The sequence below is a fragment of the Acidimicrobiia bacterium genome, assembly GCA_041676705.1.
GTDB lineage: Bacteria > Actinomycetota > Acidimicrobiia > Acidimicrobiales > SKKL01 > Actinomarinicola.
The window spans coordinates 461,371-518,681 of the sequence record JBAYRL010000001.1 but is presented as its reverse complement, the minus strand read 5'-3'; the positions used below and the strand labels follow the sequence as shown (position 1 = coordinate 518,681).

General features: G+C 54.7%; 58 protein-coding genes and 1 tRNA gene (2 of these 59 only partly in view). 37 read left to right on the top strand and 22 right to left on the bottom strand.

What is annotated here, in order from left to right; all coding sequences use genetic code 11:
• Positions 1–1,099, bottom strand: the 5' portion of a protein-coding gene (locus WC184_02585) for an AMP-binding protein (GenBank protein ID MFA7476767.1). Its footprint begins 41 nt before the window's first position; the window shows 1,099 of its 1,140 coding nt (coding positions 1–1,099); it begins with the start codon at positions 1,097–1,099; its stop codon lies beyond the left edge, outside the window.
• 142 nt (positions 1,100–1,241) lie between these two features.
• On the opposite strand from WC184_02585, the gene WC184_02580 reads away from it, so the two are divergent.
• Entirely contained in the window at positions 1,242–2,114 is an 873-nt protein-coding gene (locus WC184_02580) for a 1,4-dihydroxy-2-naphthoate polyprenyltransferase (GenBank protein MFA7476766.1), read from the top strand.
• Between the two features lie 134 nt (positions 2,115–2,248).
• On the opposite strand, the gene WC184_02575 is transcribed toward WC184_02580, so the two are convergent.
• The gene (locus WC184_02575) at positions 2,249–3,028 is read right to left on the bottom strand and encodes an alpha/beta fold hydrolase (protein ID MFA7476765.1); all 780 of its coding nucleotides are present in this window, start codon (positions 3,026–3,028) and stop codon (positions 2,249–2,251) included.
• A 24-nt stretch (positions 3,029–3,052) separates the two neighbouring features.
• Between WC184_02575 and menD the strand changes: the two genes are divergently transcribed.
• On the top strand, positions 3,053–4,822 hold the full coding sequence (gene menD / locus WC184_02570) for a 2-succinyl-5-enolpyruvyl-6-hydroxy-3-cyclohexene-1-carboxylic-acid synthase (GenBank protein ID MFA7476764.1): 1,770 nt from the start codon (positions 3,053–3,055) through the stop codon (positions 4,820–4,822).
• A gap of 74 nt (positions 4,823–4,896) precedes the next feature.
• Here menD and WC184_02565 read toward each other — a convergent pair whose 3' ends face one another.
• The 5 genes from WC184_02565 to rlmN all read right to left on the bottom strand — a co-directional run bounded on the left by WC184_02565 (position 4,897) and on the right by rlmN (position 10,144).
• Positions 4,897–6,174: an isochorismate synthase gene (locus WC184_02565; protein ID MFA7476763.1), complete on the bottom strand. Its 1,278-nt coding sequence runs from the start codon at positions 6,172–6,174 to the stop codon at positions 4,897–4,899.
• Positions 6,167–6,883 (bottom strand): ubiquinone/menaquinone biosynthesis methyltransferase, encoded by a 717-nt coding sequence (locus tag WC184_02560; protein ID MFA7476762.1) that lies wholly within the window; start codon positions 6,881–6,883, stop codon positions 6,167–6,169. The genes WC184_02565 and WC184_02560 overlap by 8 nt, the downstream gene beginning before the upstream one ends.
• Before the next feature lie 10 nt (positions 6,884–6,893).
• The gene (locus WC184_02555) at positions 6,894–8,555 is read right to left on the bottom strand and encodes an AMP-binding protein (GenBank protein ID MFA7476761.1); all 1,662 of its coding nucleotides are present in this window, start codon (positions 8,553–8,555) and stop codon (positions 6,894–6,896) included.
• Positions 8,556–8,647: 92 nt separating this feature from the next.
• Complete coding sequence (locus WC184_02550; protein MFA7476760.1) at positions 8,648–9,046, bottom strand: hypothetical protein; 399 nt, start codon at positions 9,044–9,046, stop codon at positions 8,648–8,650.
• A 33-nt stretch (positions 9,047–9,079) separates the two neighbouring features.
• A complete protein-coding gene (gene rlmN, locus WC184_02545; protein ID MFA7476759.1) occupies positions 9,080–10,144 on the bottom strand; it encodes a 23S rRNA (adenine(2503)-C(2))-methyltransferase RlmN in 1,065 nt (354 codons plus the stop codon).
• A gap of 49 nt (positions 10,145–10,193) precedes the next feature.
• On the opposite strand from rlmN, the gene WC184_02540 reads away from it, so the two are divergent.
• A complete protein-coding gene (locus tag WC184_02540) occupies positions 10,194–10,937 on the top strand; it encodes a VIT1/CCC1 transporter family protein (protein ID MFA7476758.1) in 744 nt (247 codons plus the stop codon).
• Positions 10,938–10,994: 57 nt separating this feature from the next.
• Here the strand turns inward: WC184_02540 and mshD are convergent, their stop codons facing one another.
• The gene (gene mshD, locus WC184_02535) at positions 10,995–11,774 is read right to left on the bottom strand and encodes a mycothiol synthase (GenBank protein MFA7476757.1); all 780 of its coding nucleotides are present in this window, start codon (positions 11,772–11,774) and stop codon (positions 10,995–10,997) included.
• Between the two features lie 52 nt (positions 11,775–11,826).
• Between mshD and nth the strand changes: the two genes are divergently transcribed.
• Complete coding sequence (nth, locus tag WC184_02530; protein ID MFA7476756.1) at positions 11,827–12,474, top strand: endonuclease III; 648 nt, start codon at positions 11,827–11,829, stop codon at positions 12,472–12,474.
• Here the strand turns inward: nth and WC184_02525 are convergent.
• Positions 12,471–12,662 (bottom strand): hypothetical protein, encoded by a 192-nt coding sequence (locus tag WC184_02525; GenBank protein ID MFA7476755.1) that lies wholly within the window; start codon positions 12,660–12,662, stop codon positions 12,471–12,473. The two genes, nth and WC184_02525, sit on opposite strands and share 4 nt — an antisense overlap.
• Before the next feature lie 140 nt (positions 12,663–12,802).
• On the opposite strand from WC184_02525, the gene hisD reads away from it, so the two are divergent.
• The 5 genes from hisD to hisF are packed head-to-tail and all read left to right on the top strand — an operon-like array spanning position 12,803 to position 17,307.
• Positions 12,803–14,116 carry a histidinol dehydrogenase gene (hisD, locus tag WC184_02520; protein MFA7476754.1) on the top strand — a complete coding sequence of 438 codons (1,314 nt, stop codon included), beginning with the start codon at positions 12,803–12,805 and terminating at the stop codon, positions 14,114–14,116.
• Positions 14,113–15,198 (top strand): histidinol-phosphate transaminase, encoded by a 1,086-nt coding sequence (gene hisC / locus WC184_02515; GenBank protein ID MFA7476753.1) that lies wholly within the window; start codon positions 14,113–14,115, stop codon positions 15,196–15,198. Before hisD ends, hisC begins: the two co-directional genes overlap by 4 nt.
• Positions 15,195–15,809, top strand: a complete 615-nt coding sequence (gene hisB / locus WC184_02510) for an imidazoleglycerol-phosphate dehydratase HisB (GenBank protein ID MFA7476752.1) — start codon at positions 15,195–15,197, stop codon at positions 15,807–15,809. The genes hisC and hisB overlap by 4 nt, the downstream gene beginning before the upstream one ends.
• On the top strand, positions 15,806–16,540 hold the full coding sequence (hisA, locus tag WC184_02505) for a 1-(5-phosphoribosyl)-5-[(5-phosphoribosylamino)methylideneamino]imidazole-4-carboxamide isomerase (GenBank protein ID MFA7476751.1): 735 nt from the start codon (positions 15,806–15,808) through the stop codon (positions 16,538–16,540). Before hisB ends, hisA begins: the two co-directional genes overlap by 4 nt.
• Positions 16,537–17,307 (top strand): imidazole glycerol phosphate synthase subunit HisF, encoded by a 771-nt coding sequence (hisF, locus tag WC184_02500; GenBank protein ID MFA7476750.1) that lies wholly within the window; start codon positions 16,537–16,539, stop codon positions 17,305–17,307. Before hisA ends, hisF begins: the two co-directional genes overlap by 4 nt.
• Here the strand turns inward: hisF and WC184_02495 are convergent.
• From WC184_02495 to WC184_02475, 5 genes are read right to left on the bottom strand one after another with little or no spacing between them, the layout of a single operon-like run.
• Positions 17,295–18,155: an ABC transporter permease gene (locus WC184_02495; GenBank protein ID MFA7476749.1), complete on the bottom strand. Its 861-nt coding sequence runs from the start codon at positions 18,153–18,155 to the stop codon at positions 17,295–17,297. The genes hisF and WC184_02495 overlap by 13 nt on opposite strands.
• Positions 18,148–19,335 (bottom strand): ABC transporter substrate-binding protein, encoded by a 1,188-nt coding sequence (locus WC184_02490; protein MFA7476748.1) that lies wholly within the window; start codon positions 19,333–19,335, stop codon positions 18,148–18,150. The genes WC184_02495 and WC184_02490 overlap by 8 nt, the downstream gene beginning before the upstream one ends.
• Entirely contained in the window at positions 19,332–20,120 is a 789-nt protein-coding gene (locus tag WC184_02485) for an ATP-binding cassette domain-containing protein (protein MFA7476747.1), read from the bottom strand. Before WC184_02485 ends, WC184_02490 begins: the two co-directional genes overlap by 4 nt.
• A complete protein-coding gene (locus WC184_02480) occupies positions 20,099–21,196 on the bottom strand; it encodes an acyl-CoA dehydrogenase family protein (GenBank protein MFA7476746.1) in 1,098 nt (365 codons plus the stop codon). Before WC184_02480 ends, WC184_02485 begins: the two co-directional genes overlap by 22 nt.
• Positions 21,193–21,723 (bottom strand): DUF4242 domain-containing protein, encoded by a 531-nt coding sequence (locus WC184_02475; protein ID MFA7476745.1) that lies wholly within the window; start codon positions 21,721–21,723, stop codon positions 21,193–21,195. Before WC184_02475 ends, WC184_02480 begins: the two co-directional genes overlap by 4 nt.
• A gap of 179 nt (positions 21,724–21,902) precedes the next feature.
• Between WC184_02475 and WC184_02470 the strand changes: the two genes are divergently transcribed.
• The 13 genes from WC184_02470 to fabZ all read left to right on the top strand — a co-directional run bounded on the left by WC184_02470 (position 21,903) and on the right by fabZ (position 30,828).
• Positions 21,903–22,253 carry a co-chaperone GroES gene (locus tag WC184_02470; GenBank protein MFA7476744.1) on the top strand — a complete coding sequence of 117 codons (351 nt, stop codon included), beginning with the start codon at positions 21,903–21,905 and terminating at the stop codon, positions 22,251–22,253.
• Positions 22,254–22,345: 92 nt separating this feature from the next.
• A complete protein-coding gene (gene hisI / locus WC184_02465) occupies positions 22,346–22,711 on the top strand; it encodes a phosphoribosyl-AMP cyclohydrolase (protein ID MFA7476743.1) in 366 nt (121 codons plus the stop codon).
• On the top strand, positions 22,695–24,209 hold the full coding sequence (locus tag WC184_02460; GenBank protein MFA7476742.1) for a chorismate-binding protein: 1,515 nt from the start codon (positions 22,695–22,697) through the stop codon (positions 24,207–24,209). The genes hisI and WC184_02460 overlap by 17 nt, the downstream gene beginning before the upstream one ends.
• Positions 24,206–25,168: a hypothetical protein gene (locus tag WC184_02455; protein MFA7476741.1), complete on the top strand. Its 963-nt coding sequence runs from the start codon at positions 24,206–24,208 to the stop codon at positions 25,166–25,168. The genes WC184_02460 and WC184_02455 overlap by 4 nt, the downstream gene beginning before the upstream one ends.
• A 9-nt stretch (positions 25,169–25,177) precedes the next feature.
• The gene (locus tag WC184_02450) at positions 25,178–25,489 is read left to right on the top strand and encodes a putative quinol monooxygenase (GenBank protein ID MFA7476740.1); all 312 of its coding nucleotides are present in this window, start codon (positions 25,178–25,180) and stop codon (positions 25,487–25,489) included.
• A 3-nt stretch (positions 25,490–25,492) separates the two neighbouring features.
• Positions 25,493–26,290, top strand: coding sequence for an indole-3-glycerol phosphate synthase TrpC (gene trpC / locus WC184_02445; GenBank protein MFA7476739.1), 798 nt, complete (start codon positions 25,493–25,495; stop codon positions 26,288–26,290).
• 42 nt (positions 26,291–26,332) lie between these two features.
• Entirely contained in the window at positions 26,333–27,001 is a 669-nt protein-coding gene (locus tag WC184_02440) for a phosphoribosylanthranilate isomerase (GenBank protein MFA7476738.1), read from the top strand.
• Between the two features lie 14 nt (positions 27,002–27,015).
• Entirely contained in the window at positions 27,016–28,197 is a 1,182-nt protein-coding gene (gene trpB, locus WC184_02435; GenBank protein MFA7476737.1) for a tryptophan synthase subunit beta, read from the top strand.
• On the top strand, positions 28,187–28,975 hold the full coding sequence (gene trpA / locus WC184_02430) for a tryptophan synthase subunit alpha (protein ID MFA7476736.1): 789 nt from the start codon (positions 28,187–28,189) through the stop codon (positions 28,973–28,975). Before trpB ends, trpA begins: the two co-directional genes overlap by 11 nt.
• Before the next feature lie 75 nt (positions 28,976–29,050).
• Entirely contained in the window at positions 29,051–29,425 is a 375-nt protein-coding gene (locus WC184_02425) for a hypothetical protein (protein ID MFA7476735.1), read from the top strand.
• A 130-nt stretch (positions 29,426–29,555) separates the two neighbouring features.
• Positions 29,556–29,834 (top strand): HU family DNA-binding protein, encoded by a 279-nt coding sequence (locus WC184_02420; GenBank protein ID MFA7476734.1) that lies wholly within the window; start codon positions 29,556–29,558, stop codon positions 29,832–29,834.
• Positions 29,835–29,944: 110 nt separating this feature from the next.
• Positions 29,945–30,397 carry a thioredoxin-dependent thiol peroxidase gene (gene bcp, locus WC184_02415; GenBank protein ID MFA7476733.1) on the top strand — a complete coding sequence of 151 codons (453 nt, stop codon included), beginning with the start codon at positions 29,945–29,947 and terminating at the stop codon, positions 30,395–30,397.
• The gene (gene fabZ / locus WC184_02410; GenBank protein ID MFA7476732.1) at positions 30,394–30,828 is read left to right on the top strand and encodes a 3-hydroxyacyl-ACP dehydratase FabZ; all 435 of its coding nucleotides are present in this window, start codon (positions 30,394–30,396) and stop codon (positions 30,826–30,828) included. The genes bcp and fabZ overlap by 4 nt, the downstream gene beginning before the upstream one ends.
• A gap of 116 nt (positions 30,829–30,944) precedes the next feature.
• Here fabZ and WC184_02405 read toward each other — a convergent pair whose 3' ends face one another.
• The 5 genes from WC184_02405 to fabD all read right to left on the bottom strand — a co-directional run bounded on the left by WC184_02405 (position 30,945) and on the right by fabD (position 35,281).
• Positions 30,945–32,126, bottom strand: a complete 1,182-nt coding sequence (locus WC184_02405; GenBank protein ID MFA7476731.1) for a beta-ketoacyl-ACP synthase II — start codon at positions 32,124–32,126, stop codon at positions 30,945–30,947.
• Positions 32,126–32,365: an acyl carrier protein gene (gene acpP / locus WC184_02400; protein MFA7476730.1), complete on the bottom strand. Its 240-nt coding sequence runs from the start codon at positions 32,363–32,365 to the stop codon at positions 32,126–32,128. Before acpP ends, WC184_02405 begins: the two co-directional genes overlap by 1 nt.
• A gap of 70 nt (positions 32,366–32,435) precedes the next feature.
• Positions 32,436–33,170: a 3-oxoacyl-[acyl-carrier-protein] reductase gene (fabG, locus tag WC184_02395; GenBank protein ID MFA7476729.1), complete on the bottom strand. Its 735-nt coding sequence runs from the start codon at positions 33,168–33,170 to the stop codon at positions 32,436–32,438.
• Positions 33,167–34,093 carry a beta-ketoacyl-ACP synthase III gene (locus tag WC184_02390; GenBank protein ID MFA7476728.1) on the bottom strand — a complete coding sequence of 309 codons (927 nt, stop codon included), beginning with the start codon at positions 34,091–34,093 and terminating at the stop codon, positions 33,167–33,169. The genes fabG and WC184_02390 overlap by 4 nt, the downstream gene beginning before the upstream one ends.
• 3 nt (positions 34,094–34,096) lie before the next feature.
• Entirely contained in the window at positions 34,097–35,281 is a 1,185-nt protein-coding gene (gene fabD, locus WC184_02385) for an ACP S-malonyltransferase (protein MFA7476727.1), read from the bottom strand.
• Between the two features lie 244 nt (positions 35,282–35,525).
• Here fabD and WC184_02380 point away from each other — a divergent pair.
• The 11 genes from WC184_02380 to WC184_02330 all read left to right on the top strand — a co-directional run bounded on the left by WC184_02380 (position 35,526) and on the right by WC184_02330 (position 49,269).
• Positions 35,526–35,608, top strand: a tRNA-Leu gene (locus WC184_02380).
• Complete coding sequence (locus tag WC184_02375; protein ID MFA7476726.1) at positions 35,584–35,946, top strand: hypothetical protein; 363 nt, start codon at positions 35,584–35,586, stop codon at positions 35,944–35,946. Before WC184_02380 ends, WC184_02375 begins: the two co-directional genes overlap by 25 nt.
• A 72-nt stretch (positions 35,947–36,018) precedes the next feature.
• Complete coding sequence (gene polA / locus WC184_02370; GenBank protein MFA7476725.1) at positions 36,019–38,778, top strand: DNA polymerase I; 2,760 nt, start codon at positions 36,019–36,021, stop codon at positions 38,776–38,778.
• Positions 38,775–39,626 carry a class I SAM-dependent methyltransferase gene (locus WC184_02365; protein ID MFA7476724.1) on the top strand — a complete coding sequence of 284 codons (852 nt, stop codon included), beginning with the start codon at positions 38,775–38,777 and terminating at the stop codon, positions 39,624–39,626. Before polA ends, WC184_02365 begins: the two co-directional genes overlap by 4 nt.
• 210 nt (positions 39,627–39,836) lie before the next feature.
• Positions 39,837–41,231, top strand: a complete 1,395-nt coding sequence (gene rpsA, locus WC184_02360; GenBank protein ID MFA7476723.1) for a 30S ribosomal protein S1 — start codon at positions 39,837–39,839, stop codon at positions 41,229–41,231.
• A gap of 302 nt (positions 41,232–41,533) precedes the next feature.
• Positions 41,534–42,352, top strand: coding sequence for a Flp pilus assembly protein CpaB (gene cpaB, locus WC184_02355; protein ID MFA7476722.1), 819 nt, complete (start codon positions 41,534–41,536; stop codon positions 42,350–42,352).
• Between the two features lies 1 nt (position 42,353).
• The gene (locus WC184_02350; protein ID MFA7476721.1) at positions 42,354–43,577 is read left to right on the top strand and encodes a P-loop NTPase; all 1,224 of its coding nucleotides are present in this window, start codon (positions 42,354–42,356) and stop codon (positions 43,575–43,577) included.
• A 42-nt stretch (positions 43,578–43,619) separates the two neighbouring features.
• Entirely contained in the window at positions 43,620–44,981 is a 1,362-nt protein-coding gene (locus WC184_02345; GenBank protein ID MFA7476720.1) for a CpaF family protein, read from the top strand.
• Positions 44,978–46,900, top strand: a complete 1,923-nt coding sequence (locus tag WC184_02340) for a type II secretion system F family protein (GenBank protein ID MFA7476719.1) — start codon at positions 44,978–44,980, stop codon at positions 46,898–46,900. The genes WC184_02345 and WC184_02340 overlap by 4 nt, the downstream gene beginning before the upstream one ends.
• On the top strand, positions 46,893–47,825 hold the full coding sequence (locus WC184_02335; protein MFA7476718.1) for a type II secretion system F family protein: 933 nt from the start codon (positions 46,893–46,895) through the stop codon (positions 47,823–47,825). Before WC184_02340 ends, WC184_02335 begins: the two co-directional genes overlap by 8 nt.
• Complete coding sequence (locus WC184_02330) at positions 47,809–49,269, top strand: hypothetical protein (protein MFA7476717.1); 1,461 nt, start codon at positions 47,809–47,811, stop codon at positions 49,267–49,269. The genes WC184_02335 and WC184_02330 overlap by 17 nt, the downstream gene beginning before the upstream one ends.
• 392 nt (positions 49,270–49,661) lie before the next feature.
• Here WC184_02330 and WC184_02325 read toward each other — a convergent pair whose 3' ends face one another.
• The 3 genes from WC184_02325 to WC184_02315 all read right to left on the bottom strand — a co-directional run bounded on the left by WC184_02325 (position 49,662) and on the right by WC184_02315 (position 52,351).
• Complete coding sequence (locus tag WC184_02325) at positions 49,662–49,868, bottom strand: Flp family type IVb pilin (protein ID MFA7476716.1); 207 nt, start codon at positions 49,866–49,868, stop codon at positions 49,662–49,664.
• Between the two features lie 138 nt (positions 49,869–50,006).
• Positions 50,007–50,666 carry a response regulator transcription factor gene (locus tag WC184_02320; GenBank protein MFA7476715.1) on the bottom strand — a complete coding sequence of 220 codons (660 nt, stop codon included), beginning with the start codon at positions 50,664–50,666 and terminating at the stop codon, positions 50,007–50,009.
• Positions 50,667–50,674: 8 nt separating this feature from the next.
• Positions 50,675–52,351, bottom strand: a complete 1,677-nt coding sequence (locus WC184_02315) for a histidine kinase (GenBank protein ID MFA7476714.1) — start codon at positions 52,349–52,351, stop codon at positions 50,675–50,677.
• Positions 52,352–52,407: 56 nt separating this feature from the next.
• Here WC184_02315 and coaE point away from each other — a divergent pair, with 56 nt between their 5' ends.
• The 4 genes from coaE to uvrA all read left to right on the top strand — a co-directional run.
• Complete coding sequence (gene coaE / locus WC184_02310) at positions 52,408–53,007, top strand: dephospho-CoA kinase (GenBank protein MFA7476713.1); 600 nt, start codon at positions 52,408–52,410, stop codon at positions 53,005–53,007.
• A 67-nt stretch (positions 53,008–53,074) separates the two neighbouring features.
• The gene (gene uvrB, locus WC184_02305; protein ID MFA7476712.1) at positions 53,075–55,084 is read left to right on the top strand and encodes an excinuclease ABC subunit UvrB; all 2,010 of its coding nucleotides are present in this window, start codon (positions 53,075–53,077) and stop codon (positions 55,082–55,084) included.
• A 43-nt stretch (positions 55,085–55,127) separates the two neighbouring features.
• Positions 55,128–55,340, top strand: a complete 213-nt coding sequence (locus WC184_02300) for a hypothetical protein (protein ID MFA7476711.1) — start codon at positions 55,128–55,130, stop codon at positions 55,338–55,340.
• A 1-nt stretch (position 55,341) separates the two neighbouring features.
• Positions 55,342–57,311, top strand: partial view of an excinuclease ABC subunit UvrA gene (gene uvrA, locus WC184_02295; protein MFA7476710.1) — the 5' portion only. Its footprint extends 865 nt past the window's final position; 1,970 of the gene's 2,835 nt are visible here — the first part of the coding sequence; it begins with the start codon at positions 55,342–55,344; its stop codon lies beyond the right edge, outside the window.

Below are 57,311 nucleotides of genomic sequence, written 5' to 3'. Positions count from 1 at the left end.
CAATCGCGGTGCGTGGTAGGGCTGCCACGCTACGCAGTTCTTTTGGTGCGCAGTACGTGGGCAGAGCCTCTTTAACGAAGGCTCGAATCTCAGCAAGGGAGACAGGGGAGTGGCCAGTCTCCCACACCACCAAAGCCACTAACCTTTCACCCCATTCTGGATCGGGCTCACCAAAAACGGCGGCCTCGCGCACCGCTGGATGGGCCTCCAAACGGGTTTCCACTGGCGTGGGCCAAACGTTTTCGCCTCCGGTGATGATTAGCTCGCTCGACCGTCCAGTAACGCTGAGACGTCCCGTGGCAGTATCCAGGTCTCCTTGGTCACCTGTCTTTAGCCAGCCATCGTTCGTGAAGGGATGAGTACCGTCACGATAACCACGCAACATCATGGGGGCACGAAGCTGTATTTCTTGGTCGACAACGCGGATTTCCACCCCATCGAGAGGTAAGCCGTCGTACACCACGCCACTGCCAGTTTCGGTCATGCCATAGGTGGTAACCACATTGTCGGGCAGGTTCGTTGGCGGTGTTGAACCACCCAACACAATCCGTTTGAAAACACTTGGATCAACACGGCCAAGCGCGGTTGCAACCAATGAAACCAGGTTGGCCCCTTGGGTCGCGGCCGACATAGCGGCCGTGGCATCAAAACCAGCATGCACAGTCAGCGCCGTGTTGGTGTGAAGAGCCCGGGTGACCACCGACAATCCGCCCACGTGGCTAAAAGGCAAGCAAGCTAACCAACGATCGACCTCGACATCAACGTTGAGCCGTTTTGAGGTTGCTAGTGCCGATGCTTTGACCGCCTGGTGGGTGAGGATCACTCCTTTGGGGTGGCCGGTGGTGCCGCTAGTGGCCATAACCAGGGCGTCACCTGGCGAGACCGGACGTCCGTTGTGGCATTTGTTTGAAGTGATGGTGCCATTCTCCGAAATCTCGATGATTTCGGCGGGCGCCATGGTCGCCAATAACTGATCGCGAGCCACACTTGGCAACCGATGGTCAATTGGTAACACCGCATCGCCATCTTCCCAAAGGCGTTCAAGTTGACGAACCCACGCCATCGACGGTGGACCGTATAGGGCTACAAGTCTTTGCACCGCCACAAGGCTAGAGGCTGAGATTGAACTCGTCTCATCTTACGGGCCACACTCACCTAGTGAGATCGTATGCCCGCGACAAACTATTTGACCATGCTGGCACCGCCTTTGGTGAGGATATGACAGCCGCCGGAGCCCCAGCATGAACCCTTGGGTTGAAGGGGCACGGCCCAGAACTTTGCCGGCCGCTATTGTGCCGGTAGCAGTAGGAACCGCAGCGGCGGTGGGAGTGGCGCCGGTGGTGGCTTGGAGGGCCGTGGCAGCCATGGTGGTGTCGCTGGCACTTCAAGTTGGGGTGAACTACGCCAACGACTACAGCGACGGGGTCAGGGGAACTGACGATGATGCCAAGCGAGTGGGCCCAATCCGTTTGGTGGGGTCAGGTCTCAAGTCTCCTCGTGAAGTAAAACGCGCTGCGTTTTACTCTTTTGGTGTGGCGGCCCTGGCGGGTCTAGCTCTGGCAGCCGCGGTGGGTTGGGAACTTATTTTAGTGGGCCTCTTTGCTATAGCCGCGGCTTGGTTCTACACCGGTGGGCCACGTCCGTACGGCTACTCAGGTTTTGGCGAATTGTTCGTGTTCGTGTTCTTTGGTTTGGTGGCCACTATCGGCTCCACCTATGTCCACACCGGAACTATCACCTGGTTGTCGGTGGCATTAGCGGTTCCGGTTGGCGTTCTAGCCACTGCCTTGTTGGTGATTAACAACCTGCGTGATATTCCGGGCGATAACGGTGCTGGCAAACGTACCTTGGCAGTACGACTAGGGGACAAGCGCACCCGAGTTTTGTACCTGATCTTGATGATGTTGCCATTTATCATGGTCCCGCCCATAGCGGCGTTTGGCCGTATTGGTGCTGTGGCGGCCCTGGCCGCTATTCCTTTTGCGCGCAAGCCTGTGTTGGCGGTCTTAGAAGGGGCTCGGGGGCCTGCCCTAATCCCTGTGTTAGCTATGACTGGCCGCGTGCAGCTGCTGGTGGGGGTGCTGCTGGCACTTGGTGTGTGGGTGAGCGGTTAACTTCGTGGCTGAGCGGCCGCGTGTCTGTCCGTCTGACTTTCTAAGTGTCTGACCGTCTGACTTTCTCAGTGGCTGAAGTGGCGGACTAAGCCGCTGAAATGACAGAGGTGCCGCCAAGTTGGCTTTTACCGTTCTTAGAGGCCGTGTTTGGCTAACCAAGGCTCCAGCAGCGCCATAAAAGCTTCGGGTTGTTCTAGATGTGCAGTGTGTCCAGCTCCATCGACGGTTGCAAAGGTGGCGTTTGACCCGATGGCTTCAGCCATTCGTTCTCCAAGCGCACCAAACTTGGTGTCGTGTGCTCCGGCAATTATCAAGGTGGGCATGTTGAGGGTGTGTAATTGGTCCCAACTCGGTTGTTGGGTCCCAGTCCCAGCCAAACGTAACGACGAGGCCAGCCCCGCAGCGGTATTGGCAAGCCGTTCACTTCGAGCGGCTGCTGCTTCGCTGAGACCACCAAAAAGCGGTAGGGCCAGCCACTCGTCCAGGAAGGCTTGAACCCCTATCTGCTCAATCCGTCTAGCGCGTGTTTCATCGTCGTCCAGGCGTGCAGTGCGTTCCTCTTTGCTCTTTAGACCGGCAGTTGCACCCACCAACACCAAACCTTGTACCAAATGAGGCGATTGAAGGGCAGTGTGTAACACAAAACGTCCGCCCATCGAGTAGCCCACATAGGTGCCGATACCACCGGCTTCACCGATTAGGTTGCCACCCTCTACCAGATCAACTTCAACCTCCGAAGAACCGCCGTGGCCAGGCGCATCAAGGAAAATTACTTCATGGTCACGGCTAAGTTGGGTCCCTATTTCACCCCAGCACCTTCCGGTTTGGGTGAATCCGTGTACCAGCACGAGGCGAGGTCCACTACCAGTGGTGATGCTGTGTAATGTCTTTGGGGTGTCCGCTAACTCACTCACGTTCTAGAACCTAGGATCTCCGCCATGGCCGCGCTATTTGACGAGATGCAAAACACCGTTCCCGAAACGGTGACTGCCACTTTTTGTGCCACTTTGGTTGATGAATGGGTGCGTGCCGGTCTGAGCGAGGCGGTGGTTGCCCCCGGTTCGCGCTCTACACCCATGGCTCTGGCGCTCTTGGCGAATCCTGCTATCAACGTGCACGTGCACCACGACGAACGCTCGGCTGCCTTCACAGCGCTCGGCTACGGCTTGGCTACCGGTAAACCAGCCTTGGTGCTCACCACCAGTGGCACCGCCACCGTTGAGTTACACCCCGCGGTGGTTGAAGCTCATCAGGCTCGGGTTCCCATGATTTGCATCACAGCCGATCGCCCACCAGAACTGCATCATTTTGGTGCCCCCCAAACCGTTGATCAAACCCATCTTTATGGCCGTTCTACCCGTTGGTTTGTTGACCCCGGTGTGCCTGATGCCCATAGTGCGAGTTCATGGCGTGGTTTGGCTGCCCGTTGTGTTTTGGAAGCTACCGGCTCTCCGTCGGGACCAGTACAACTAAATTTGCCATTTCGCGATCCTTTGGTTGGCAAGCCAGGTCCACTTCCACCAGGACGGGGCGAAAACGCGCCTTGGTTTCACAAGCTAGAGCCAAGTGCTAGCCAGCCAAGCGCGGTGACCCCGCTGCGTAGGCTGCTCACTCAACTACGGCTCGATCCCGCCAAAGCGTTGCCACGGGGAGTTATTGTGGCCGGGGCTGGTGTGGGCGGTACGGCGCTCAATCCGAAGATTGTGCATCGTCTGGCGGCTCGTTTGGGCTGGCCGGTGTTGGCCGATCCGCGTTCGGGTTGCCGGACCCCCGATGGAACCACCATCGCCCATGCTGACATGCTTGTGCGGAGCGAAGCTTTCGCCAAAAACCACTCGCCTCAGCTGATTTTGCAGTTCGGCCAACTACCGGCCTCGCGTTTGGTGAACGAATGGCTAGCCGATGCGACCGCCCCTTGGGTGCTAGTTGACGAAGATGGCTGGTTCTATGACCCGGCACGGCGTTCATCAATTGTTATTGAGGCCGATCCCAACCAGGTTGGTCGTCAGTGGGCCAGCCAAACTGACTCGGTGATGCCCACCGAGAAAGCGTGGCTCCAATCGTTTGTTGAAGCCGATCAAACAGCAGCGCGGGCTATTGCCAACACCTTGTCCGCTAAAGATGAGTTGAGTGAACCCGCCATCGCCCGAGCGGTGATGGAACACCTGGAGGAAGGCTCAACCTTGGTGGTGGCTTCGTCCATGCCGGTGCGCGATTTGGAATGGTATGGCGTTCCACGCAGTGGGGTCCGGGTGTTGTCTAATCGTGGAGCGAACGGGATTGACGGAGTGACCTCCACGGCCGTCGGGGTGGCCTTAAGCGGTCCGCCAACGGCTCTGCTAATTGGTGACGTGGCATTTTTACATGACACCAACGCGCTTATAGGTTTAGCTAAACGGCCGCTGCATCTAGTAATGGTCGTTATCGATAACGATGGTGGCGGAATTTTCTCGTTTCTGCCTCAAGGAGAACAGCTCGCCACTGCCGGTTTTGAAACGCTTTTCGGCACGCCCCACGGAGTCGATTTGGCACGGTTAGCCGCCGCTCACCAGCTAGATGCGGTTGAAGTTACAACGATTGCAGGGCTAGAAAACGCGTTAGAAACGGCCAATTCAAAAAACGGCGTGCACCTCATAATTGCCAAGACCAACCGCCAAGAAAATGTGGTCTTACACAACCAGATTCACTCGGCTTGGCAACTGGGTTAATCGGCCCTGGCACGCTAGAGGGCCCAGCTTGAAAAGACCTTCAGCTAGCTTAAAACGGCCTTCACATCAGATCATTAAGGCCGCAAGAGCGCTTGTAAAATGGCCTGAAACTTGGCCCTTGTTTCGGCCAGTTCGGCCTCAGGGTCCGAATCTTCTACCACGCCCACTCCGGCAAAAACGGAAGCCGTGTTGTTTTCGATGTGAGCCGAACGAATACCCACCGCCCAGTCGCCGTTACCCGCATAGTCAACCCAACCCACCGGTCCGGCATACGCTCCGCGGGAATCACCTTCCAAATGTTCAATTAACGCCAGGGCCGAATCGGTTGGTGTTCCGCCAATGGCTGGGGTGGGATGCAGTGTCGTTACCAACTCGATGGCGTCAGCCGCTGGAGATGACAGGCGACCTTCCAAAAACGTGGCCAGATGTGCCACATTGGCCACCCCTAAAACCGTTGGTTCAGCTTCCCAATCAAGATATGAGCAGTACGGCAACAGGCTGTCATAAACCATGTCAACCACAATTTGATGTTCGTGCCGATCCTTGGTTGACGCTAACAACCGTGCGCTTAGCTGCGCATCTTGAACCGGATCGGGGCTGCGTCGCGTAGTTCCAGCGAGCGGGCGGGAACGTACAATATCGGCTTTGCGAGACACCAATAATTCCGGTGAGGCACCCACCATTCCGTCAACTGAAGTGATGTAACAAGTGGGGAAATTATTTCGTAGACGCTGCAAGATTACGGTGATGGGAAGCGGGTTTTCGGTGGTGATGGTTAGTTCACGCGCTAACACAAACTTGCTTAACTCTTTGCCCTCACCCAGTCGTGAGCGGCCCTCCACCAGGGCCTGGCACCAATCTTTAGGGTTTACCGTCGATCGCACGGTAATGGCCCCCGGGTCGGTTTCGCTTTCCTTCGGGAGCGCTTCGCCTAAGGAAATACGTTGATGGAAGCGGGTGATTTCTTCCTCGGTTTGAGGTGCTTCCGGGTCGTTTAGGCGGTGCAAACTTGTAATCCAGCGGGTGCCATCGGCATCACGCCCTAAAACTATTTGGGGTATTCGAAGGTAGCGCGAAGCGTTGGGGTTGAAGGGCAAGGCCCCGAAAGCAATCGGACCGGTACCTGGTCGTTGTACCGGGTCGTCAATCGTGAAAGCCGCCCACACCTGGGCTAGGTCATCTCGGGCGCCACTGGGGTCGCGGGGGCGAACCTCAACGGTTTCTAATACGCCACGCCCAGCTACTCCAACACCTTCATGTTCGAACAAGAAACCGTCGTCACCAGCAAATAGCAAAAGATCAAAATCGTGATCTAGGCGGCGTGTGATGGCATGAAACCCAAGGTCAGTCATCTCGGGTTCCCACTAAGAGCTGGGCGGCGCCGGGGGGTAACAAGGTATGGGTCGCATCTGAGAATCCGGCGGCGCGCAACATACCCAACAGCTGGGGCGGTTCGGGTAGATACTGTACCGATTTCGGCAGGTAGCGGTAGGCGGCGGGGTTTGAAATCAAACCGCCAATTATCGGCACGATTTTGCCAAAATATATGCCATGGCCAAAACGTAGAATGGGGTTATTGGGCACCCCGACGTCGATTAGTGCCACTCGACCGCCTGGGCGCACGGTTCGAGCAAGTTCATTGAAAAAAGGTTCCAGGTCAACCAGATTGCGTAGCGCAAAGCCACAGGTGGCGCCATCGACCGAGGCGTTCGGCATGGGTAAATTCAGGGCGTCGGCCTGCACCAACGACGCCTCGGTGCGGGCACTTTGTAGCATGCCCAGCGAGAAGTCGACCCCGATGGCAGTAATTCCAGAGGCTTCGAGCTCTCGACAAAAATCTCCCGTACCAGCGGCAATGTCGAGCACCACGGAGCCGGTGGGTAAATTCATTTCGGCGATGGTACGCCGTCGCCAGCGGGTGTCGAGCCCGAAGGTCATGATGCGATTCACCAAGTCGTAACGAGGTGCAATCGAGTCGAACATCGTCTGCACTGCCCGAGCTTTGTCGTCGCCTTCAGGGAGTGGTTCACCGGGGTTTAAGAGCTCGGAAAGTTTGCTCATCAGCTGTTCCTTAGCTGTTGGTTTGGGCCGCCGTGATCGCACATTGTAGCGCCCACTGATAGTCGGGTTTACCAGATTCCAAACGCCGAATAGCGGCCACTTCACTGATTACCCGGGGTGTTTTGTAATCGGCAAGTGACGCTCGGCAATGTTCGTCTAGCAGGGTTGGTTCCAATTCGTGACCTGGTCGCATTACTACTAGGGCCGCTACTTGTTCTCCCCAGCGCGAATCGGGTACGCCCACTACTACGGCGTCTCGCACGCTTGGGTGAGCGTGAAGCACGGCTTCAATTTCACCGGGATAAATTTTTTCGCCACCGGAGTTGATAGTCGTTGAGCCGCGACCCAATAAGACCATCTGGTTTTCTTCGTTCATGTAAGCCAGATCCCCCGTTAATGCCCAACGTTCGCCATTGATGATGGGAAATGTGGCTTGGGTAGCTTCATCGTCTTGAAAATAACCAATCGGGATGTATCCGCTGCGCGCCACCCGTCCTACTTCGCGAGAACTAGCGGGGATGAGTTCATTTCGTTCGTTCAACAATCCCGAACCTGGTCTAAGTTCGAATTGTGATTGTCCGCTGACCCCTGGCATGCCAGCCGCATAGACCATTGAGGCCTGCCCGCCGGTCTCGGTGGTGCCGTAGCTGTCGACCACCACTATCCAGGGCAGCACCTTAAGAATTGCTTCACGCACTGGCACCGAGAGCACCGCCCCGCCAGAGAGCATGGTGGTAAGGGTGCTTAGATCCCATTCATCGCCGCGTTCTTGTAGCAGATCACTTAGCGGCAGGGCGATAGCATCGCCTACCACTACTAGGTAGGAAGCAGCCTCGGCGTCTACCACGTCAAGCAAATGCGCGACATCTAGACTGGGCTGGGTGGATAGGAGCACCGTGCCACCACGCAGCAAGGTCAGAAAGGCCATCCATTGTGCAGTGCCATGCATAAAAGGTGCCGCAAAAAGAGTACGGATGGGGTTCGAACTGATATTTGCCAAGATGTCTTCGGGCTCAACAATCGGGGTACCGGAGCGGATGTTTCCACCCATGGCGGCGTAGAAAATGTCTTTGTGATACCACATCACGCCCTTAGGCATTCCAGTGGTGCCGCCGGTGTAGAGAATGTATAGGTCGTTGTCGCTACGTTGGTGCGCAAGAGCACTGTGGCGGTGCTGCGTTGGGTTTGACTGGGGATGCTCACCCTTGCTGGCGGCCATGTTATCGCTGTGACCAGCGTTTTCTAATGAGGGCGCGGTTAGCAGCGCTTCGTATTCTTGGCCATTGGTTATGACCATCGGTTTCGTGGCCACCGTTTTGGCCACTTGCGACATCAACGGGTACTCGGTGTTTTCGCAAAACAATATTGCCGCTCCAGAATCACTCAAGATGTGTTCCAGTTCGGCTTCTTGATAGCGATAGTTGACGTTCACCGGAATGGCACCCACCCCGAAGGCCGCCAACATTACTTCTAGGTAGGCAGGGCTATTTCGCAGCGCTAAACCAACGCGGGTACCAGCGTGCACACCGCGCTCGACGAGAGCCATTCGCAATGCCTCTACGCGCTGGTGTAGCTGGTGGTAGGTAAAGCGAGAATTGCCAGAAACCAGGGCTTCACGCTCGGGCACCGTATTGGCGACTCGATCAAAAAGATCTGCCAAGTTGAACGTCATCGGCTACGACCGTAGTGGGCCAGGCTGGTTACGCCCTAAGCGACGGTGACCTTAGCGGCACCAGTGTGGCCAAATATGGCGATTAGCGCTACCTAATGGAACCAGACTCGCTGGTGTTCACGGCTGATGGGGTGAACCAACAACGCAAAGCGAACCACCGGGAACAAGGCCAGCATTAGGTAGTTGGCGTTTAGAAGATAGCCAATTCCGTCTTGTAAGAGAATCAGCAACAGCTCAAGGATGGCAGCGCCAGTTACGGCGAGTGAAAGTTGGTAACCCCAGCGTCGTTCATTGGCAATGCCAAATGCTCCTGCCACTAGGCCCACCACGGCCAAGGCCCCCACCAGGTTGGGAGCGCCAATTCGACTGCCCAGATAGTGGTAAATACTTGGTGGCAACAAAAATGTTATGAAGGCCGTGGCGTACAGCAAGAAAACCGCAATTTGGAGGGTAGGTGGAAGGCTGGGATTGGTCCAGCGACGCGTTTCCATCGTTACAGTCTGACAGTAATCGCGGCCATTGGGTTATCTGGTGTGACTGATCTTGCGTTTAGGGCTGCTGAGCTGCACCTCGGTTTGGGTGGCGGCCACGTTGGCACGCAGCTGACCGCAGGCGGCATCAATGTCGGTGCCACGGTTTTTCCGTATGGTGGCGTTGATGCCAAGTTGGGCCAAACGGTCTCGGAACCACTGAACCTGTTCAGGCGGCGAACCTTGTACTAGGTAACCGGGGGTGGGGTTGAGCGGAATAAGGTTCACATGAGCATGTAGTGGTGCCGCGTAAGCGGCGAGCTGCTGGGCATCGATTTCTTGATCGTTCACGCCATCAATGAGTGACCATTCGAAGGAAAGCCGACGACCTTTGGCGGCCAAGTATTGCTGTAACGCATCGGCCAGCACGGCCAGCGGGTAGCGTCGGTTAATAGGTACCAGTTCGTCGCGGCGACGATCTTCAGCCAGATGTAGTGAAACGGCCAGATTGACTGGAAGTTTCTCGTCTTTTAGGCGAAGTATCCCGGGCACAAAACCGACTGTCGAGACCGTTAATGAGCGCGCTGAGATACCCATATCACCTTGGAAACGCTCAATGGCCGACCATACATTGTTGTAGTTCGCCATGGGTTCGCCCATACCCATAAATACCACGTTTGAAACTCGGCGAGGTAAAGCCATTTGGCGTGCGAGCACCACTTGTTCCACTATTTCGCCCACGCTTAGATGCCGTTCAAACCCGGCCTGGCCAGTAGCACAAAAACTGCAGTTCATGGCACAACCGGCCTGCGTGCTGACACAAACCGTCGTTCGATCACGGTAGTGCATCAATACCGTTTCAATTTGTTTGCCATCCGGCAGCGCCCACAACCATTTAATGGTTTGACCGTTGTCGCTCGTTGACTGGGTTACCAACCTAAGAGCGCTTGGGTATTCATCGGCGAGAGCGGCACGCAAAGCTTTGGGCAGGTTGGTTAATTCACCTAGCGGTTGGCCTTGCTCGTAGAGACCTTCCCAAAGCTGGTTCACTCGATATTTCGGTTGATCAGCTATCGCAGTTTGCAGCTGCTCAAAGGAAAGATCATATAACGTGCTCACCCGAGCTAGGTTACCGTTTAAGTGGTGTTATGGCGTTAGGCTGTGAGTTATGTCAACGCCCTCCTTTGACAAATTGCCACTCGAGGCGGTCAGCCGAGCAGCTCATTACAACCATCGACACCGCTCGGTTTCCAGTGGTGGTTTAAGGGCGGCTATTTTTGGTGCCAGCGATGGTTTGGTCTCTAACGCCGCCCTGATTTTGGGGGTGGCCGCCGCCACACCCGGATCGGAAGTGGTGCGGTTAGCGGGTATTGCTGGCCTAATTGCAGGCGCTGTATCTATGGCTGCGGGTGAGTATATTTCGATGCGCGCCCAAAGTGAGCTCTATGAGTTTGAGTTAGAAACTGAGCGTCAAGCACTAGCGGCGAACCCCGAGTTGGAAACCCTAGAGCTAATCAAGATTTATCAAGAGCGTGGGGTCAGTCTCAATCTGGCCACTCGCATGGCGGAAGCCATGATGGCCGACCCAGAAGTAGCGCTTGAAGCTCACGCCCGTGAAGAGCTAGGTATCGACCCCCAAGAACTTGGTTCACCCGTGATGGCAGCCAGTTCATCGTTCGTGGCTTTCGCGGTTGGCGCTATTTTACCGTTGATACCGTGGTTCTTTGGCGGCGGTTCAGTGGCGGTGGTGGTTTCGCTGGTCTTGGCCACCCTGGGTGCGCTGGTGTTAGGCGGGGTGGTGGGTTACATGTCGGGCCGTTCGGTACCATTCGCCGCCCTGCGCCAGTTAGTTATCGCTTCTTTGGCGACCACGGTGACGGTGGCGGTAGGGGCCTTGGTCGGGGCTAACTAGGGCTGCTACCCACCAGGGGTTGGTGTTATCAAGGGATGGTACTAACAAGAGCCGGTACTAACTTGCCAGAGCAGCGACGTGTTTTTCATAGACCCGCACCTGCAATTCCAATTCGAAACCGAGATTCTCATAAATTGCCATGGCGGCGGTGTTGTCGGCCTCGGTGTAAAGGTACGCTTCCTTAGCACCAGCCTCATAGAGGTGTTTCAATCCTGCCAGAACCAATGCCTTTCCTAAACCTCTTCCGGCGGCATCGGGGTGGGTGGCAATCACGTAGATTTCACCTTTTGGCCCGGTTTCGGGCGGGTCGAGTTTGGTCCAACAAAACCCTGCTATGGGGTCTCCGGGCCGGGTCGGGGGATAGAGAAGAAACCCTTTCGGATCGAACCATGGCTCGGCCATCTGCTGTGCCAATTCAGCTTGGTGCCAGTTACCTTGTTCGGGATGCCACGAAAACGCGGCGTTGTTGGTTTTCAACCATTCCAAATCATCCTCACCCGGTACAAAGGGTCGGGTGGACAGAATTTCTGCGGGCCATTCAAGGGGTAACGATCGATGCAGACGAACCAGAATTCGCTCGCCTGAATACCCAGCGGTGGCGGCCGCTTGGGTGTGTGACTCACGAAAATTAGGTACCCGCCAACGTGCTAAACCGCCGCCCTGGGCGGCAATACGTTGGTTTAGTTGGTTCAAAAGTTGTGAAGCCTGATCGACATCGAAATCAGTGTCGGTGTCGGGTAGTTCTACTTCCCAGCCATAACGTTCTTGATGAGCGACAGCAGTTTTGCCACCAATACTGGTGCTAGGTGAGGTTGGGTTTGAACCAGAAGAGTTCATGTGCGCCAATGTAGCTGGTTTGAACGTCGGTCAATCCGCCTAACCTATGGGCATGGCTAAACCCCGTTCGCCAAAAGGTCGCGCCCGCGAAACCATGGTTCGCTTGGAAGAAGAATATCCGGTTGCGATTTGCGAGCTCGACCACAAGAACCCATACGAGCTGCTAGCCGCCACTATTTTGTCGGCTCAATGCACCGATGCTCGGGTAAATATGGTTACTCCTGCGCTCTTTGAACGATATCCCACTCCACAAAGCCTGGCCGGGGCTCACCAGCCTGAGGTGGAGGAACTCATTCGTTCAACAGGGTTCTATCGAAATAAGGCCACCAGCCTAATTGGCATGGCGCAAGGCCTAGTTCACGACTTTGGTGGGGAAGTACCCCACAAAATGGCCGAACTAACGACACTGCCGGGAGTGGGCCGCAAAACCGCTAACGTGATCCGTTCGGTGGCTTTCGATCTGCCGGGTTTACCAGTTGATACCCATGTTGGCCGCTTGTCGCTTCGACTTGGTTTAACCACCGAAACTGATCCGGTTAAGGTTGAGATGGAGCTCAACTCAATGATTCCGGCTGCCGAGCGGGGTCGATTTGGTTTACGGCTAATTTTGCACGGACGCCGGGTCTGCACCGCCCGCAAGCCAAATTGTGGAGAGTGTGTGCTCGCTGACTTTTGCCCTTCGAGGGTGGAAGCGCTTTAGTCCAGTTTTCGCATTAAACGGGCTAAACGTCGGCTCGCTGCGCTCAGCTGACGTTCAACTTCATCTAGGTCGAGGGCGATGTCGTCGCGAGCGGTACCGCGGTACTGATTGGCCATAGTGGTTAACTGGCCCAAAAGTTCATCGATACTAGTTACTGTCGACGAGATCTGAGCGCGATGACTTTCCATGAAAGGGCGTGTCTCCAAAGTTGTTGGTTGAACTATTTGAGCACTGATAATGGGTCGAGGTCTGATCGCCTGTACCGTTAACGCCTTGGTAATCCGATTTTTTAATAGCGTTTTAGGTGGTTGAGTGCGTTGGTGAACCCATGCTAACTCGTCTCGATTTTCGTGGATTGTCACGACAAGAAATTGCGCAGCGTTTACCTCGACCTGAGGTCAGTGGTGAGGGGCCAACGGCCGCGGTCCGTGAAATTCTGGCCGAAGTCCGTGCTCACGGTGACCAGGCGTTATTGCAGTACACCGAACGTTTCGACGGAGTGAAGCTCGATGCGTTGCGGGTACCTTCCGAAGCCATCGAAGAAGCCTGGGCCAACACACCCGCTGAACTACAAGACGCCCTTGTTGAAGCGGCTCGACGTATTCGAGCTTTTCATGAAACGCAACGTCCACGTCCTCATGCTCACACTGATGCTGGTATCACTGTAGAAGCGGAAAGTCGGCCGGTTGATCGTGCCGGGCTTTACGTACCTGGCGGACGGGCTTCCTACCCAAGCACGGTGTTGATGACCGCGATTCCCGCCCAGGTGGCCGGAGTGGCTGAAATTGCGTTGTGTGTACCCGCCAGCCAAGACACCGGTCAAGTAGCACAAATTACACTGGCCGCAGCCAAAGTGGCGGGAGTGAGCGAAATTTACGCCTTGGGTGGCGCTCAAGCCGTGGCTGCTATGGCTTATGGCACCGAGTCGGTACCCAAAGTTGATGTGATTGCCGGGCCAGGCAACGTTTATGTGGCTATTGCGAAACAGCAAGTGGCTAACGAAGTCGGCATCGCGGCCGCTTTTGCCGGACCATCGGAAGTGGTGGTGGTGGCCGACGATTCCACCCCAGTTGATTATGCGGCCATCGATGTCATTCTTCAGGCTGAACACGGCCCAGACGGTTTGGCATGGCTTATCACTTGGTCTGAATCGGCTGGCGATGCCATAGATTCCGCCATTGATAGTTTTGTGGCTGAAGCACCGCGCCGTAGCGACATTTCAGCCACCCTGGCTAAGGGCGGTTTCTTGGCGCTGGTCGATACCGCCGAGGCGGCCATTGAGGTTGCCAACCTGGTGGCGCCAGAACACCTGGAATTGCTTTGTGCTGCCCCCGAAGCTTTGGTCCCGCTAGTTAAACACGCTGGGGCGGTGTTCTTGGGGGTCTTGTCCCCGGCTTCGATCGGTGATTATGTGGCCGGGCCGAGCCACGTGTTGCCCACCAACGGCACAGCTCGCTTCTCCAGTGCGCTTACGGTGTCGGATTTCACTAAAGATGTGCACGTTATTACCGTGAGCGACCAGGGTTTCGACGCGGTAGCACCTCACGTGGTGGCATTAGCGGCCGCCGAGGGCTTAGACGCCCACGCCGAGTCGATCCGTATTCGCCAGCGTGCCCGCACTAATACTTCGAGTGGCTCATGAGTGACCGGGCCCCGCAACGACCTCAGCTTCGCGATGATTTGGTGAGGATGGAGGGTTACCATTCGCCCCAAATCGACGTCGATGTTCGTTTAAATACCAACGAATCACCCTTTGAGCCTCCAGCCGAGTTTCGCGCCAAGTTGGCCGAAGGCGTGGCCCAGCTGCATTGGAATCGTTATCCCGACCGCCAGGCGGTACAACTGCGTGAAGCCATTGCCAAGCTACACAACGTAGCGATGGCCAATATTTTTGCAGCCAACGGCTCGAACGAGGTCTTACAGTCGCTCACCTTGGCCTATGGGGGTCCAGGGCGCAACGTCTTGGTCTTCGAGCCTACCTATGCCATGCACAGCCAGATCGCACGGGTCACCAACACCGGGGTTATTAGCGGCACTCGTAGTGACGATCACAGCCTCGATTTGGCCTATGTGAGCGCTACCATGCGCCAACATGAACCCGCTATAACTTTCTTGTGTTCCCCCAACAACCCCACCGGAATGGTGGAGGAACGCGAAACGGTCGAAGCGGTGTTAGCAGTGGCCGGCGAGTTTGGCGGTTTGGTCGTGGTAGATGAGGCCTATGGCCAATTCGCCCCTTGGTCAGCACTCGAGCTCGTCAATGAAGACACTGCTTTGGTAGTTACCCGCACCTATTCCAAAACTTGGGCTTTGGCCGGGTTGCGCCTTGGCTATTTGGTAGGGCCAACCTGGCTAGTTTCAGCTCTGGAAATGGTGGTGCTGCCGTATCACCTAGATGCTGCCACTCAGCTAGCAGGCACTTTGGCGCTTGATCATGTTGATGTGATGGAAGCCCAAGTGGCCGAGTTGGTGGAAGAGCGAGGTCGCTTGGCCGAAGCTATGGCCGACTTGCCGCTAACGGTTTGGCCATCGGGTGCTAATTTTATTTTGTTCCGCCCTAACCAGCACGACGGCAACGCAGTGTGGCAGGAATTGGTGGACCGTTCCGTGATGGTGCGTAACTGCGCTTCGTGGCCGGGCCTCGATAACTGTCTTAGGGTAACTATTGGAACTCGGCAGGAAGACGACGCTTTCCTCGCTGCTTTAACGGAGATACTTACATGACTGAGCCAGCACCTCGCCGTGCCAGCCGCCAACGTTCAACCCAAGAAACCCAAATCGAGATCTCACTAGATCTTGACGCCCGTGAGGGCGGCGTGGTTGATATATCAACCGGTTTGCCTTTCTTTGATCACATGCTGTCGCAAATTGGCCGCCATGGAGGGTTTGATCTCACCATTAAAGCTACTGGCGACCTGGAAATAGACGCCCACCACACGGTTGAAGACACTGGCATTTTGTTAGGTGAAACCTTTGCCGAGGCGGTGGGGAACAAGGCTGGGGTGCGTCGCTTCGCCTCGAACCGGGTGCCGTTGGACGAAGCGCTAATCGATGTGGCACTTGATCTGTCGGGTCGTCCCTTTCTGCACTATGAAGTGGAACCTCCGGGTGAGAAGATTTTGGGTCATCCTCCATTCGATCCGCAGCTGGCTGAAGAGTTCTGGCGAGCCTTTATCACTTCGGGAAACATTACGCTTCACCTTGAATTGGTTAGAGGTAAGAACACCCACCACATTCTGGAAGCCATGTTTAAGGGTGTGGCCCGTTCTTTACGTGACGCCGTGAAAATTGAAGTAGCTGATGGCAAGGTGCCGTCTACTAAAGGCGTCTTGTGAAACTTTTCCCGGCCATCGACCTCCTGGGCGGCCAGGTAGTGCAGCTGGTTCAGGGAGATTTCAACCAAGGCAAAGTGCATGGTAACAATCCGGCGGAAGTAGCGCAGCGTTTTGTTGAAGCTGGTTGTCCATGGGTTCACTGTGTTGACCTAGACGCCGCCCGTACTGGTGAGGCGCACAATTCAGCGGCCATTGCTGCTGTTGCTCAAGCGATTTCGGTGCCCTTACAGGTGGGTGGGGGAGTGCGCAGTGAAGAGTCAGCGCGACGTTTAGTTGACCTTGGGGTAACCCGGGTCGTTATGGGCACGGCAGCCGTTAGCAATCCTGCCTTGGTGGAACAGGTGGCCAAACATCAACGGGTTGCCATTGGTCTTGACATTCGGGGTCGTGAAGTAGCCGTTGAAGGCTGGACTAAAGGCTCGGGCCAAGACTGGACTGAGGCGCTAGCCCGCTTGGAAAACGCCGGAGCCGAAGCAGTGATTGTGACCCAGATAAAAGGCGAAGGTTTGATGGGTGGTCCCGACTTGAGTGGTCTCCAAGAAGTGCTGAGTGCTACCAAGATGGCTGTAATTGCCTCGGGTGGTGTGGGCACCTTGGCCGATTTAGAAGCCTTAAAAGGTGTTTCAGTGGGTGAAGGGGCCGAAATTCGGACCTTGGAGGGTGTGATTGTAGGCACCGCCCTTTATGAGAAAAAGTTCTCAATTAAAGAAGCAGTGGAGGTACTCCAATGAAATTCGTCAGAGTGATTCCGTGTTTAGATGTGGCTGAAGGCCGGGTTGTTAAAGGCACTAATTTTGTCGATTTACGTGACGCTGGTGACCCAGTTGAGCTGGCAATGCGCTATGTGGAACAAGGTGCCGACGAGATTGCCTTCCTAGACATTACTGCCACCCCCGAAGGCCGTGGTGCCACGGTCGATCTTATGCACCGGGTGGCGGAAGTTGTGCCCGTGCCCTTCACGGTGGCTGGTGGAATCCGCTCGGTGAAAGACGCCCGTAAAATTCTCGACGCTGGTGCCAATAAAGTATCGGTGGCCACCGCGGCGGTAGAACACCCCGAGTTGCTTTCAGACTTAGCGAACGAAATTGGCACTGAAAGTTTGGTGGTTGGCATCGACGCCCGGCTCAACGAAGCGGCCAATGGTTCTCGCTATGAGGTGGTTACCAACGGCGGGAAAAAATTTACCGGACTGGACGCCATCCAGTGGGCAATTCAAGCCGAAGAGCTGGGTGCGGGTGAGATTTTGCTCACATCACTTGACCGCGATGGCACCAACGAGGGCTTCGACCTTGAGCTGACCAAAGCCGTGGCCGAAGCGGTTTCGATTCCAGTTATTGCCTCGGGTGGCGTTGGCACGGTGGAACATCTGGTTGATGGCGTTCTGGTGGGGAAAGCGGCGGCGGTTTTGGCGGCCTCCATTTTCCATTTCGGTGGAGTCACGGTTCGTGAAGCTAAAGAGGCTTTAGCTAAACGCGGGGTACCAGTTCAGCTCGGCTGAGTTTCTGAGGTAGATCGCAAGGGTTGTTGGGCGCTCCAAGCACCTCGGCGCGCCTGATCACCGTTAATGCTGGCAATACTGAAACGTTCGGAGACTTGTCGAATAGCCAAGTCTAAGATCGTTCCGATAGCACCAATTACCAAGATGGTGGCTACTAGTTCGTCGTACGCCAGACGATCTCGGCAGTCCAAAATGAAATAGCCAAGGCCAGAATCAACACCCAGCATTTCGGCTGGTACTACCACAATCCAACTCACACCCAAGGCTAGACGCAGGCCAGTGGTTACGTGTGAAGCCACCCCTGGGGCCACTACGAATCGCAACAATTCGAGACGTTTGGCACCAAGGTTGCGTGCCACTAACAACCAGCCAACCTCTAGTGAGCGCACCCCAGCCGAAGTGTTAAGCACAATGGGCCAGGTGGCAGCCAGCGCCACCAACACCTGTACCGGGCGGTCCCCAATACCAAAGATGATGATCACAATTGGTGTCCACGCCAAAGGTGAAATCATCCGAATCAGTTGAATCAGTGGTCCAAAAGCTACCTCCAGTCCGCGCCACCAACCGAGTAACAAGCCAATCACTACACCTGCCACGGTGGCGATGGCGAGGCCGGTAACCAACCGAGTAGTGGTGGCATAGATGTGTGGCCAAATTTCCCCGTTGGTGGCCACACGCCCTAAAGCTCTGGCAGCATCGGCGGGATTAAAGCGCCGTAAAACATCATCGGGTGCCACGACCACCGTGGTAACCAACCACCAAAGCGCCAAGGCGCCCATCAAGGTGGCAGCAGGTGCCACCACCTTGTAAACGCCCTGGTACTTGTTGTTGATGCTTCGACTAGACATTGATTTCTTCTTGGCGGGTAAAGCTTTCAATGCCTAGCGATGCAGCTTGTGAAGAATCTTTCAGCACCTGGGTAATAAAACGATCATCCACCAATTCCTCATGCACCGAAGCCGGGTCGAGGGCAACGAGAAAACCACGATTACCGCTGACCAGCGTGCCTTTCATCTCGGTCACCAAACGTTCGGTGAACGTCGGATAAGGGTAGGGAGAAAAGTCGATTCGCTCGTTGCCCCACGCAGGGTGGTGCAGTGCTTCGGTGGGGGAATGCCCTGGCGAGTCGAAATGGGCCAAGGCCCGTTCCACCACCGCCGCCGGTTGGGGTAGGTAACCTTCCCCTTCGCGAGAAAGAAGCTGGGCTGAGGCCCCTCGATCTTGGCGAGCCGCCACCTGGGCCGCTGCAATGGCATTGATGGTGGATTGAGCCCATTCTGGGTCCTCAGCCACTCGGTCTTCGTGCATCACCACCACGCAGCAGGCATGTTCCCGCCACACATCACCGGTGTAGCGCAGAATGCGTCCGATACCTTCTAATTCGGCGAACGAATTGAATGGGTCGGCCACAATGAACCCCGCAATGTCGCCATTCGCCAGTGCTGGTGGCATGTCGGGTGGGCCCATTACCACTAGCTTTACGGTCTTGGCGCTAGGAGATGGATTACCGGAAATTATGGGGGTGAGTCCTTCTTCACGCAGCAGCATCTGTAGAACCACGTTGTGAATCGAATGCCAAAATGGTATGGCGACCGTGGTGCCTGCCAGGTCGGCTAGGTTCGAAATTTGGGGTCCAACGGTTAGGCCGGAACCGTCGGTGTGGTTCCATGCCACCACTTTCAGTGGCACGTTTTGGTCGAAACGCATTTGTACCGTCAGGGGCATTAGCAGGTGAGCGACATCAATCTGGCGGGCTGCGAAAGCTTCGGCGATTCCTGCCCAACTACGAAACAGGGTTGGTTGAGGAGCTTCAAGACCTTGTTCCTCATAAAGTCCTTTAGCGTGAGCCAGAATCAGAGGGGTGGAATCGGTGATCGGCAAGTAGCCCACCCGCACCGTCGACTCGGCCGCTTTCGCAGTGCTTGAAGACCCCGTTGAACAAGCGCTTAACCACGAGCCTCCCGCGACGGCCAAGCCGGCACCTACGCCTAAACGAACGAAATCACGGCGACTTAAATCAAAGGTCACGAGGTCTCTTTCCAAACAGATTCATAGTGGTTGATAGTTACTAAAGGGTCAGCGCTGGGGCTTTGATAGGCCGCTAGCAATTCGGCTTTATTGGTGTTCGACACGGGGTAAGGACCCACCAAACCGGTTTGATCGCGGCGCATAACGGCCACCAAGTCACTCACCAACAAGGCTTCATCTACATCGTGGGTGACAAAGACCATGGTTAGACCTAGCTGCTGTTGCAACTCACGTAACCAGCGTTGTAAGTCATGTCGAACATGAGGATCGAGGGCTGCGAATGGCTCGTCTAACAACAAGATGTCGGGTTGGGTGACGATGGCCCGTGCCAATGCCACCCGCGAGGCCTGCCCACCCGAGAGTGTTCTTGGGTCGGCTTCAGCTAGGTGGCCAATGCCAAGGCGTTCCAGGGTCTCGGTGGTAATTTGTTGGGCGGTTTGCCGGGTCTGCCGTGACCGTAAGAATGCCCAGCGAGATGACTGGTTTTCGTTGGCTCGCAACCGCAAACCTAGCTGTACGTTCTCGGCCACATTTAGCCACGGCAACAAGTAAGGCTCTTGAAATACCATTCGAACCTTGGCACCTTCGGGTACCTTCACTTCGCCACTAGCCAGGGGTGTTAATCCGGCGACCACTCGCAACAAGGTTGATTTGCCGCAGCCACTTGGCCCCAAAAGCGAGAGGCTTTGGCCCGTTTCGATCGCAAGATTGATCTTGGCGAAGACAGTATGGGGTGGTTGGTTAGCTAGGGGATAAGAGGCTGCTAGGTCGTGGACGGTAAGCATGCTAACTCGTGTCGTAAGAGCGCCTCGGTTGGCGATTGAATAGGTAAGAAAGCCACTTCGCGCAGTCGCCGGGCGGTGGCGCTTTGGCTGAAATAGGCAGCACCGCCGTGAACACGAGCTTCCAGATGAACTGACTCTTCAGCAATCCCCGAAGCTTCTAAGCGTAAAGCCAGTACCTCGCGCTCTACGTCGCGCCAATCGTGACGTGAGGTGAGCTCAGCTAGCTGGGCTCGCGCATCGTTGTACAGTTGGTTGGTCGCGTTGAAACGGTTGATGAAAACTTCGTTTAATCCTCCTAATCGCGATTCGGTGGAACGTAGGGCGGCTTTGGCTATGCCTAGGGCGAAGGAGGCTTGTAACAAGAGGAACGGCCCACGAACCTGAGCTAAGAAACTGCGCAAGTCTTCGGTAATGATCAGGCTTGTAGAGACCCGGACCTCGTTAAGTATCAGCGATGAGGATGCCGTGGCGTTTAGCGCCAAGAGCTCCGGGTAGGGCTGAACTTCAACTCCGCTGGTGTGAGAAGGTACGGCCACCACAATTTCTTGGCCCTGGTCATCTTGAGCGGCGGTCACCACTAAGAAACCGTCGGCGAAGAGGTTAGAGGCCCAATTGATGCGCCCATTTAGCACCACCTCGTCACCTTGTCGCTCGAAACGTACGCCCAGTTGGCCATGTCCCCAGGCATAGTTGACCGCCGCCGCCATCGCTGTCACCCCAGGTAAGGTGCCATCGATTAGGGCTTGGCGGTACGCGATCAGCGGGGCGGAGGCCGAGCTTTGGCCCGGGGTGGACTGGTGCAAATATTCAATCGCCATTCGATGCGCCCAGAGCGAAAACGCTGAAGCCATAGACTCTTCGGCTACCAGTGCCACCAGCTCGCTCATGGCTCCCAGTTCACCGTTGTGATTGCCTGGGGCACCCAAGTCCAGCAGTCCTTGGGCCCCTAGGGCGGCAATACCTTGGCTAGACAGTTCTTGGCCCTGGTCTACGGCGCTGGCGTGGCTAGCGAAATAGGCGGCAATGTCGACAAATTCGGCCGTGTTGGCGGGCCTTGCCACACGAGCGGTGCTCATGATTCAGCCTCTAGAGCGTGCAGCCGGTCTACCGGAGCGCCTACAACTTCACGAGCGGTACGAATGGCGTCTTCGTCGGGACCGTCGTAGAAGCAGAGGCATTTCGCCATGTCTTCTCGCACCCAGGTGCGTTGAAAAGCAACTTCGGGAACTTCAGCGTACTTGGGCGAGTTGGCGGCCTTGCGTTCTAGATACTGCTCCATGGTTAGGCCCTCGGGCAGGTCCCATTCCACCAGCCAGCGTGATTCGCTGCGCTTCTCAATTAGTTCTTGCGGGGTAGCTCCGACCAAGCGAACCGACGCCGGGGCAGTGTGAGTGAGACCGGCGTTGTCAAGGGCTTTGCCGATTTCGGTTCCGGTAGGGGCCTCAGCTACCACAAAGAGTTGTCCCGCTGACTGTGAGGCTTGTTGATCGACGATGGTGGCACCGCTTTGTTTGATGGCAGTTTCGATTTTCGCCAGGTACTCGTGTTCTGCGTTCGTTGCCGGTGCAGTGTCAATGGGAAGCTCGATGAGCCAGTAAGACATGGTAATTCCTTCGATAGCTGATAATTCCGATCAGGTTAGTCAGGATTACCGACAAGCTGGGGACATGTCCAGTTTTTTGTTAAAATCAGCGCATATGTTGACATGAGGAAACGCGCTTTTCACCAGAGCTTGTAGCCTTGATGTCTCACCTACGAACATTGCGCATTACCGTCATTTAAATGACTTCCACCCCAGGAAACGCGTTGACTAGCGACGACAAACTGCCCATCAAAATGTTGAACGACAGAATTCTCGTCACCCTGGCCGGGACCGAAGGTGAGCGTCGTTCCACGGGTGGCATTCTTATTCCAGCCACTGTCGAAGCTTCCAAGCGCCTAGCTTGGGCCGAAGTCATTGCTATTGGCCCCAATGTTCGGGCCATGGAACCTGGCGACCAGGTGCTTTTCAACCCCGAAGATCGTTATGAGGTTGAAGTTCGAGGTGCCGACTACATCATTTTGCGAGAGCGTGACATTCATGCGGTGGCGGCCTCGCGTTTAGGTGAAGGAAGTACCGGTCTCTACCTATAACCACCACAGCAAACAACCAACCTAGCTAGTACCCACGAGGCCTGAAGCAAGACCATCGTTAAACCCAAGAAACGTTTACCACATAAAATCTTATGTCCGAGTTAACCCCACTCCCTCTAGATCCGGCCCGCCTGGGCGAGCTCACCTTTAACGAAACGGGCCTTATTCCCACCGTGGTGCAAAGCCAAAGCACTAAAGAGGTGTTGATGCTGGCTTGGATGAATCGCGAGGCGCTAGAACAAACCTTCAAGACCGGGCGCATGTGGTATTGGAGCCGTTCTCGCCAAGAGTTGTGGTGCAAAGGCGAAACTTCGGGTGACCGACAGTATCTTCGAGAAGCTTTCCTCGACTGCGACGGCGACACATTGCTGTTCAAGATTGAACAAACCGGCCAAGGAGCGTGCCATACCGGTGCGCCAACCTGCTTTTTTAGGAGTATGAGTGACGCAGATAACTAGAGAAGAGTTCCACCGCATTGCTGGGCAATACAACGTGGTTCCAATCTGGCGTCACCTACTGGCCGACTTAGTAACACCAGTGGCAGCTTTCGCCCGGCTGTGTGAGGCCGACCAACCCGGATTTTTGTTGGAATCGGTTGATCATGGCGGACGTTGGAGCCGTTGGTCATTTATTGGTCGAAACCCCATCGCTACTCTCACTTCGATTAACGGTCGGGTAAGTGTCTCTGGTGACCTTCCTCGTGATTTACCTCTCAAAGACGGTATTTTGGCCACACTCGATGCTCTCCTGCAGCACTATAAATCACCTTCTATAGCCGAGTTGCCGCCATTGCACGCCGGTTTAGTAGGTCACATTGGCCACGATGTGGTGCGAGAGGTAGAAGATCTTCCCGACCCACCGCATGACGATCGCCACCATCCCGACGCTGCGCTGGCCATGATTGGTGAACTGGCTGCCTTTGACCACTGGAACCAGCGTGTAGTGTTGGTGGTGAACGTGGTTATTCCACCCGAGGCCACCTCGAGTGACCTTGACCAGCTTTTTGATGAAGGCGAAGCTCGGTTGAATCAGCTGGCGGCCGACGGTTCCAAAACGCTGGCCGAACCGCTCTTGTTGCCACCCGAGGGTGACGAGTTACCCGAATTTCGTGCCGTGACAGGTTCTGATACTTATCGCCAAAGTGTGGCCGCCGCACTGGAATACATCGAGGCTGGTGAGGTTAGCCAAGTGGTAGTTTCCCAGCGTTTCGATGTGGAGCTGAACGCCGATCCGTTCGACGTGTACCGGGTTTTGCGCCAAATAAACCCCAGTCCATACATGTTTTTCATTCGCCAAGCCGATGTGACCTTGGTGGGCTGTTCGCCCGAACCGCTAATTCAACTTCTGAATGGGAAAATTATTTCGAGGCCGATCGCCGGAACGCGTCGCCGCGGCAAAACCGATGAAGATGACCGTCGTTTAGAAGCCGAACTGCGAGAACACCCCAAAGAGATTGACGAACACATGATGTTGGTTGATTTGGCCAAGCATGACTTAGCCAAAATTGGTGATCCGGCCACCATCAAGGTCGATGAACTTATGACCCTTGAGCGATACAGCCATGTGATGCATTTAACCTCTCAAGTCTCGGCTCAATTGGCCGATGGGACCAGCCCGATTGACGTGCTTCGTGCTACGTTGCCCGCCGGAACAGTTTCTGGCGCTCCAAAAACTCGGGCGCTAGAGATTATCGACGAGCTAGAACCCACCAAACGCGGCCCTTATGCCGGGGTGGCAGGCTACATCGACTTTTCGGGCAATATCGACACCGCAATTGCTATTCGCACCATGATCGTCGGTAACGATGGGGTGGCCTCAGTTCAGTCAGGGGCCGGTATCGTGGCCAATAGCAACCCGGCTGATGAAGACCTCGAATGCCGTAACAAGGCGCGGGCGTTGCTGGTTGCTATCCCACCTGCTCGCCGAATGACTGCTGCTCGACACGCAATTAAATGAACAACATTCGATCCAATCTCATCTGGCCAAAGGCACTCGCTGAATCGGGTGCCTCCTTGGTGATGGATCGCACGGTTGTGAAAGTAACCGGCGAAGCCGCCGCCAATTATTTACAAGGCCAGCTTTCCCAAGATATTGAAGCTATGCCGATTGGAAGTTCGGCCTATAGCTTCGTACTCGAACCACAAGGCAAAATTAGTGCCTGGTTCCGAGTGACCCGCCTGGGTGAAAATAGTTTCCTGCTCGACACCGATGCTGGTTTCGAGGAGCCACTTATCACGCGGCTAGAACGCTTCAAACTAAGCACGCCTGTGCAGTTTGAAGCGATAAGTAATGCACAAATTTTGGCGGTGCGATACACCCACCAAATACCCGCTCAAGCAACTGTCCCTGCACAGGAAGCTCTGGCGGGTGAAGCCGTGTTGGCCACTATTCCCGTTCGTGAAACTGGTTATTGCGGTTGGGATGTTTTGGGTATCGATCTTTCGATTCCGACGTCATTAGCACCGTTGCCAAAAGACATCTTCGAGGCCCTGCGAATCGAGGCAGGCATACCCGCCATGGGCCAAGAGATACTCTCGAACACCATTCCGGCGGCAACTCGCATGGTGGAGCGCTCAGTGAGCTTCACCAAAGGGTGTTACACCGGCCAAGAACTAGTGGCTCGCATGGATTCACGAGGCAACAAGAGCCCCCAGTCGCTGGTGACTCTAAGCTTTCAAACTGAAGAGGCACCACAAGTTGGCGACCAAATCTATTTGGTACATGACGAAAACAACGGAAGCCGCCATGAAGAGGCCAAGCCGGTTGGTGCAGTTACCAGCGTGGCACCGCTTGGCAGCGCGGGTACGGCCGTGGCCCTTGGCTATGTGGTACGCGCCGTCGAGTTGCCAGCAGCTGTGAAGGTTGGCACAAAAGAGCTATCGGCCCAGTCGTTCGCGCCCATTGTTTCGGCCTAGGCTAGGCGCATGTCAAAAACCGTGACCATTGCCAAATTGCCGCTCAAGCCTGGTGTCCGTGACGATTTCGTCAAAGCTTTCAACACCATGTTCAACACCGTCAACAACGAAGACGGCACGTTGATTTACGCCTTACACCTTGATGACAGCAACCCCGATTTGGCTTGGGTATACGAGCTGTATGCCGATGAAGCAGCCTTGGTGGCCCATGGCACCTCGGAAGGCATGAAAGCCGGTATGGCGGCCTTCGGCCCATTTTTGGCCGAGGGAGTCGAACTAATTCGTGCCACTCCGGTGTCGGCGAAAGGCTTCGACGTATAAACAATGGCTACCTATCTTGATCGCATTTTGGCTTCGCACCGTGCCGCCGCCAACAACGAAGAGCGGCACTTCGAAGACCTGCGCGATCAGGCTCTTGCCATGCCGCCAACCCGTGGCTTCCGTCGACGTTTAGCGAGCTCCGAAGGTTTGGCGGTAATCGCTGAAATCAAACGACGTTCGCCTTCCAAAGGCGATCTGAACCCAAAGCTCGATCCGGCTCAAGTCGCGCAGGAATATGCCACTGGCGGTGCTACCGCTTTATCGGTTCTAACCGATGAAGAGTTTTTCGGTGGCTCAGTCGCCGACTTGGCGGCGGCGCATGCTGCCACCACCTTGCCGGTTCTGCGCAAAGATTTCACGGTTAGCACGTTCGACGTTTGTGACGCCCGAGTGATGGGTGCCGACGCTGTGTTACTAATTGCCGCCGCCCTTGATGACCACGAGCTGCGTGACTTTATGGCCCTAGCTAACGAGATCGGGCTTGACGCTTTGGTCGAAATTCATGATGAGGCCGAACTAGATCGGGCTTTGGCCGCCAACGCCACCTTGGTTGGCGTTAACCAACGCGACCTAGTTACGTTCCAAGTCGATACCGAGCGAGCCGTTCGTATGGCACCGCTAATTCCAAGCGATGTGGTTCGGGTTGCCGAGTCGGGCGTCAAAGGCGTAGTCGACGCCACTTTGTTGGCCGAAGCTGGCTACGACGCGGTGTTAGTTGGTGAAACACTGGTCACGGCCACTAATCACAGTGCCGGTGTGGCAGCCCTGCGCCAAATTCCAGCTCGTGCATTCGCTGGTTAGTTCCAATATGCAGGCTTGCAACCACCCGAAAAGGCGCACGCTGTGTTCGTAAAAATTTGCGGTATCACCACTGAAGAAGACGCCCTTTTAGCGGTGGCTATGGGTGCCGACGCATTGGGTTTCGTGTTTGCCCCCTCATCGCGCCAAATTGCTGTGGGCCAGGCGCGCGACATTGTGCGGCGATTACCACCAGAAATTTTGACGGTCGGTGTTTTCCGAAATCAAGCCCCCGAACGGGTGGTCGAAATGGTTCAAACAGCCGGTTTGGGTGGTGCTCAGCTACATGGCCACGAAAGCCCTGAGGTCGCTCGTTGGGTGAAAGCCCGAGTTGGTTTGGTGATTCAAGCGTTCGAGGCTGGTTCGGCCAGTTTGGCGCACGCTGACGATTGGCGAGCCGATGTTATTCTCATCGATTCGCCCCAGCCGGGTTCCGGCAAAGTATTCGACTGGTCGCTGGCTGAAGGTGCGCCTTCCGGGCGACGAATTCTGTTGGCTGGCGGGTTAAACCCCAACAACGTGGCCGACGCGATTCGCCGGGTGGAACCTTGGGGTGTTGATGTGTCGAGTGGGGTAGAGGCCCGCCCCGGCCACAAAGACCCTCGTAAGGTGCGGGCCTTTATTGCCAACGCTAAAGCGTCGGTGAAAGCAGAACCCACGACTAGCCAGCAAAGCTCGTCAGATTTGTATGACTGGCAAGAGGACGGCGGATGAAGAATGAAACTGAGATGCCCCACGACAACGAACACACCTTGATGGGTGCCCCGCAAGATGGACGTTTTGGCGTCTTTGGGGGCCGTTTTGTGCCAGAAACATTGGTACCGGCTTGCCAAGAGCTAGAGGCAGCCTTCATTGAGGCTTGGGCCGACCAAAGTTTTCGGGCTGAACTCGATGACCTGTTGCAAAACTACGCTGGGCGCCCATCACCGCTAACCCCGTGTCATCGACTGTCAAAAGAGCTTGGTTTAACGCTTTTATTGAAGCGGGAAGACCTGAATCACACTGGTAGCCACAAAATTAACAACGTGTTGGGCCAGGCGCTTTTAGCCAGACGCATGGGTAAAAGTCGTTTGGTGGCCGAAACTGGCGCTGGTCAACATGGGGTAGCTACTGCTACCGCCGCGGCGCTCCTTGGCATGGAATGCACGGTGTATATGGGGGCGGTCGACATGGAGCGTCAAGCGCTAAACGTGTTTCGAATGCGCCTCTTGGGTGCGGAAGTGCGTGCAGCGACCTCTGGTAGCCAAACCTTAAAAGATGCGGTCAACGAAGCTATGCGTGACTGGGTGGCCACAGTTGAGCGCAGCCATTACTGCTTAGGTTCAGCTATGGGCCCTCACCCTTACCCATGGATGGTGCGCGAGATGCACCGGGTTATTGGTATTGAGGCTGCCGCCCAGTGCCAAGCCCTAATTGGTCGTGCCCCTGATGTGGTGACCGCTTGTGTGGGTGGCGGATCGAACGCCATTGGAATCTTCTCTGGTTTTGTGGACACCGACGCCGAGCTGGTGGGCGTTGAGCCTGCTGGCGGGGCGGCCATCGGCAAAGGCATCCCAGGGGTTGTCCACGGCATGGCGTCGTACCTGCTCCAAGACGAATGGGGTCAGGTAACCGAAGCCCAATCCATTTCCGCTGGCCTCGACTATCCGGGTGTAGGCCCTGAACACGCTTATCTGGCTGATTTGGGTCGTGCGCGCTACGAGCAGGTCACCGATGACCAAGTGATTGAAGCCTTTAAGCTGCTCTCACATACCGAAGGTATTATCCCAGCGCTCGAATCGGCCCACGCCTTGGCATGGGTGGTGCGTGACAAGGCTCTGCTCCGCGACCAGGTGGTGTTGTTGAACTTGTCGGGCCGTGGCGACAAAGACGTGGCCCAAATGATGGAGATTCTAAAAAATGAGTTCTGAGCCCACTGGGGCCTTAGAAAGCCATTTGCAGAGCCGTATTGCGGCCGGTCACAAACTGTTAATGCCGTATCTCACCGCTGGCTACCAACCAAACTGGGCCCGTTTGGTCGAAGCTGTGGCGCAAGCAGGTGCCGATGCCATTGAGGTTGGTATTCCATTTTCTGATCCGGTTATGGATGGGCCAACCATCCAGCTAGCCACCGAAGCCGCCCTGGCTCGTGGTGTTACACCTGGATCGGTGATAGATGAAGCGGCCAGTATCGACTGTGGTATTCCACTAGTGGCCATGACCTATTTCAACATTCCGTATCGGATGGGGTTGAAACGTTATGCAGCTGCTTTGGCCGAAGCTGGCTTCGCCGGGTCAATTCTGCCTGACCTACCACTAGAAGAATCGCCACCATGGACCACCGAAGCTGACCAGGCGGGCATTGCAACGGTCATGCTGGCAGCACCTACTGGTTCAGATGAGCGCTTAGCTCGCATCTGCGAGCGCACCCGCGGCTTTGTCTATGGGGTGGGTTTGGTTGGTATTACCGGTGAACGCGCCGAACTGGCCGCCAGCGCCACAGCCATTGCTAAACGCTTAAAGGCCCTTACCAATAAGCCAGTAGCTATTGGTATTGGCGTGTCGACACCGGAACAAGCCGTAGCGGTAGCCGAAGTTGCCGACGGGGTGATCATAGGGTCGGCGATTATCCGCAAGCTTATGGACCATGGCTTTGAAGCGGCGGTTGACTTTGTAGGCGAAATCCGCCTGGCGTTAGATCGCGGGTAGTCGACCTCTGGCCAACGGTCACAGCGCCGAGCTCTCTTTATTGTCTGAAAACCCCAAACTACGATCACAATTTTTATGCCTGATTCGAACCCCACTGAATTAATCCAAGATGAAAACTGTGAGCTTTGTGAAGCCGCGCGATATACCCATTGGTATTTCGAAGATGAATTATGTTGGGTGGCTGACTGCGAAGTTTGTTCGGTTCCAATGGTGGTATGGAAAGGCCACGGGCCTGACCCCGATGAAGCCTCCGTGGCGATTATGATCGAACGCTTAGTGATTGTTGCTACGGAACGGTTTGGAGCTAATAGGTTTGAAATAGATCGAAATATGCGCCAAATTCCCACTCATTTCCATGCTCACGCGCGTGACGAGAATTGGTGGGCGGAAAGAATGAACCGACCTTTTTCGCTTTACACCGGGGTCGGAACCAAGAGAATTACCCGCTAGCCCGTACTTTTTTGTTATTTCGTTTATGATACTTGGCAGCATTACTGCTTGACTTAACAGGCTTAATGGATCGCTGCATTTAACATCCGCTCAACCAATTGGAAGGTTGAGCACAATAGGAGGAAACCACATGAACAAGTCTGAACTGGTAGCCGCGGTCGCAGCACGTACCGAACAGACTCAAAAGAGCGTTGAAGAGACCATCAACGGTTTCTTTGACGTCGTCGCAGAAGCCATCTCCAAGGGCGAGAAGGTGGCTATCCCAGGTTGGATCTCATTTGAGCAGACCACCCGGGCCGCTCGTGCCGGTCGTAACCCCGCTACCGGTGAGGCTATCCAAATTCCAGCCTCTAAGGCCGCTAAGGTCACCGCTGGTTCCAAGCTCAAGGCTGCTGCTAAAGGCGCCTAAGCTGCATTTGTAACAAAGTTACGACATGTTGGGTCACCTAGGAGTAGGTGGCCCTCATTCGTTTTGGGCATGGTTCTGCTGCCATGGCAATCGCGGCTAGCGTTTAGTCCATGTTCACTCCTGGAGATCCTGCACCAAAGTTTGCACTCAGCGATCAAAACGACAATACGGTGTCGCTGGAAGATTATGCCGGACGCAAAGTGCTGGTGTTCTTTTACCCCAAAGCCAATACGCCTGGTTGCACCAACCAAGCTGTGGGGCTACGTGACATCGCGACCGACATCGGAGACACCGCCATTGTGGGTATCAGCCCCGATGCCCCGGCCGCCCAAGCCAAATTCGACCAGAAGCATACCTTAGGGTTTCCGCTGCTTTCTGACCCGGAACACCAGGTGGCTGAGGCCTATGGGGTGTGGGGCGAAAAGTCGATGTATGGACGCAAGTACATGGGCATTATACGCTCGGCGTTTCTAATTGATGAGTCGGGAAATATTGAAGTTGCCTGGCCGAAGATCAGCCCTAAAGACACTCCTAAAAACCTTCTCAAGGCGCTCAAAGCATGACCGGACTTCCACGCCCCGCCGATATTTTGGCGCACCGGCCACCTTTTTTGTTTCTCGATGAAATTGTCGAGCTAAACCCAGGCCAATCAGCCAAGGGTCTTTGGCACCTAAGTGGTGACGAAGACTTCTTTGCCGGGCATTTTCCGGGTCGGCCCACCTTGCCTGGCGTTTTGATGGTAGAGGCTATTGCACAACTGGGTGCCGTGGCGGTACTCACCGACGAGCGTTTTGCGGGCAAGTTGCCACTCTTTGGCGGGGTAGATAACGCCCGCTTCCGCCGTCAGGTGGGCCCCGGCGACACTTTAGAGCTTGAAATAACTATGGGGCGCTTATCAGCACGTGCAGGTAAAGGCTCAGGCCAGGCCATCTTAAATGGCGAGTTGGCCTGTTCAGCCGACCTGCTGTTCGTGGTGGTTAACGCCGAAAGCTAAACCACCAAAGAACAGCCACATAAAACACAAAAACATCACAGCCGGATAAACCTCTTCACAAGGTCTATCCGGCTGCAATTAACTGTATGGCTGCGGTAATACCGACTACTGCGGCGTTAGGCGCTTGGTGGACCTATAACTAGCGTGCCGTTGTGGCCACCGAAACCAAACGAGTTTGATAGTGAAGGCCCTGGGGTCCAGGCTGCCGGTTCACCGGCCACAATATTTATTTTGGCCATCTCAGGGTCAACTTCGCTGTAGCCCAAGGTGGGGGGAATCTGACGGTGTTGCATCGAAAGCAATACTGCTACTGCTTCCAACGCCCCGGCAGCGCCCAAAGCGTGCCCGGTTGCACCCTTAGTGGAGGTCACCAGGGGCTGGGTGTCACCAAAGACAGCTGCAATGGCCTGGGCCTCATTAGCGTCATTCAGCGGGGTTGACGTTCCGTGTGCATTTACATGCACAATATCCGTGGCTTCTAGACCGGCATCCGCAATGGCCAGGGCCATACACGAAATTGCGCCGGTTCCTCCTGGGGCAGGTGCTGTGATGTGGTGGGCATCAGCCGTGCTGGCGGAACCCATCAACTCGCCCAAAATGGTGGCACCACGGGCTACGGCGTGTTCCCATTCTTCAAGAATTAGCACGCCAGCACCTTCGCTCATCACGAAACCGTCGCGACGGTTGTCGAAGGGGCGAGAGTTGCCTGAAGCCGAAAGCGCGGTCATATTTCTAAACCCGGCTACTGCCGTGGGGGTTAACCCAGCTTCTGAGCCGCCCGCCATTGCAATGTCGCAACGTCCGTCACGGATCATCCGGGCGGCGTTGCCAATAGCGTGGGTACCAGCCGCACATGCGGTAACCGTGGTTTCACAGGGGCCTTGCCAGCCATAACGCATCGAAAGTGATGCCGCGGCGGCGTTGCCCATCATCATCGGCACCAAAAATGGTGAGACGCGGTTAGAGCCTTTGTTGTAGTTCACCTGGATTTGTTCTTCCAGGGTGTTGATTCCGCCCACGCCGGTTCCGATCATAACCCCGGCACGCTGCGGGGTGATTTCTGGGTTGCCAGCTTGTTCGAGAGCCATCGCCGCGGCCGCTAACGCGAACTGCGTGAAGCGGTCGCTACGGCGTGCTTCTTTGCGGTTCTCAAAGTAGGGGGTTGGGTCGAAATCGGTTACCGGACGTTCAGCACCAACCGGTGCTGGCGCGCTTAGCCCATTCCAAAATGCTTCTAACCCAATGCCGCACGGGGCAACCACACCCATGCCTGTTACGGCCACACGACGATTCGTCATTAGAGCTTCGAAATGATCAGGTTGTATGCGGCACCCACGGTTTCAATGCCTTCTAGCTCTTCTTCTTCAACGCTCACGTCGAACTCTTCCTCGAGAGCCATTACCAGCTCTACCAAGTCGAGGCTGTCGGCATCGAGGTCGTCGGCAAAGCTGGCTTCGCGGGTGATTTGATCGGCGTCAACATCGAGTACCTCTACGGCACACTTTTTGAAGCGATCAAAATTCTCTGCGTCACTCACGGTTACTCCATTTCTCGGATTATCGAGGGTTTGATGGTGGAAGGTTATTACGGTTTGGGATCAAGCGACCTTAGCCGCCCATTCCCAGTCCGCCGTCTACCGGAATTACGGCTCCGGTGATGTAGGCGGCAGGTTCAGAAGCTAAGAACGCAATAGTGGCGGCCACCTCGGCAACATCACCGAAGCGACCTAAAGGTACGGCATCTAAAATATTGGCTTGTTGATCGTCATTTAGGGCATCGGTCATGTCGGTACGAATTGGGCCGGGGGCCACTACGTTCACTGTGATATTACGCGATGCGAACTCGCGGGCGAGTGACCGTGCCAAACCTATTAGCCCGGCTTTCGATGCCGAGTAGTTCGCTTGACCCGCCTGCCCCGCGGTTCCGACCACCGATGAAAGCATAATGATACGTCCCCAGCGGGCGCGCATCATTGATTTCACGGCCCGTCGGGCCACTCGGAAAGCTCCGGTGAGGTTGGTGTTGATGACTTCGGTGAAATCGTCGTCGCTCATTCGCAGCACCAAGGTGTCACGAGTGATTCCGGCATTCGCCACAAGCACGGACACGGGGCCAAGTTCAGCTTCAATGGTGTCAAAAGCAGCGTTCACCGAATCGGTATCTGCCACGTCGCATTTAACTGCGAAGAGGCGAGGGTCGCTAGGGGCTTGCGAGCGGTAAGTTACTGCCACTTTGTGTCCCGCGTCGGCAAATGCCGTGGCCGTTGCTAGGCCTATGCCTCGGTTACCGCCGGTTACTAGCACTACCCGTGGCGTTTCGTTTTCCAAGTTTTCTTTGCTCATGGGTTCCATCGAATCAAGGCCGCCGCCCAAGTCATGCCGGCACCGAAGCCCACCATTAATACCAGATCGCCAGCTTTAAGTTTGCCTTCATCAGCGGCTTGGGCCAGCGCGGTGGGAATCGAGGCTGAAGAAGTGTTGCCCGTTTTTTCCAACACTGACACGGCCTTTTCCATGGGAATGCCCAGCTTTTTGCAGGCCGATTCGATGATTCGAATGTTGGCTTGATGGGGGATTACCACATCAATGTCATCGGCAGTCACACCAGCTTTGCGAAAGACTTCTTCACCTGAGGCCACCATCACCCGTACGGCGCGGCGAAAAACCTCACGGCCATCCATGCGCAAATAGCCACCAATATCGGCGTCTAAGATGTGTCGAGCGGTGCCATCGGAACCCAGGTCCCAAGCGATTAGTTCTCCGGGCCCTTCAACAGCTTCTAGCGCAACAGCGCCGGCGCCGTCCGCAAAAAGTATGGCTGTGCCACGGTCATCCCAGTCGGTGATCCGGCTAAGGGTTTCAGCACCAATTACCAAAATGCGTTTCATGCCGGTGGTAATAAAACCGTGAGCGGCTACCAAGCCATACATGAAGCCTGAACAGGCGGCGTTCAAGTCGAAAGCACCGCAATTTAGCCCTAACTCAGCTTGGACGGTGGAGGCGGTGGCGGGTACCTGCTGGTCGGGGCTCGTGGTGGCCAAAAGCACTAGATCCACGGTGTCTGGTTCCCATCCGGCTTTGGCAAGGGCTGCTCGGGCAGCTTCCACGGCCAGGCCAGAAGTGGTGCCACCAACACGGCGTTCGCTGATACCGGTACGTTCAACGATCCACTCGTGTGAGGTGTCTAGGGTTTTTTCTAGGTCATGGTTGGTTACCACTTTGTCGGGTAACGCGTAGCCCCAACCTTTAATTTGTGCCCCACTCATTGTTTAAACCGTCCTCAGCCAGGCTATTGGTTGACTTGTTGTTACTCGCTCGCCTTCAACGGCTAGCCAGCCCATAATCGAGCCACTAAAGGCCGAACGCACTTCGTGTTCACCAACGTTGCCTAGTTGGTCACCAGCGGCGATAACGCTGCCGGGTCCGATTTCGGTGACGGGGGTGAAAACTCCAGCGGCTGGGCTTACCACCATTCGTTCGGTGGCGAAGAGGTGTTCGCCGTCTCTTTGGCCGATATCGGCACGGCCAGTTTCTGGTGACTGAGCAAGCGACTCTAGTAGGGCGTCAATGTCGGAGGGCACCATTACTGAAAGTGAACGGGCGCTTTTCACGGTACGTTTCACCATGCCGGTTAGCACCGTGCCCGGGCCTAGTTCTACAAAAGTGGTAACTCCGGCTTGGTCGAGTCCGTGCAGGGTTTGTCGCCAGCGAACGGGGCTGGTGAGCTGGGCCGAGAGAAGCCCCGACCAGTCAAGACCGTTGGGGTGGGCCATGGCGTCAACGTTGGCATGCACCGGTACTTGGGGGTCGCGCCATTCAACGGTGTGGAGGGCAGCTCGCAGGCGTTCTTGGGCTGAGGCCATGAAGGGGGTGTGGAAAGCGCCACCAACGGGAATGTCCATTATGCGCTTAGCGCCAAGTTCTTTGGCTGCCACTCCGGCATCGACAAGAGCTTCGGGGCTACCGGCAATTACCACCTGGCCAGGTGAGTTGAAGTTGGCCACCCATACGTCACCGTCAACCCGGGCACAGGCAATTTCTACTTTGTCATCGTCGAGGCCCAAAACCACGGCCATCGTTCCGGGTTGTTCTTGCGCTGCGGTGAGCATAGCCTCGCCGCGTTCTTGTACAAGGCGAACTCCGTCTTCAAACGACAAGGCACCAGCGGCCACCAAAGCGGTGTATTCGCCAAGAGAATGGCCTGCCACATGGGCGGGTTCAACACCGGTTCGTTCTACGGCGTCCAACACGATAAGCGAAGTTAGAAACGTTGAAAGCTGGGCGTTTTGCGTGGAGACCAATGTGTCGGCGTCTGCTTCTAAAAGCAGGTGGGCGAGATCTCGTTTGGCTACTTCAGATGCTTCGGCTACTAGCTCCCAAGAGGGGTGTTCGGCCCAAGCGGCACCCATACCAGGGCGTTGTGAGCCCTGACCTGGGAAAGTAAATGCGATCATTCGCTACGGATTTCCTCGTTGACGATAGTTGTGGGTGAGACCATCAAAGCCTCTGTTTGGTTTCACAAAGTTTGGCTTTGATGTTGGATTTCGTTGGTTGGGCTCACCCCGGTTGTGTTTCGGCCTACCGAAGATGATGGAGCCTAAGGCTGGGTGGCCGCCACTCATGAGAGATGAATATCGATTTCGCGCTAGGCCCATGTCGCCACTAGTCTACTTTTCTCTATATTGTGTAAGCACATAAGCCCGGGTGGCGGAATGGTAGACGCGGGGGATTCAAAATCCCTTGTCCGTGAGGGCGTGTGGGTTCGAGTCCCACCCCGGGCACTTATGAGCATTCACAAGCAAGTCTCGTTGCGGACGTGGGTGTTTTGATCGCCAAAGAACGTTTGAAGCGTAAGCTGGCTAAGACGACCAATCGTGCCCAACGAGCCCGCGCCGAATTGGCCGTGTTAGAAGAACAGCTGGTCCAGGTGCGTGAAGAAGCTGCTGATGCCCGCACCCGTTCGATCGTGTCAGAGGCGCCGATGGATCGCCACGATGAACGTGAAGCTACCCGCCAGCTGGAAGCGTTAGAGCGCGGCGCGAACGACCTTCGCCAAGAGATTGCGCGTTTGGAAGTGCTACAAGATCAACTTCTAGATCAACTGGTGGCTTTGTCTTAGCCCAAGAGGTCGACGTCGTAGGCGGATAGGTCGACTGGGGTGAAACCTGCTGGTCTGCCTGCGTAGGCTGTGATGGTGACCAACCTAATGTTGCTCGATGGAAATTCGCTTACGTATCGGGCGTGGTTCGCCTTGCCTCCCGATATGGCCACTGCTTCGGGGCAGGTAACCAACGCTGTCTACGGGTTCACTTCTATGCTATTGAACCTGGTACGTGACCATCGTCCCGATGGCATCGTGGTGGCCTTTGACCGGCCCGAGCCCACGTTTCGCCATGAAGCGGTAGCCGAATACAAGGCACAGCGCGATGAAACTCCGGCGCTTTTGGTGCAACAAATCGGTTTAGTGCGTCAGGTGCTCGATGTGCTTGATATTCCTGCTCTTGACATGGTGGGTTTCGAAGCCGACGACATTATTGCCACGCTGGCCACCAAAGCCGCTGATGCAGGTCAAACGGTCATGGTGGTTACTGGCGACCGTGATTCTTATCAGCTGGTGCGAGACCCCCAAATCAGAGTGCTGTACAACCGTCGTGGCGTTTCAGACTATGTGCTTTATGACGAAGCGGGCATCAAAGAACGCACTGGCGTCGCCCCACTTGACTACGTAGATTACGCCGCGCTCAGAGGCGACCCTTCCGACAATCTCGATGGGGTACCAGGGGTAGGTGAAAAGACCGCTGCTCGCCTGGTGAATAAGTACGGTGATATTGCCGGAATTTACGACCATCTCGATGAGCAAACCCCGAAATTGCGCGAGAATCTGGCGGCTAGCAAAGAACTGGTCGAACGGAATTTCGAGATGATGACCTTGCGTCGCGACCTTGAGATTTCGGTAGTGCCTCGAACCTTGGCGGCCGATCGCATCAACCCTGAAGCCTTAGCCCAGCTCATCGATTTTCTAGAGTTTCACAGCCTTCGAAACCGGATTAACGAACTGCTTGGCGCGCCAGCCGTCAATCACACCGGCCATGAAAACGCATCTGGAGCCTTAGAAGCCAACGTGGTGGTTTTGAACGATGCCGAGACAGCTGTTTCGGCACTGGGAACTCTTGCCACCAGCGAAAACGCTACGGCGGTGCAGGGCGCTTGGAACCCTTCGGGTTCGTGGCGTGATTGGTCGTGGCACACCACTGCCCAGGCTCAACCGCTTCGAGGTTTGGCCTTAACTAACGGCAGCCGCGACTTGGAAACAAATGGCACCAAAACCGAACGTTCAGCCGTGTATTGGCTCCCAGGCGAGCTGCTTAGCGACGAAAACATCAAAGTCGCGCTCGGTGAATTGTTGGGTGCGAACGGTCCGGGCGTGATAGCGCACGATGCCAAAGCCCTAGAACGGGCCCTTCTAGGTTTAGGCGTGGCAATGCCGAAACTAGTGGTTGACACCATGTTGGCCGCTTATCTGCTTGACCCTGGCCAAAGCGACTATCTCTTAGCCGACTTAATTACCCGTTATGCACAGCTTCAACTTCCCACTCGCAGCGCGGTGGAAGAAGGTCGTTTAGATTTCGACGGTAACGAGCTAGAAAACCTCAGCACCGACACCGCTAGCCGGGCGTTGGGTGTCCTGGCGTTGGTGGCACCACTTGAACACGCACTTGAAGCCCAAGGCTTAACCAAGCTTTACCAAGAGATAGAGATCCCTCTGGTGAGTGTTTTGGCACGCATGGAAGCAGTCGGGGTTGGAGTCGACCGCGATGCGTTACAAGCGCTCAGCAACGATTTAGCGGCTAGTGCCGCCACGTTGGCGAAAACCATTCAGGAAGACGCCGGGCAAACCTTCAACGTCAACTCCACGAAACAGCTTCGAAAGGTGCTCTTTGAAGATCTGGGTCTCACTCCACAAAAGAAAACCAAAACTGGTTTTTCCACTGATGCGGCGTCGCTAGAAAAACTGCGAGGCGAGCACCCCATTATCGAACACCTGCTCGAATATCGGGAGGTTGAAAAGCTGCGTTCAACCTATGGTGAAGGTTTATTGGCTGAAGTGGCTTCCGACGGACGAATACACGCCACATTCAACCAAACCGTTGCCCGAACCGGCCGTCTAAGCTCCGACGCCCCGAACTTGCATAACATCCCGGTGCGAAGCGAGCTTGGCCGTAAATTCCGCGCCGTGTTCGTCCCAGCAGCGGGTTTCGAGTTGCTGGTGGCCGACTACAACCAGATTGAACTGCGCTGTATTGCTCACCTGGCGGGCGACCCTGGCCTTATTAATGCTTTCGAAACTGGTCAAGATATTCACAATGCCACCGCGGCACGGGTTTTCCATGTGGCGGCTGACGAAGTAACCCACGCCCAGCGTGACCGGGCCAAAATGGTTTCTTACGGTTTGGCTTATGGCATGGAAGCCTACGGTTTAGCCCAGCGATTAAACATTGCTACCGGCGAAGCCCAAGAAATTCTAGATGCCTATTTCGCAGCGTTTCCGTCGGTGCATGACTACATGGAACGCACGGTCGAAGAAGCCCGCCAGAAGGGCTACACAGAAACTCTTTTTGGTCGACGTCGTCAGATCCCCGAGTTAGCGTCATCCAATTTCCGGGTTCGACAAGCTGGCGAACGCCAAGCCATGAACGCGGGTATTCAAGGACTTGCAGCCGATATTTTCAAAGTGGCTTTGGTTCGTCTTGACGCTGCCCTGCGCGACCTGGGCTCCACGAGCCGCATCGTATTGCAGGTGCACGATGAGGTGATTTTGGAGGTCGAACCCAAAGATCGCCAACAAATAGCCGATTTGGTGACCACGACCATGGTCGATGCCTTCGACCTGCGGGTGCCGTTGGCTGTCAACCTGTCGTTTGGAAACAGTTGGGCAGAAGCAAAATCATGAGCCAACCACCCAGTGCCAAATCACAGCCGAGCTCTACCAACCAGCACCGCGATCTAAAGCACCAGCACACCGATGCCGAGAATCATAACCACGGGCCGGGCCATTGGTTTGAGGCCATGGCTGACCATATGGGTCAGGCCTATCTGCGTTATTCCTTCACCAAGGGAACCGAGCAAGAAGTCGCCTTCCTAACCGAGGCCTTGGGTTTGGTGGCAGGGGAGCGGGTGCTTGATGTTGGTTGTGGCCCGGGGCGACATTCCCATGCTTTAGGCCAACGTGGCATGGAAGTGTTGGGTGTAGATATTTCAGCCCGGTTTGTGGAGCTAGCCAACCAGGTAGCAGCCCCGGGGGTTTCATTTCAGCGCTTAGACGCCCGGGAATTACCGTTTAACGAAGAGTTCGACGCCGTAATTTCGTTGTGCCAAGGTGCCTTTGGCTTGCAAGGTGACACCAGTAGCAACGCTGATCAAGCGGCCGCCGATGCCAATCCGGTTGACCCTGACTTCCCGGTTTTAGCGGGCATGGTTCGGGCTTTACGACCAGGCGGACGTATTGCGTTTTCAGCGTTTTCAGCCTATTTCCAGGTTCGTTATTTGGAAGACCAAGATTCGTTCAACGCCGCTACCGGAGTTAATCACGAAACCACTGCTATCCGTTCCGAAGATGGCCGTGATGTTGAGGTTGACCTTTGGACTTCGTGTTTCACACCCCGTGAGCTACGGCTTATGGTGCAGGCTGTTGGTCTAGTTGACGTTAAGATCTACGGCGTAACCCCCGGTGTCTACGGCACTAACCCGCCGGGGCTTGATCACCCTGAGTTCTTGGTGATAGCAACGAAACCAGCCTGAGGTGATATGCTTTTACCCCTACGCGTGTGAAGTTAGCGACCATCCGACCGGGTGGCCTTCAGCGCCAACCGCTAGCAGTATTCGGTGGTTGTTTACCCAAATATATTTAGAAGGCAAATAGTGTCCGATCAGGCCAGCACCGAAGTAGCCGAGAGCCAAGCTCCCGCCACTGAAGCGCCCTCGAGTTCAGCACCCTCCGCTCCCGCCAACATGGGAACATTCGATTCAGAGGGTGTGTACACGCCCCGCCCCATCACCTCAAACGACCTTGGCGACATCTCAATTGACGACGCCTACACGGCCAGCATGGTCGAAGTTGAAGACGGTCGTATTGTGCAAGGTGTCATCGTTAAGGTTGACCGCGACGAGGTTCTTCTCGACATTGGTTACAAGTCTGAGGGTGTTATCCCCAGCCGCGAACTCTCCATTCGTAACGATGTTGACCCCACCGAAATTGTGTCGCTCGGCGAGCATGTTGAGGCCTTAGTTCTTCAAAAGGAAGACAAAGACGGTCGTTTGCTGCTTTCCAAGAAGCGTGCCCAGTATGAGCGCGCTTGGGGTTCGATCGAAGAAGTTAAGGCCCAAGACGGTGTCGTTTCTGGCCCGGTTATTGAAGTGGTCAAGGGCGGCCTGATTATTGATATCGGTCTGCGTGGCTTCCTGCCAGCATCGCTTGTTGAACTGCGCCGAGTACGTGACTTGCAGCCATATGTTGGCCGCACGCTAGATGCCAAAATCATCGAGCTCGATAAGAACCGCAACAATGTGGTGCTTTCCCGTCGGGCTTGGTTGGAAGAAACCCAGAAGGAACAACGCGAAGATTTCTTGGCCAACTTGAAGCCCGGCGAAATTCGCCCTGGTGTGGTTTCATCGGTGGTCAACTTTGGTGCTTTCGTCGACTTGGGCGGCATGGACGGTTTGGTACACGTTTCCGAACTGTCGTGGAAGCACGTCGATCACCCAGGTTCCGTGGTTGCTGTTGGCGACGAAATCACCGTTCAGGTGCTCGAAGTCGACCTCGACCGCGAGCGCATCAGCCTGTCACTTAAGGCCACCCAGCAAGACCCATGGCAAGAGTTCGCCAGTAACCACCGCGTAGGCGAGCTGGTTTATGGTCGTGTCACCAAGTTGGTTCCGTTCGGTTCTTTTGTTCAGGTCGGCGACGGTATCGAAGGTTTGGTGCACATCTCCGAAATGTCGGCGCACCACATCGACTTGCCCGAACAAGTGGTTACCCCTGGTGAGGAACTGTGGGTCAAGATCATCGATCTCGACTTGCAGCGTCGTCGTATTTCGCTCTCCATCAAACAAGCCGCCGAAGGTGGTGTGGTGGCCGCTGAATACCAGGCTCACTTCGGTGAACATGCCTACGACGAAGAAGGTAACTACATCGGTAGCACCTCCGATGAACCTTCCGACGCTGAAGCTGCTTGGGCCGCTTACTATGCCGAGAACCCACAAGAGGCACCTCCAGGGGCTTTGTCACCCGAGTTTCAGGCTTCGTATGAACAAGGAGCCGCTGGCGACGAAAATGCGGCCAGCAATAGCGCCGAAGAAGGCGACGTTCCGCCGGTTGCTGCTGAAGAAGCAACCGAAGAAGCATAGTTTAGCTACTTATTAAACCCTGGCTGGTTCACTCGGTGGGTCAGCCAAGGGCAGTATTTCATAGCTTCAAAGCGTTATTCAGGTAGGGGTAAAGCAAATAATTTGCTTTACCCCTATTTATCTTTGTGTCGATACACAATAATGATGTGTTGTGCTTGTGAGGTTTGGCCAGCTAAGCCAGCATGATGCATGTACAAGATTTGTTGATCAACCAAAACGAGCCGCGGTGCACACTCGTAGTAGTGTCGTGGCTTAAGTGTTCCTAATCACTGCCCACCACAGACAAACCGTGCGAGGTTAAATTGAGCTCTCGTAGAACTTTGATACTGATAGCCGCTATTGCTATCGGTGCGATCGCCACCTATTCACTGTTTAATTATGTGCAGGGTATTGAAGATCGCGCGAACCGGGGTGCCGAACGCGTTGAGGTCTACAAGATAGCTGAAGATATCCCTAAAGGAACCCCAGGTGAGTCAGCTATAAACGCTGGTTTGATTAAACGCTCCGATATTAATCGGGAAGATTTGCCCGCTAATGCCACCAATAATCTAGAAGCTATCGAAGGCATGGTGGCTTTAAACGACTTAGCCGCCAACCAGGTGTTGGTGAATGGCATGTTTGTCGATCCGGTGTCGGCACGAATTACCTTCTCCGAGCGTCTAACCGATGGCAATGTGGCCATAACCATCATGGTCGACACCACCCGTGGGGTGGCAGGGCTGTTGGTGCCGGGTGATGAAGTTAATATTTTGGTACAAACCGACGGCGATGCCAGCATCCCTGTCGAAGGCGAAATACCTGAGAATCCCACTGTTTACACTAAATCAGCTCGTTATTTGTACCAACGAGTTCCCATTCTGGCGATTGACCGCAATGCCGCACCACAACCTGGTGAAAGTGTGCAAGATACCGGTGATGGTATGACTTCGGGCCTCATCACCTTTGCGGTACCGCCGGAAGCGGCGCAGCGCATCATCTCGGTAGATCCAGGTTCTATTTATTTGTCGCTCATTCCGTCCGACTATGCACCTATAGCGTTACCGCCTCTAGATAACAATGAAACACTGCCTGGTGAAGATCAGGCTCGATTAACCCCGTTTGGCCCTTCGGGCAAGGAATAAGATGTCGTTTGCCTCTGATTCAAGCAGCTTTGGATCAAACCCTGGTGGTCACAGCCCCGCGGTGCCACCTGGTGTCGCTATTGCCGTAGTCGATACCGATCAAGCCGTTCGGAATCGTTTGGTGATGCAGCTTGGAGACGGGGTGACCACCTTTAGCAGCATCGGCGAATTTCGGGCCCGCTTGCTTGGGAATCCTGCGGTTGCGGTTTTGGGTCCGTCGTGTTCGAACAGTGCCCAGTTTGTAGAGGTTGAAGATTTAGTTCGTGCCCATCGCGAGGTGGGTGCCATTTTGCTGGCGGAAGAACTTTCTACTGATTTGTTGCAGCTGGCTCTGCGTGCCGGGGTCCGCGATGTGTTGAACTCACCTGTTGATACTGGTGCTTTGAACTCGGCCGTGCAGAGGGTGGCACAAACTTTGACCGCCGGTTCAGCGGCTTTGGCCACTCTTGACGATGCGAGTGCTCAACTGGGCGAGCTGGGCCGTGTCAGCACCATTTTTTCTACTAAAGGTGGGGCCGGCAAGTCGATGTTGGCCACCAACCTGGCAGTCTCTTTGGCTAGACGCTCGGAACGCCCGGTGGTCTTAGTCGATGCCAACCTGCAATTTGGCGATGTGGCAGTCATGTTGAAACTGGCTCCACAGCACACCATTGTCGATGCGGTAGCCTCGATTGATCGACTAGATGCCTCGCTCATCCAAAGCCTGTTAGTACGCCACGAACCTTCTGGTTTGTTGGTGTTGCCAGCACCGCTTGAACCGGCTTTTGCCGACCAGATCCGGGCCGAAGATATGGTCCGCATCATTGAAATTATTCGTAGTTTCGCGGCGCATGTCATTGTCGACACACCGGCATATTTCAATGAAGTGGTCTTGGGCCTAATCGAGATCAGTGACGATATTTTCTTGATCGCGGGGATGGATATTCCGAACATCAAGAACGTGAAAATTGGTCTGCAGACCTTGAAGTTGTTGAACACCCCGGTTGAAAAGCTGCATCTGGTTTTGAACCGAGCTAAATCGAAAGTCCGCTTAGAAGTTAACGAGGTGGAGCGAACCTTGGGAATTAAAGCTCAGGTGCTGATTCCAAGTGACATCGCCGTTCCTCAATCGGTGAATAAAGGTATTCCAGTTGTTCTTGATGCCCCTAAATCGGGGGTTAGCAAGGCCATTGAAGAGTTGGCGTCGGTGTTGTTAGACGAAAAGAAGGGGGCACGACGCCGTTAGCTAGCGCTAAATCATCGTTGGTTCGTATAGGGATGGTTTTAAATGTCGTTGTATAGGAAATTGCATCAACAAGGGGCACCCGGAACGCAGGGTTTGTCGAGTGTGCGCGACCCGGCCCTCGATTTGTTACGCCAAAAGATCCATCACCAGTTGATTGATGATTTAGGCCCCATTCTTTACGACAAGCGCTTAAGCGAAGACGACCTGAACCGTCGGGTGCAAGAGCATCTACAAAGCTCGTTAGCTCAAGAACGCACGCCACTTTCGGCTTCCGACAAGGCGCAGCTGATTCAAGATGTGGCCGACGATATTTTGGGTTATGGCCCTATCGATCGGCTGCTTCGGGAAGAGGCCGTCACCGAAATTATGGTGAATGGTCCCGACAGTGTGTTTGTGGAACGTTCGGGCCGTATTCAAAAAGACACTGCCTCATTCATTGACGAAACGCACCTCCGTCGCATTATTGACAAGATTGTGGGCCAGGTCGGGCGGCGCATCGACGAAGCCAACCCCATGGTTGATGCTCGTTTGCCCGACGGTTCACGGGTGAATGCCGTTATTCACCCTCTGGCCATAGGCGGGCCGTTCCTAACAATCCGTAAGTTTTCCACCGATCCTCTTCAAATTGACGACCTGATTCGCTTTGGTACTTTGAACGCCCAGGCTGCCCGATTCTTGCAGGCCTGTGTGGTTGGCCGGCTTAACATTATTGTTTCTGGCGGTACTGGTACTGGTAAGACCACCACGCTAAATGTGCTTTCGTCGTTTATTCCTTCCGATGAACGCATTATTACGGTGGAAGACGCTAAAGAGCTTCAGCTACATCAAGATCACGTCTTGGCCCTAGAGGCCCGGCCGCCAAACATTGAAGGTCGGGGTCAGGTAACCATTCGTGATCTGGTGAAAAACACTTTGCGTATGCGGCCTGATCGTATTGTGGTGGGGGAGTGTCGAGCTGGTGAAACTCTTGACATGCTCCAGGCCATGAACACTGGTCACGATGGTTCAATCACCACCATTCACTCCAACTCTCCTCGTGATACTTTGGCTCGTATTGAAACCATGACTCTGATGGCCGGTTTCGATTTGCCGGTACGAGCCATTCGGGAACAGATGGCTTCGGCGTTGAACCTAATTGTGCATCTAAGCCGCTTGCGTGATGGTACTCGTCGTATTACCCACATCACCGAGGTACAGGGTATGGAAGGTGATGTGATCACCTTGCAAGATATTTTCCTGTTCGACTTTGGTATGGGTGTTGATGAAAACGGTCGTTTCCGTGGACATCTAAAGGCTACCGGGGTGCGGCCCAAGTTCGCCGAGAAGCTGGCTGATCTGGGTATTCGTTTGGGTGCCGAGGTGTTCCAGCCCGAACCAATGGGCCAAAAGGCGGTTGGGCGATGAAACGCCTATTGGGGGGCATAGTTGCCGTAATAACCCTGTTGTCGTTGGGTTTAGCCCAGGCCAACGCTCAACAAGACAGCGCGAATGGAACTGGTTTAGCAATTCGTTCGGTTGATAGCCGTAGTGCTTCCGCGGTGCAGTTGGTGGTTGATTACGCTGGCCCGGCGGCTGATTTGGCTTCGGCTGAACTGATCGAAAACGGACAGAGTGTTACCCCGGCAGCCGTCGAAGTCGTGCCTGGCGATGCTAATGCCACTGTCATTGTTGTCGATACTTCGGCGGCCATGGAAGCTTCGGGTGGGATGGTTCAAGCCCGTGAAGCAGCCTCGGCTTACATTCGCAATCGCGACCCGCAAGAGCGGGTGGCCATTGTGTCCCTAGGTGGCCAAGCCCGTGAAGTGCAGCGTTTAACCACCGACACCGACCGGTTGCTAGTTGCCGTTGAAGGTTTAGCTGCCGATGGTGAAAGTGCTTTGTGGGACGGTCTTCGAAGCGCAGCACGTATTTTAGAAAACGCCGATACCTACCAGCGCAACGTGGTTTTGGTGGCTGGTGGTTCGGCTCGTGGTGCTACCATTTCAGCTTCTCAAGCTAGGGGAGCGCTGGTAGCGGCCAAAGCTAGTTTGTATGCGGTTGGCCTAGAAGGGCGTGGCCTAGATGTGGGCTCGGTGCGGGCCATAACCCAAACGGTGGGTGGCGTTTATCACGGCCAAGAAAACCCCACTGCTTTGGGTGCCGCCATGGAAGACGTGGCCCAGCAGATTTCTGGCCAGCAGTTGCTCACTTTTGCATCGGTTAACCCATCGGGGCCTATCGACTTAGTGCTTAAGGTTGGTAACAGCCAGGCCACCGCTTCGTATGTAACCGGTGGTTTTTCGGTCGGCCCGGCGGCTTTAACATTTGTGGGTGTTTCCACCGCTAGCGGCGGTGGTTTCCTAGGCGAGTACGGCTTGTGGATTGGCCTCTTGCTGGTATTAGCCGCAGTGGCTTTAGCGGTTTATGCCATTGGGGCCTTGGTTACCCGCGAGCCGGGTGCGCTCGACATTATCGACACGTACGTTGAAGGGCCGGCGCCCGTTGTCGATGAAGAAGAGGGTGGTACGGCTTCGGTTGTTAAAACCGCCTTTTTGAAACGAGCCGTAAACCTCACTGAGGGTTTAGCCGAACAGCGCAACATGCTGACCAAGGTGGAGGGTATGTTAGAGCGTGCCAACCTGCCGTTGCGGGCTGGCGAAGCATTGTTCTTCTATCTTGCTGGCGCCGTGCTTTTGTTGCTGGCGATTTTGGCTCTAAGCGGAAATGCTTTGGTGGCATTAATTGTGGGCGGAATGATGATTCTTGTTCCACCCGCGGTAGTGAATTTCTTGGCTTCACGTCGCCAAAAGGCTTTCCAGGCCCAACTGCCCGACACCCTACAAATGCTGGCAGGAACCTTGAGGGCCGGTTATTCGCTCATGCAGGGGGTAGAGGCGGTTTCGGTCGAGGTTTCCGAGCCCATGGGTCGTGAGCTTCGCCGTATTGTTACCGAAGCACGTTTGGGCCGACCTCTAGAAGAGGCCATGGAAGCATCGGCCGAACGCATGGCCAGTAAAGATTTCGACTGGGCCGTTCTGGCTATTGGTATACAGCGAGAAGTGGGCGGTAATCTAGCCGAACTTTTGCTCACGGTGGCCGACACCATGGTGCAGCGTGAGCGTTTACGCCGCGACGTTGATGCGTTAACGGCTGAAGGTCGAATCAGCGGTATTGTTTTAGGAATTCTTCCTGTGGCCCTGGGCGTCGCCATGTGGATTTTGAACCCTGATTACATCGGAACACTTTTTGAAGACCCTGTTGGCAATATCATGCTTGTCGGTGCAGCACTGTTAGCACTCGGTGGCTTTTATTGGATGAAGAAGGTGATCGAAGTCGATGTTTGATCTACCCCTAGTGGCCATTGTGATCATGTTTGGTGGCGTTATTGCTGCTGTAATCGTAACTGTCGCTTGGCAAGCCGAAGATAAGGCCATTGTACGCGAATCGTTACGCCAGTTAGATGGCTTCGAGATAGATAACGTCCGCGACCAAGAACTGTTGGTGCCCTTAGCTGAGCGCGCCTTGCAGCCCATCGTTGGCGGGCTTACTGGTCTGGGGCGTAGATACACCCCGGTCGGTTACGTAGACACGGTGAAGCAAAAGCTGGTTCGTGCCGGTAAACCTGAGGCTCAGGAAGCTGATCGTTTCTTAGCTATTCGAGTAGTCACCGTTGTTCTTGTACCGGTTGTCTTTATCATCAACTACTGGTTTAACCCTCTTGATCTCAGCGGTACCGTTCATCACGCAGCTTTTGCGTTGCTAACTTTGGCGTTAATTATCGGCCCCGATGCGATTCTCGACCGTCAAGTAGAAGAACGCCAGTATATGCTGCGTACCACGTTGCCTGACATTATGGATCTGCTGGTCATCTCGGTTGAGGCGGGCTTAGGTTTCGAACAAGCCATTGATCGAGTGGTTACTTCCGTGCCAGGGCCACTTTCCGATGAGTTTGGCCGCATGTTGGGCGAAGTCCGAGCTGGTTCTACGCGATCCGATGCAATGCGCGCGTTAGATGAACGCACCGATATTCCAGAGATTCGGTCATTTGTGATGGCTATTCTGCAAGCCGATACTTTTGGTGTACCGATTGGCCGAGTATTGCGTTCCCAGGCCGACGAAATGCGGATTCGTCGGCGTCAGTTTGCTCAAGAGCGGGCACAAAAAGCACCAGTAAAAATGATGATACCGATGGTGTTCTGCATCTTCCCGGCTCTATTTGTGGTCGTACTCGGTCCGGCCATCATCAATATTCGTGAAGCCTTCGCTTGAGCGAACGACCAGAAACTTGCGGGGCTCATTTGTTTGGGCTATCGGTTCGCTATTTCTGTTAGCTGGAGCCCTTACGGGGGCTAAACAGCTAAGCGATAATAGCTTTTTCACTCATTTAGCCACCGGCCATATTATTTGGGATACGCGCTCAATACCTCGTGCTGATCCATTTACATTTACAGCATTCGGCGAACCGTGGGTGGTCCAGTCTTGGCTAGTGTCAACAATTTACGCTGGCCTGGAAAGTACGGTTGGACTAGTTGGCATTCGATTCTTCCATGCATTCTTGGCTGGTCTAGGTGGCCTAGGCATTTGGCACCTTACTAAATCGGCAGAAAGCCTAATCCCGCGCTTAGCAATAGCAGCGCTTGGCTTTGCCGTTTGCGCACCTGGATTCGTGGAGCGGCCCTTGATGGTTGGCTTTGTTGCGTTCGTGGCGATACTCATCCTGGTTGACAATGGGCCACTGTGGACGGCTATTCCGCTTATGTGGATTTGGATTAATAGCCATGGGTCATTCCCGATGGGTATCCTAATCTTATTAGCTATCACTATGGGTAAGTGGCTCGATGGTGACGATATCGCACGCCAAAAGAAACTGCTGTCATTAGTTGCTATTGGAATAGTGATAGGTGGCTTCATAACGCCCCGTCCAGGTGTACTGCTGTGGTTTCCATTTCAGCTATTGGCGCGGAATCAAGCTTTTCAGGCCATTCAGGAGTGGCAGTCACCCGATTTCAGCACCTCATGGATGAAGATATATCTTTTCCAGTTAGTTTTGGTGATGGTCGCACTCACGTATGCCTGGGTGCAACGCTGGAGCAAGGTCTTGCCAGTATGCCTTATGGTTGCAGCGGCATTGCTGGCTGTCAGAAACGTACCGATGGCGGGTCTCTTTTTTTCAATAGCTCTTGCGGACGCTGCACCTAGTTTTGGCAGCTTCACTGCGTCGCAGAAACTACGGTCAACGGTTCCTCTTCTTGGAGCGGCCGCGCTTTCATTAATTTCGATCGCGGTTTGGGTAATCAAGTCACCGGACTTAAACCTAAAGCAGTATCCGATGAGTATTATTATATATCTTGAGAAACATGAATTATTACCTAATCCTGAAGTCCGGCTTGCCTATCCGGCCAGACTAGGAAACTACCTTAACTATCGTTATGGAGCTACGGGGACCACCTTTTTTGACGATCGATTCGATGTCTACCCGCTGCCAATTCTTGATAGTTTTACTGGCCTTTACCGTGGATCAGATGTGCGGCGGACCTTGGATCAGTACCAAATTGATTATGTAGTGGCGGAACGCGAGACGCCCATTGCTCATGCTCTAGGCGGTAATACAGATTGGCAACAGGTTATAGATTTAACTGATTCGGGTCGAATAGCCACAGGGCCAGTGAGCAGAGCCAGTGACGCTCACTTCGTTCTATTTGAGCGACGTTAGAAGGGCCATCTAGATTTACCGGCAACGTTATATCTGGTTTCTGACTAAAGTCAGATTAGCAAACCAATATATTACGAGGGTAATTACCTTAGGTTGATTGCCAGGCAAGCGGCCGACGTGACATGATAAGGTGTCACTAAAATAAGGCCACTGCCAGACGACACACCGGGCACCGACGCTATTTAGGTTTTCTTATTAACCAGTATAAGCGACTTCTAGTTGTCCAGCGGTCTTGAAGGGGTGAATCTATGGCGGACAGCTCGATCTGTCCAATGAATATTATAATATAGTACAGGCTGAGGTGCATGGCTGACCATCCCCCAACCTGTACTATATCCGGCGACTTGGCAACATTATCCTGATGTCCGCATCACCAAATAAAGTGTGCCCAGTTATGGCGTGATCTCGGAGGGTGTGTCGAGCTGATCATTGACATCGGAGAAGGTCGATTTGACCTTACCGCCGAGGGTGCTCACAGCAAAGATAGCCACGACGGCAATAAGGGCCACTAAGAGGGCGTATTCTACAAGCGACGCACCACGGTCGGTCTTGGCGTGGGCCTTAAGCCAGGCAGCCAGATAGTTATATTGGGTCTTCATTGGGTTGGACTCCCTTTGGTTGGTCTAGGCACCCACGTCTATGAGGCCCATAAATTAATTACCATATTATCGCCGTAAACGCCATACTTCTAAATAGGTCAGACGGCCTATTTACGTAAACCGAAGCTAATAACGTATTTAGTCGAGGCTTACAATGCCCATTCTTACCGCCTGCAATACGGCCTGGGTACGATCTCGGGCATCAAGCTTATGGTAGATAGAAGCCAAATGGTTCTTTACCGTTTTCTGGCTGATGTAAAGCTGTTCGGCCACCTCTGGGGTAGAGCAACCATCGGCAATAAGCTGCAACACTTCTTCTTCACGCTTGCTTACCACTCGTTCTTCTTCAGGCGTGTCATGCGTGTCGAGCTTGCGAACCTCATCCAACATGGAAGTAGCCAGCTCAGGCGACAAACTCGAACTGTCAGAAGCTGCGGCTCGCACGGCCGATGCAATTTCTTCTGTAGAGCAGTCTTTCACCAAATAGCCACTGGCCCCAGCCCGAATAGCGGCAGCCAAAACATCTTGGTCGGCGTGCATAGTAAGCATTACCACCCGGATATTGGGGTGAGCCTGTTTCACCAAACGGGTAGCTTCCACGCCGTCTAGTTCGGGCATGGTTACATCCATCAAAATCACATCGGGTTGCAAGTTTCCAGCAAACTCAACTGCTTGCACGCCATCGGCAGCTTCGCCAACCACATTAAAACCGTGTTCGGTCATGGAACGGCGCAAGCCTTCACGAAGCATACGGTGATCGTCTGCCAGCAATAATCGGATATTTGCGTTCGATTCCATCCCGCTTCTCACCTTGGCGCTAGATAACAACGAATCTTAGTACCTTCGCCGACCCCGGAAATAACGTCGAGGGTGGCTCCGATGCTAGCGGCACGCTCGCGCATGCCCATAATCCCATACGAATCAAGCCGACCGGCCTTCCCGACCGGGAAACCAATACCATCATCGGCAATTTCCAATGCGGCGGCTTTACCATTACAGCGCCACAACACTTGTACAGCGTTGGCATTGGCATGGCGTTCTACGTTAATAAGGGATTCTTGGGCAATACGCCACATTTCCCGCTCCTGCATAATGGGTAGTCGTGTATCCCTATCGGCAAACAAAGCTATTTCTAAACCCGAACGTTCTTTTACCCTCTGAATAAATTGATCAAGGGTAGAGGCAATGTCTTGGTTATCCGAGACGTCGGTGCGTAAATCGTACAAAGTGTCGCGCACCTCGCCGATCACACTTCGAATGTCGTTGCGCAGCTGATCAAGCGACGCCGTAACATCATCACCCCGGCCGTTGGCCGACATAATCCGGTCTAGTTCAAAAGCCAAATAGGCCAGCGACTGGCCAATACGGTCGTGCAGATCACGGGCAATACGGGTGCGTTCTTCATCGGCCCCCACCGTTCGAAGCCGGTTAAACCAGCGGGCGTTGTCGATAGCTAGAGCCACCGGTTCCACAAAACCTACAATCAGCTCAACATCACGATTAGTGAAATGAGCCTCTTTGGTGTGCTCCAAACTCACCAAGCCAATCAGCGAATTACGGGCCATAAGCGGGGCATAAATACCAGAACCCATGGAAGGTGCCAGGCCTGGACGACTATTAGAAAGCTGGTTGCGAATAACCATCTCTTTAGTCTTGGCCACGTTCAACAAGGCCAAAGGCATATCGGTGCGGTAAAGGCGCTCAGGCAGCCGTACCCCTTCGCGCCGTGCCACTATCCAGCTACCGTCAGTTTCATCGGCAATTAGAATGACGGCCGAGTCGAACTCTAACAAGCCCCGTAGGCGGGCAATGGTGGAATCGAGCACCTCTTCATAATCAAGCGAAGCTGGCAAACTCTGCGCCACCCGATGAAGCGAAAACAGCAGGGCATTGGCATCAGCCAAACGGCCCAGGCGATCGAGCGCTACTGAACGTGCGGCGTTAGCTTCTCCCGAAACAATACGGCCGTAACCCGCCACCACCGCCACCAGCATTAACAACACTGCCCACTGCAACGAAGCACGGGCATCTTCGGGCCACACAAAACTACTGCGGGCAGCATCGGGAATAGCCACAATTAGGGCCGTGACCACCGCAATACGTAGACCAAATGAGAAACCACGTGCGAAACCCGCCACCACAATGGCCGACGCCAAAGCAAAGGTGAACGGTGATTCCCACAAACCGGTGCTCACCACCACCACCGTCAAGAGCACTACCTCGCCCAGCACTTCCAACAAACTGCGGATGTCATCGGTGTAAGCAATAGGCGAAAGAGTGCGAATAGCGGTGTATGAAATAACCACCACCACCCAAAACACCAGGCTCCACGGCGGGTTTTCCGTTAATTGGGAAGCGGCCAAAGCCAAACACGCCACGGTGGTTGTCCACCGCACCACCAAAATGGCGGCGTTGAAGGGAATAAGGCGATCAATTTCGCCTTCTAATATGTTGTCAGCCAGAAATTCTTCAGACGCACTCATAGCCAGATGGGTAAGAACTTATACCGAAGTTCTAGAAGCTGATAGTTTCGCACAATATGTTAGTTGTGGGGTTAACCGGGGGCATCGGTTCAGGTAAATCTTCCGTGTCATCACGATTGGTGGCCAAGGGTGCTTTATTAATAGACGCCGACGCTATTGTTCGTGAACTACAAGAACCAGGTGCCGCTGTTTTCGAAGCCATGGTGGAACGATTTGGCCCCGACATTGTGGGTGCCGATGGCCAACTTGATCGCCAGGCCGTAGCCGCCATCGTGTTCAGCGACAAAACAGCCTTAGAAGACCTAAATAATATTGTGCACCCCGCCGTTGCTATAGAAATGGCCTCGCGAATTGAGAGTGCCAAAGGGACCGACACCATCGTGGTCATGGACATTCCACTCCTCACCGAGAAACGGCCCGACATGAGCCATGTGATCGTGGTTGACACCCCAGTTGAGGTGGCCATTGCTCGTTTGGTGGAACACCGGGGATTTGCCGAAGCCGACGCCCGTGCCCGAATAGAAAACCAAATATCACGGGAAGAACGCCTGGCTATTGCCGATTTTGTGGTGAACAACTCAAATGGCATGGGCGAACTTGACGCCGAAGCGGAACGCCTTTGGGCCTGGCTGCAAACTTTGGAGCACAACCAGTAATACCCCGGCCTCAGGGGCACCCGAAGGGGCATTACCCAATAGGCTGATACACGTGCCTGAATTCAAAATGGTCTCGGATTTCGCCCCCGCGGGAGACCAACCCAAAGCCATAGCCGAACTCTCTGAAGGGCTCAACGTAGGCCACCGCTTCCAAACCTTGGTGGGCATTACCGGTAGTGGTAAAAGTGCCACCATTGCTTGGACCATTGAACAAGTGCAGCGCCCCACCCTGGTCATCGCCCACAACAAGGCCCTGGCTGCCCAGCTGGCCAGTGAGTTCAAAGAGTTCTTCCCCGAAAACCGGGTGGAGTATTTCGTTAGCTACTACGACTACTACCAGCCCGAGGCCTACATTGCCTCTAGCGACACCTACATCGAAAAAGACTCGTCGGTCAACGACGAAATCGACCGGCTCCGTCATTCCACCACCTCGGCCCTCTTGACGCGGCGCGACGTGATTGTGGTGGCCTCGGTCTCTTGCATTTACGGTTTGGGTTCACCGGTTGAATACTTAGAGCAGCTGTTGGTGGTGCGGGTAGGCGAAGAACACGATCAGCGCGACGTGTTGCACCGTTTAGTTTCCATGCAATATGAACGCAACGACATGAACCTGGTGCGCGGCAAGTTTCGGGTGCGGGGCGACACCCTAGAAATTCACCCTGCCTACCAAGAAACCCTGCTCCGTATAGAGTTTTTCGGTGACGAAATCGAATCGTTGTACGAGGTTGACCCGCTAACAGGGGAGCGGGTGCGCACCCTGGAAGAAGCTTATGTTTTCCCGGCCACCCACTACGTAGCGGGTGACGAACGCCTACAGGCCGCCATTGGTCGCATTGAAGACGAGCTACAAAAACGTTTGGCGCAGTTCGAATCGGAAGGCAAGCTGCTAGAAGCCCAACGCTTACGTATGCGCACCCAATATGACCTAGAGATGATTCAAGAGCTGGGTTATTGCAACGGTATTGAGAACTATTCGGCTCCCATTGATGGCCGTTCACCGGGCGAACCGCCCTACACCCTGCTTGATTTCTTTCCCGACGACTTCTTAGTAGTGCTCGATGAGAGCCACGTAACCCTGCCCCAGCTACACGGCCAATACGAAGGCGACCACAGCCGTAAACTGAACCTGATCGACCACGGTTTTCGTTTACCTTCCGCCGCTGACAACCGGCCGTTACGTTTCGAAGAGTTCCTAGAACGGGTAGGTCAGGGCATTTTCTTATCCGCCACCCCCGGGCCCTGGGAACTGGAACATTCGACCCAAATCGTGGAACAAATTGTGCGCCCAACCGGTTTGGTTGACCCCCAAGTGGTGGTGAAACCGACCGAAGGCCAAATCGATGACCTAATCGACAACATTAAAGACACCGCCGCCAAAGGTGAACGGGTGCTGGTTACCACGCTCACCAAAAAAATGGCGGAAGACTTAAGCGACTACTTGTTAGAGCTTGGGGTGCGGGTGCGTTATTTGCACTCGGAAATCGACACTTTGGAACGCATTGAGATTCTACGTGATCTGCGCTTAGGCGAATTCGACGTGTTGGTGGGCATCAACTTGCTGCGTGAAGGCCTCGACCTGCCCGAAGTTTCACTCGTAGCCATATTAGATGCCGACAAAGAAGGCTTTCTGCGCTCGCAAACTTCGCTTATTCAAACCATGGGTCGAGCCGCACGAAACGTGGAAGGCCGGGTCATTATGTACGCCGATGTGATAACCGGCTCCATGGAACGTGCCATTGAAGAAACCAATCGTCGACGCGAGCTACAAGTGGCGTACAACGAAGAACACGGCATTAACCCTCAAACCGTGCGCAAAGCAGTAACCGATATACTGGCGTACCTGCGTCCGGGAGAATCGGCCCCAGTGCCCGACAGCGAACGCCGCAAACGTCGCCCCGGCGAAGAAGAACGCATCCGTCAAGAAGTACAAGACCTGCCGCACGAAGAACTAGAACGGCTAATTAGCACCCTAGAAGAAGAAATGGCCGAAGCTTCGGCCGAGCTGCGTTTTGAATATGCGGCGCGACTTCGAGACGAAATTAAAGACCTAAAACGAGAACTGCGCGAAATTTTCTGAAGCGCACCCCCACCCACGCCAAAGACATCAGCACGGAAGAGTAATGTCACCCAGCCAAATTCAGCCACCCACCGAACTTAGCGACTTTGAATGTCCCCGCTGCCACAACCAGGTGTCAGAACGACTGTATGGACCCTGTAGCTCGTGTCGCACCGAGTTGCGGGCGTTGCTTGGCGGTGAACAAAGTGAGCTAGTGACCGAAGACTACATTCCCAAAATGAACGTCACTCCTAACGCTGTGGCCCTAAAGGAGTAGCGTGATTGATTCCATCGTTATTCGGGGGGCACGTGAAAATAATCTGCGCAACGTTTCTTTAGAGCTGCCCCGCAACAAGCTGATTGTGTTCACCGGGCTGTCGGGCTCGGGTAAATCGTCATTGGCGTTCGACACTATTTATGCCGAGGGTCAACGCCGCTACGTGGAATCGCTCTCTTCCTATGCCCGGCAGTTTTTGGGGCAGATGGACAAACCCGACGTCGATTTTATCGAGGGTCTTTCACCGGCCATTTCAATTGACCAAAAGAGTGCTTCTCGCAACCCTCGCTCCACGGTGGGCACCATTACCGAGGTCTACGACTATCTGCGACTGTTGTATGCCCGCATTGGCGTTCCGCACTGCCCGATAGATGGCACCCCCATTGCCCGCCAAACACCACAACAAATAGTTGACCGTATTTTGGCGCTCCCCGAAGGCACCCGATTTCAGGTGCTGGCCCCAGTAGTTCGAGGGCGTAAAGGCACCTATGAAACCTTGATGGCTGATTTGGCAAGCCAAGGTTTTGCCCGTGCCCGGGTGAACGGTGTGGTGCATGAGCTAGGTGAACCGATTGAACTGGCCCGCTACGAACAGCACACCATCGAGGTCATTGTGGACCGGTTGGTGCTACGTGAAGGCATTGAACGACGTTTAACCGACTCGTTAGAAACCGCGCTGCGGCTGGCTGATGGGGTAGCCGAGGTTAATATCGTGCCCCGCGACGAAGAAGTCGAGGAAGAAACCCTAACCTTTAGTCAACATTTAGCCTGTCCCACCTGCGGGTTGAGCTTCGAAGAGTTGGCACCACGCAACTTCTCGTTCAACTCGCCCTATGGTGCCTGCGAACATTGTGACGGGTTGGGTACTCGCTTCGAGGTTGACTCAGAACTAGTGGTTCCTAACCCCGATCTTTCACTAGGAGAAGGGGCAATTGCACCTTTTGCTGGTGGGCGGACCCCGTATTTCAAACGTCTAATTGAAGCGGTCGCGCATGACAACGAAATACCCACCGACGTGTCCTTTAGCGAGCTGTCTAAAGCTCAACAAAAGCTAATGCTGTATGGGGCTAAAGGTAAGGTTCACGTTAGCTACAAGAACCGCTACGGCCGCCAACGCAGCTACGAAGCCCGTTACGAAGGTGCTGTTCCATACCTGCAGCGTCGCCATTCCGAAGCCGAGTCAGATCATCAGCGGGAACATATTGAGGGCTACATGCGTGAGGTGCCCTGCCCAGAATGTGGCGGTGCCCGGCTAAAGCCATTGTCGCTGGCGGTGACGATCGATGGTCATAGCATCAACGAAATATCGGTGATGTCGATTGGGGAAGCCGCCAAAGTTCTAAACGAATTGAACCTAAGTGAACGTGATCGCATGATCGCCGAGCGGGTAGTTAAAGAAATTAACGCTCGCATGGGTTTCTTGTTAGACGTAGGCCTTGACTACCTGTCGCTGCACCGCTCGGCCGCCACTTTGGCAGGCGGCGAGGCACAACGAATTCGTTTGGCTTCCCAAATTGGATCGTCGCTGGTGGGCGTGCTGTATGTGCTTGATGAGCCCTCAATTGGGCTGCACCAACGTGACAACCACCGGTTGATTGAAACCCTGGTGCGCCTGCGTGACTTGGGCAACACCGTGTTAGTGGTGGAACACGATGAAGACACAGTGCGGGTAGCCGACTATGTGGTTGATGTGGGCCCTGGTGCTGGTGAGCACGGGGGAGCGGTGGTTTACGCCGGTGGCGTGAAAGGCCTGCTGCGTTCCAAAGAATCGCTGACCGGCCAGTATTTAGCAGGCAAAAAAATAATTCCGGTGCCCGAAGTGCGACGGGAGCCGAACAAGAATTGGATCACCATTAAAGGTGCCCGTGAACACAACCTTAAGAACGTTGATGTCGATATTCCGCTGGGTTGTTTTGTGGCCGTGACCGGGGTTTCGGGCTCGGGTAAATCAACGTTGGTCAACGATATTTT

Coding starts and splice junctions, on each gene's coding strand:
- WC184_02405 (MFA7476731.1), bottom strand. CDS start 32,126: ATGACGAATCGTCGTGTGGCCGTAACAGGCATGGGTGTGGTTGCCCCG.
- WC184_02560 (MFA7476762.1), bottom strand. CDS start 6,883: ATGAGCAAACTTTCCGAGCTCTTAAACCCCGGTGAACCACTCCCTGAA.
- WC184_02425 (MFA7476735.1), top strand. CDS start 29,051: ATGCCTGATTCGAACCCCACTGAATTAATCCAAGATGAAAACTGTGAG.
- hisF (MFA7476750.1), top strand. CDS start 16,537: ATGAAATTCGTCAGAGTGATTCCGTGTTTAGATGTGGCTGAAGGCCGG.
- hisI (MFA7476743.1), top strand. CDS start 22,346: ATGTCCGAGTTAACCCCACTCCCTCTAGATCCGGCCCGCCTGGGCGAG.
- mshD (MFA7476757.1), bottom strand. CDS start 11,774: ATGAACTCTTCTGGTTCAAACCCAACCTCACCTAGCACCAGTATTGGT.
- uvrB (MFA7476712.1), top strand. CDS start 53,075: ATGGTCTCGGATTTCGCCCCCGCGGGAGACCAACCCAAAGCCATAGCC.
- WC184_02350 (MFA7476721.1), top strand. CDS start 42,354: ATGTCGTTTGCCTCTGATTCAAGCAGCTTTGGATCAAACCCTGGTGGT.
- menD (MFA7476764.1), top strand. CDS start 3,053: ATGGCCGCGCTATTTGACGAGATGCAAAACACCGTTCCCGAAACGGTG.
- WC184_02420 (MFA7476734.1), top strand. CDS start 29,556: ATGAACAAGTCTGAACTGGTAGCCGCGGTCGCAGCACGTACCGAACAG.
- WC184_02335 (MFA7476718.1), top strand. CDS start 46,893: ATGTTTGATCTACCCCTAGTGGCCATTGTGATCATGTTTGGTGGCGTT.
- fabD (MFA7476727.1), bottom strand. CDS start 35,281: ATGATCGCATTTACTTTCCCAGGTCAGGGCTCACAACGCCCTGGTATG.
- fabG (MFA7476729.1), bottom strand. CDS start 33,170: ATGAGCAAAGAAAACTTGGAAAACGAAACGCCACGGGTAGTGCTAGTA.
- trpA (MFA7476736.1), top strand. CDS start 28,187: ATGAGTTCTGAGCCCACTGGGGCCTTAGAAAGCCATTTGCAGAGCCGT.
- WC184_02525 (MFA7476755.1), bottom strand. CDS start 12,662: ATGGAAAGTCATCGCGCTCAGATCTCGTCGACAGTAACTAGTATCGAT.
- WC184_02555 (MFA7476761.1), bottom strand. CDS start 8,555: ATGACGTTCAACTTGGCAGATCTTTTTGATCGAGTCGCCAATACGGTG.
- trpC (MFA7476739.1), top strand. CDS start 25,493: ATGGCTACCTATCTTGATCGCATTTTGGCTTCGCACCGTGCCGCCGCC.
- hisB (MFA7476752.1), top strand. CDS start 15,195: ATGACTGAGCCAGCACCTCGCCGTGCCAGCCGCCAACGTTCAACCCAA.
- WC184_02475 (MFA7476745.1), bottom strand. CDS start 21,723: ATGTCTTACTGGCTCATCGAGCTTCCCATTGACACTGCACCGGCAACG.
- WC184_02345 (MFA7476720.1), top strand. CDS start 43,620: ATGTCGTTGTATAGGAAATTGCATCAACAAGGGGCACCCGGAACGCAG.
- WC184_02455 (MFA7476741.1), top strand. CDS start 24,206: ATGAACAACATTCGATCCAATCTCATCTGGCCAAAGGCACTCGCTGAA.
- hisC (MFA7476753.1), top strand. CDS start 14,113: ATGAGTGACCGGGCCCCGCAACGACCTCAGCTTCGCGATGATTTGGTG.
- WC184_02495 (MFA7476749.1), bottom strand. CDS start 18,155: ATGTCTAGTCGAAGCATCAACAACAAGTACCAGGGCGTTTACAAGGTG.
- WC184_02540 (MFA7476758.1), top strand. CDS start 10,194: ATGTCAACGCCCTCCTTTGACAAATTGCCACTCGAGGCGGTCAGCCGA.
- WC184_02340 (MFA7476719.1), top strand. CDS start 44,978: ATGAAACGCCTATTGGGGGGCATAGTTGCCGTAATAACCCTGTTGTCG.
- WC184_02365 (MFA7476724.1), top strand. CDS start 38,775: ATGAGCCAACCACCCAGTGCCAAATCACAGCCGAGCTCTACCAACCAG.
- WC184_02580 (MFA7476766.1), top strand. CDS start 1,242: ATGAACCCTTGGGTTGAAGGGGCACGGCCCAGAACTTTGCCGGCCGCT.
- bcp (MFA7476733.1), top strand. CDS start 29,945: ATGTTCACTCCTGGAGATCCTGCACCAAAGTTTGCACTCAGCGATCAA.
- WC184_02470 (MFA7476744.1), top strand. CDS start 21,903: ATGACTTCCACCCCAGGAAACGCGTTGACTAGCGACGACAAACTGCCC.
- WC184_02325 (MFA7476716.1), bottom strand. CDS start 49,868: ATGAAGACCCAATATAACTATCTGGCTGCCTGGCTTAAGGCCCACGCC.
- WC184_02315 (MFA7476714.1), bottom strand. CDS start 52,351: ATGAGTGCGTCTGAAGAATTTCTGGCTGACAACATATTAGAAGGCGAA.
- WC184_02300 (MFA7476711.1), top strand. CDS start 55,128: ATGTCACCCAGCCAAATTCAGCCACCCACCGAACTTAGCGACTTTGAA.
- WC184_02390 (MFA7476728.1), bottom strand. CDS start 34,093: ATGAGTGGGGCACAAATTAAAGGTTGGGGCTACGCGTTACCCGACAAA.
- WC184_02485 (MFA7476747.1), bottom strand. CDS start 20,120: ATGCTTACCGTCCACGACCTAGCAGCCTCTTATCCCCTAGCTAACCAA.
- WC184_02565 (MFA7476763.1), bottom strand. CDS start 6,174: ATGACTGACCTTGGGTTTCATGCCATCACACGCCGCCTAGATCACGAT.
- hisD (MFA7476754.1), top strand. CDS start 12,803: ATGCTAACTCGTCTCGATTTTCGTGGATTGTCACGACAAGAAATTGCG.
- WC184_02550 (MFA7476760.1), bottom strand. CDS start 9,046: ATGGAAACGCGTCGCTGGACCAATCCCAGCCTTCCACCTACCCTCCAA.
- WC184_02450 (MFA7476740.1), top strand. CDS start 25,178: ATGTCAAAAACCGTGACCATTGCCAAATTGCCGCTCAAGCCTGGTGTC.
- rpsA (MFA7476723.1), top strand. CDS start 39,837: ATGGGAACATTCGATTCAGAGGGTGTGTACACGCCCCGCCCCATCACC.
- coaE (MFA7476713.1), top strand. CDS start 52,408: ATGTTAGTTGTGGGGTTAACCGGGGGCATCGGTTCAGGTAAATCTTCC.
- nth (MFA7476756.1), top strand. CDS start 11,827: ATGGCTAAACCCCGTTCGCCAAAAGGTCGCGCCCGCGAAACCATGGTT.
- trpB (MFA7476737.1), top strand. CDS start 27,016: ATGCCCCACGACAACGAACACACCTTGATGGGTGCCCCGCAAGATGGA.
- WC184_02320 (MFA7476715.1), bottom strand. CDS start 50,666: ATGGAATCGAACGCAAATATCCGATTATTGCTGGCAGACGATCACCGT.
- WC184_02480 (MFA7476746.1), bottom strand. CDS start 21,196: ATGAGCACCGCTCGTGTGGCAAGGCCCGCCAACACGGCCGAATTTGTC.
- polA (MFA7476725.1), top strand. CDS start 36,019: ATGGTGACCAACCTAATGTTGCTCGATGGAAATTCGCTTACGTATCGG.
- fabZ (MFA7476732.1), top strand. CDS start 30,394: ATGACCGGACTTCCACGCCCCGCCGATATTTTGGCGCACCGGCCACCT.